General features: G+C 33.5%; 55 protein-coding genes (2 of these 55 running past the window's edge). 26 read left to right on the top strand and 29 right to left on the bottom strand.

Features of this window, described 5'->3' with window-relative positions; genetic code table 11:
- The 11 genes from ACFPH8_RS11905 to ACFPH8_RS11855 form a co-directional block, all read right to left on the bottom strand.
- On the bottom strand, nt 1-914 hold the beginning of the coding sequence (locus tag ACFPH8_RS11905) for a TonB-dependent receptor (RefSeq protein WP_376861211.1). The gene continues 1,462 nt to the left of window position 1, outside the view; 914 of the gene's 2,376 nt are visible here — the first part of the coding sequence; its start codon is at nt 912-914; its stop codon lies beyond the left edge, outside the window.
- Nucleotides 915-987: 73 nt separating this feature from the next.
- Entirely contained in the window at nt 988-3,213 is a 2,226-nt protein-coding gene (locus ACFPH8_RS11900) for an NADP-dependent isocitrate dehydrogenase (protein WP_376861209.1), read from the bottom strand.
- A 139-nt stretch (nt 3,214-3,352) separates the two neighbouring features.
- A complete protein-coding gene (locus ACFPH8_RS11895; RefSeq protein ID WP_376861207.1) occupies nt 3,353-4,669 on the bottom strand; it encodes a TolC family protein in 1,317 nt (438 codons plus the stop codon).
- Nucleotides 4,659-7,856, bottom strand: coding sequence for an efflux RND transporter permease subunit (locus tag ACFPH8_RS11890; RefSeq protein ID WP_376861205.1), 3,198 nt, complete (start codon nt 7,854-7,856; stop codon nt 4,659-4,661). Before ACFPH8_RS11890 ends, ACFPH8_RS11895 begins: the two co-directional genes overlap by 11 nt.
- Nucleotides 7,857-7,859: 3 nt before the next feature.
- Nucleotides 7,860-8,993, bottom strand: coding sequence for an efflux RND transporter periplasmic adaptor subunit (locus tag ACFPH8_RS11885; RefSeq protein ID WP_376861203.1), 1,134 nt, complete (start codon nt 8,991-8,993; stop codon nt 7,860-7,862).
- Nucleotides 8,994-9,113: 120 nt separating this feature from the next.
- Entirely contained in the window at nt 9,114-9,686 is a 573-nt protein-coding gene (locus ACFPH8_RS11880) for a pentapeptide repeat-containing protein (protein WP_376861201.1), read from the bottom strand.
- Nucleotides 9,687-10,388: 702 nt separating this feature from the next.
- On the bottom strand, nt 10,389-10,742 hold the full coding sequence (gene rplS, locus ACFPH8_RS11875) for a 50S ribosomal protein L19 (protein ID WP_248398688.1): 354 nt from the start codon (nt 10,740-10,742) through the stop codon (nt 10,389-10,391).
- Nucleotides 10,743-10,884: 142 nt separating this feature from the next.
- Complete coding sequence (trmD, locus tag ACFPH8_RS11870; RefSeq protein ID WP_376861198.1) at nt 10,885-11,565, bottom strand: tRNA (guanosine(37)-N1)-methyltransferase TrmD; 681 nt, start codon at nt 11,563-11,565, stop codon at nt 10,885-10,887.
- A 147-nt stretch (nt 11,566-11,712) separates the two neighbouring features.
- Nucleotides 11,713-12,324: a tRNA (guanine-N1)-methyltransferase gene (locus tag ACFPH8_RS11865; protein WP_376861196.1), complete on the bottom strand. Its 612-nt coding sequence runs from the start codon at nt 12,322-12,324 to the stop codon at nt 11,713-11,715.
- A 196-nt stretch (nt 12,325-12,520) separates the two neighbouring features.
- Nucleotides 12,521-13,969 carry a glyceraldehyde-3-phosphate dehydrogenase gene (locus ACFPH8_RS11860; protein ID WP_376861194.1) on the bottom strand — a complete coding sequence of 483 codons (1,449 nt, stop codon included), beginning with the start codon at nt 13,967-13,969 and terminating at the stop codon, nt 12,521-12,523.
- A 171-nt stretch (nt 13,970-14,140) separates the two neighbouring features.
- The gene (locus ACFPH8_RS11855) at nt 14,141-15,556 is read right to left on the bottom strand and encodes a trypsin-like peptidase domain-containing protein (RefSeq protein WP_376861192.1); all 1,416 of its coding nucleotides are present in this window, start codon (nt 15,554-15,556) and stop codon (nt 14,141-14,143) included.
- A gap of 148 nt (nt 15,557-15,704) precedes the next feature.
- Between ACFPH8_RS11855 and dapF the strand changes: the two genes are divergently transcribed.
- From dapF to ACFPH8_RS11830, 5 genes are all read left to right on the top strand, one after another.
- Nucleotides 15,705-16,484, top strand: coding sequence for a diaminopimelate epimerase (dapF, locus tag ACFPH8_RS11850; RefSeq protein WP_376861190.1), 780 nt, complete (start codon nt 15,705-15,707; stop codon nt 16,482-16,484).
- Complete coding sequence (locus tag ACFPH8_RS11845) at nt 16,478-17,002, top strand: GNAT family N-acetyltransferase (RefSeq protein WP_376861188.1); 525 nt, start codon at nt 16,478-16,480, stop codon at nt 17,000-17,002. Before dapF ends, ACFPH8_RS11845 begins: the two co-directional genes overlap by 7 nt.
- Nucleotides 17,003-18,046: an endolytic transglycosylase MltG gene (gene mltG, locus ACFPH8_RS11840; protein WP_248398704.1), complete on the top strand. Its 1,044-nt coding sequence runs from the start codon at nt 17,003-17,005 to the stop codon at nt 18,044-18,046.
- A 3-nt stretch (nt 18,047-18,049) separates the two neighbouring features.
- Nucleotides 18,050-18,958, top strand: coding sequence for a DUF2279 domain-containing protein (locus ACFPH8_RS11835; protein ID WP_376861185.1), 909 nt, complete (start codon nt 18,050-18,052; stop codon nt 18,956-18,958).
- A 109-nt stretch (nt 18,959-19,067) separates the two neighbouring features.
- Entirely contained in the window at nt 19,068-19,733 is a 666-nt protein-coding gene (locus ACFPH8_RS11830) for a peptidoglycan-binding protein LysM (RefSeq protein WP_248398706.1), read from the top strand.
- A gap of 6 nt (nt 19,734-19,739) precedes the next feature.
- Here ACFPH8_RS11830 and ACFPH8_RS11825 read toward each other — a convergent pair whose 3' ends face one another.
- From ACFPH8_RS11825 to dnaA, 5 genes are all read right to left on the bottom strand, one after another.
- On the bottom strand, nt 19,740-20,456 hold the full coding sequence (locus tag ACFPH8_RS11825) for an SAM-dependent methyltransferase (RefSeq protein ID WP_376861183.1): 717 nt from the start codon (nt 20,454-20,456) through the stop codon (nt 19,740-19,742).
- Complete coding sequence (locus ACFPH8_RS11820; protein ID WP_376861236.1) at nt 20,456-20,587, bottom strand: T9SS type A sorting domain-containing protein; 132 nt, start codon at nt 20,585-20,587, stop codon at nt 20,456-20,458. The genes ACFPH8_RS11825 and ACFPH8_RS11820 overlap by 1 nt, the downstream gene beginning before the upstream one ends.
- 43 nt (nt 20,588-20,630) lie before the next feature.
- Nucleotides 20,631-21,851 (bottom strand): PQQ-dependent sugar dehydrogenase, encoded by a 1,221-nt coding sequence (locus ACFPH8_RS11815; protein ID WP_376861181.1) that lies wholly within the window; start codon nt 21,849-21,851, stop codon nt 20,631-20,633.
- Between the two features lie 84 nt (nt 21,852-21,935).
- Nucleotides 21,936-22,376 (bottom strand): low molecular weight protein-tyrosine-phosphatase, encoded by a 441-nt coding sequence (locus tag ACFPH8_RS11810; RefSeq protein ID WP_376861234.1) that lies wholly within the window; start codon nt 22,374-22,376, stop codon nt 21,936-21,938.
- A 53-nt stretch (nt 22,377-22,429) separates the two neighbouring features.
- On the bottom strand, nt 22,430-23,857 hold the full coding sequence (gene dnaA / locus ACFPH8_RS11805) for a chromosomal replication initiator protein DnaA (protein ID WP_248398712.1): 1,428 nt from the start codon (nt 23,855-23,857) through the stop codon (nt 22,430-22,432).
- Between the two features lie 181 nt (nt 23,858-24,038).
- Here dnaA and ACFPH8_RS11800 point away from each other — a divergent pair, with 181 nt between their 5' ends.
- On the top strand, nt 24,039-24,443 hold the full coding sequence (locus tag ACFPH8_RS11800) for an acyl-CoA thioesterase (RefSeq protein ID WP_376861179.1): 405 nt from the start codon (nt 24,039-24,041) through the stop codon (nt 24,441-24,443).
- Here the strand turns inward: ACFPH8_RS11800 and ACFPH8_RS11795 are convergent.
- From ACFPH8_RS11795 to ribD, 4 genes are read right to left on the bottom strand one after another with little or no spacing between them, the layout of a single operon-like run.
- Nucleotides 24,440-25,057, bottom strand: a complete 618-nt coding sequence (locus ACFPH8_RS11795; protein ID WP_376861177.1) for an IMPACT family protein — start codon at nt 25,055-25,057, stop codon at nt 24,440-24,442. The genes ACFPH8_RS11800 and ACFPH8_RS11795 overlap by 4 nt on opposite strands.
- Nucleotides 25,058-25,921: an EamA family transporter gene (locus tag ACFPH8_RS11790; protein WP_376861175.1), complete on the bottom strand. Its 864-nt coding sequence runs from the start codon at nt 25,919-25,921 to the stop codon at nt 25,058-25,060.
- Nucleotides 25,918-26,529, bottom strand: coding sequence for an HAD family hydrolase (locus tag ACFPH8_RS11785; RefSeq protein ID WP_376861173.1), 612 nt, complete (start codon nt 26,527-26,529; stop codon nt 25,918-25,920). Before ACFPH8_RS11785 ends, ACFPH8_RS11790 begins: the two co-directional genes overlap by 4 nt.
- On the bottom strand, nt 26,526-27,533 hold the full coding sequence (gene ribD, locus ACFPH8_RS11780; protein ID WP_376861171.1) for a bifunctional diaminohydroxyphosphoribosylaminopyrimidine deaminase/5-amino-6-(5-phosphoribosylamino)uracil reductase RibD: 1,008 nt from the start codon (nt 27,531-27,533) through the stop codon (nt 26,526-26,528). The genes ACFPH8_RS11785 and ribD overlap by 4 nt, the downstream gene beginning before the upstream one ends.
- 35 nt (nt 27,534-27,568) lie before the next feature.
- On the opposite strand from ribD, the gene ACFPH8_RS11775 reads away from it, so the two are divergent.
- The 5 genes from ACFPH8_RS11775 (at nt 27,569) to ACFPH8_RS11755 (ending at nt 32,697) form a co-directional block, all read left to right on the top strand.
- Complete coding sequence (locus ACFPH8_RS11775; protein WP_376861169.1) at nt 27,569-28,060, top strand: GNAT family N-acetyltransferase; 492 nt, start codon at nt 27,569-27,571, stop codon at nt 28,058-28,060.
- A gap of 28 nt (nt 28,061-28,088) precedes the next feature.
- Nucleotides 28,089-28,955, top strand: a complete 867-nt coding sequence (gene prmC / locus ACFPH8_RS11770; protein WP_376861167.1) for a peptide chain release factor N(5)-glutamine methyltransferase — start codon at nt 28,089-28,091, stop codon at nt 28,953-28,955.
- Nucleotides 28,956-28,959: 4 nt separating this feature from the next.
- Entirely contained in the window at nt 28,960-30,954 is a 1,995-nt protein-coding gene (gene ligA, locus ACFPH8_RS11765) for an NAD-dependent DNA ligase LigA (RefSeq protein WP_376861165.1), read from the top strand.
- A 90-nt stretch (nt 30,955-31,044) separates the two neighbouring features.
- The gene (locus tag ACFPH8_RS11760; RefSeq protein WP_376861163.1) at nt 31,045-31,773 is read left to right on the top strand and encodes a hypothetical protein; all 729 of its coding nucleotides are present in this window, start codon (nt 31,045-31,047) and stop codon (nt 31,771-31,773) included.
- A 354-nt stretch (nt 31,774-32,127) separates the two neighbouring features.
- The gene (locus tag ACFPH8_RS11755; RefSeq protein ID WP_376861161.1) at nt 32,128-32,697 is read left to right on the top strand and encodes a hypothetical protein; all 570 of its coding nucleotides are present in this window, start codon (nt 32,128-32,130) and stop codon (nt 32,695-32,697) included.
- Here the strand turns inward: ACFPH8_RS11755 and ACFPH8_RS11750 are convergent.
- Both ACFPH8_RS11750 and ACFPH8_RS11745 read right to left on the bottom strand, forming a co-directional pair.
- Nucleotides 32,694-33,611 carry a bifunctional metallophosphatase/5'-nucleotidase gene (locus ACFPH8_RS11750; protein ID WP_376861159.1) on the bottom strand — a complete coding sequence of 306 codons (918 nt, stop codon included), beginning with the start codon at nt 33,609-33,611 and terminating at the stop codon, nt 32,694-32,696. The two genes, ACFPH8_RS11755 and ACFPH8_RS11750, sit on opposite strands and share 4 nt — an antisense overlap.
- Before the next feature lie 4 nt (nt 33,612-33,615).
- Nucleotides 33,616-34,377, bottom strand: a complete 762-nt coding sequence (locus ACFPH8_RS11745) for a 5'-nucleotidase C-terminal domain-containing protein (RefSeq protein WP_376861157.1) — start codon at nt 34,375-34,377, stop codon at nt 33,616-33,618.
- A 71-nt stretch (nt 34,378-34,448) separates the two neighbouring features.
- Here ACFPH8_RS11745 and ACFPH8_RS11740 point away from each other — a divergent pair, with 71 nt between their 5' ends.
- The 15 genes from ACFPH8_RS11740 (at nt 34,449) to ACFPH8_RS11670 (ending at nt 51,284) form a co-directional block, all read left to right on the top strand.
- Nucleotides 34,449-34,979, top strand: a complete 531-nt coding sequence (locus ACFPH8_RS11740; RefSeq protein WP_376861155.1) for a DUF6913 domain-containing protein — start codon at nt 34,449-34,451, stop codon at nt 34,977-34,979.
- Nucleotides 34,969-35,850 carry a 4-hydroxy-tetrahydrodipicolinate synthase gene (dapA, locus tag ACFPH8_RS11735; protein WP_376861153.1) on the top strand — a complete coding sequence of 294 codons (882 nt, stop codon included), beginning with the start codon at nt 34,969-34,971 and terminating at the stop codon, nt 35,848-35,850. Before ACFPH8_RS11740 ends, dapA begins: the two co-directional genes overlap by 11 nt.
- Nucleotides 35,851-35,963: 113 nt before the next feature.
- On the top strand, nt 35,964-36,776 hold the full coding sequence (locus ACFPH8_RS11730; protein WP_248398756.1) for an outer membrane protein assembly factor BamD: 813 nt from the start codon (nt 35,964-35,966) through the stop codon (nt 36,774-36,776).
- A gap of 11 nt (nt 36,777-36,787) precedes the next feature.
- Nucleotides 36,788-37,117, top strand: coding sequence for a DNA-directed RNA polymerase subunit omega (locus ACFPH8_RS11725; protein WP_376861151.1), 330 nt, complete (start codon nt 36,788-36,790; stop codon nt 37,115-37,117).
- Nucleotides 37,118-37,124: 7 nt separating this feature from the next.
- Nucleotides 37,125-38,336 carry a bifunctional phosphopantothenoylcysteine decarboxylase/phosphopantothenate--cysteine ligase CoaBC gene (gene coaBC, locus ACFPH8_RS11720; protein ID WP_376861149.1) on the top strand — a complete coding sequence of 404 codons (1,212 nt, stop codon included), beginning with the start codon at nt 37,125-37,127 and terminating at the stop codon, nt 38,334-38,336.
- Nucleotides 38,329-39,216 carry a type IX secretion system protein PorD gene (porD, locus tag ACFPH8_RS11715; RefSeq protein ID WP_248398764.1) on the top strand — a complete coding sequence of 296 codons (888 nt, stop codon included), beginning with the start codon at nt 38,329-38,331 and terminating at the stop codon, nt 39,214-39,216. Before coaBC ends, porD begins: the two co-directional genes overlap by 8 nt.
- Nucleotides 39,217-39,287: 71 nt before the next feature.
- Nucleotides 39,288-40,940 (top strand): DNA repair protein RecN, encoded by a 1,653-nt coding sequence (recN, locus tag ACFPH8_RS11710; protein WP_248398767.1) that lies wholly within the window; start codon nt 39,288-39,290, stop codon nt 40,938-40,940.
- A 44-nt stretch (nt 40,941-40,984) separates the two neighbouring features.
- Complete coding sequence (locus ACFPH8_RS11705) at nt 40,985-41,800, top strand: enoyl-ACP reductase FabI (protein ID WP_376861146.1); 816 nt, start codon at nt 40,985-40,987, stop codon at nt 41,798-41,800.
- A gap of 131 nt (nt 41,801-41,931) precedes the next feature.
- Entirely contained in the window at nt 41,932-43,653 is a 1,722-nt protein-coding gene (locus tag ACFPH8_RS11700) for an FG-GAP-like repeat-containing protein (protein WP_376861144.1), read from the top strand.
- A gap of 139 nt (nt 43,654-43,792) precedes the next feature.
- On the top strand, nt 43,793-46,285 hold the full coding sequence (locus ACFPH8_RS11695; RefSeq protein ID WP_376861142.1) for a T9SS type A sorting domain-containing protein: 2,493 nt from the start codon (nt 43,793-43,795) through the stop codon (nt 46,283-46,285).
- A gap of 75 nt (nt 46,286-46,360) precedes the next feature.
- Nucleotides 46,361-47,368: a glycosyltransferase family 2 protein gene (locus ACFPH8_RS11690; protein WP_376861140.1), complete on the top strand. Its 1,008-nt coding sequence runs from the start codon at nt 46,361-46,363 to the stop codon at nt 47,366-47,368.
- Nucleotides 47,369-47,442: 74 nt separating this feature from the next.
- A complete protein-coding gene (locus ACFPH8_RS11685; protein ID WP_248398779.1) occupies nt 47,443-48,330 on the top strand; it encodes a YbbR-like domain-containing protein in 888 nt (295 codons plus the stop codon).
- Nucleotides 48,327-48,920, top strand: a complete 594-nt coding sequence (gene coaE / locus ACFPH8_RS11680) for a dephospho-CoA kinase (RefSeq protein WP_376861138.1) — start codon at nt 48,327-48,329, stop codon at nt 48,918-48,920. The genes ACFPH8_RS11685 and coaE overlap by 4 nt, the downstream gene beginning before the upstream one ends.
- Before the next feature lie 70 nt (nt 48,921-48,990).
- Nucleotides 48,991-50,562 (top strand): sensor histidine kinase, encoded by a 1,572-nt coding sequence (locus ACFPH8_RS11675; RefSeq protein WP_248398784.1) that lies wholly within the window; start codon nt 48,991-48,993, stop codon nt 50,560-50,562.
- Between the two features lie 5 nt (nt 50,563-50,567).
- Nucleotides 50,568-51,284, top strand: a complete 717-nt coding sequence (locus tag ACFPH8_RS11670) for a response regulator transcription factor (protein ID WP_066251445.1) — start codon at nt 50,568-50,570, stop codon at nt 51,282-51,284.
- Between the two features lie 44 nt (nt 51,285-51,328).
- Here ACFPH8_RS11670 and miaA read toward each other — a convergent pair whose 3' ends face one another.
- The 7 genes from miaA to ACFPH8_RS11635 all read right to left on the bottom strand — a co-directional run.
- A complete protein-coding gene (gene miaA / locus ACFPH8_RS11665; protein WP_376861135.1) occupies nt 51,329-52,240 on the bottom strand; it encodes a tRNA (adenosine(37)-N6)-dimethylallyltransferase MiaA in 912 nt (303 codons plus the stop codon).
- A 16-nt stretch (nt 52,241-52,256) separates the two neighbouring features.
- Nucleotides 52,257-53,147, bottom strand: a complete 891-nt coding sequence (locus tag ACFPH8_RS11660; protein ID WP_376861134.1) for an ion transporter — start codon at nt 53,145-53,147, stop codon at nt 52,257-52,259.
- Between the two features lie 34 nt (nt 53,148-53,181).
- Nucleotides 53,182-54,549 carry an exonuclease domain-containing protein gene (locus ACFPH8_RS11655; protein WP_376861232.1) on the bottom strand — a complete coding sequence of 456 codons (1,368 nt, stop codon included), beginning with the start codon at nt 54,547-54,549 and terminating at the stop codon, nt 53,182-53,184.
- Nucleotides 54,550-54,597: 48 nt separating this feature from the next.
- Nucleotides 54,598-55,254: a YggS family pyridoxal phosphate-dependent enzyme gene (locus ACFPH8_RS11650; protein WP_376861230.1), complete on the bottom strand. Its 657-nt coding sequence runs from the start codon at nt 55,252-55,254 to the stop codon at nt 54,598-54,600.
- Nucleotides 55,255-55,262: 8 nt separating this feature from the next.
- Nucleotides 55,263-56,162 (bottom strand): hypothetical protein, encoded by a 900-nt coding sequence (locus ACFPH8_RS11645; protein WP_376861132.1) that lies wholly within the window; start codon nt 56,160-56,162, stop codon nt 55,263-55,265.
- Nucleotides 56,162-57,400 carry a DUF1015 domain-containing protein gene (locus tag ACFPH8_RS11640; RefSeq protein WP_376861130.1) on the bottom strand — a complete coding sequence of 413 codons (1,239 nt, stop codon included), beginning with the start codon at nt 57,398-57,400 and terminating at the stop codon, nt 56,162-56,164. The genes ACFPH8_RS11645 and ACFPH8_RS11640 overlap by 1 nt, the downstream gene beginning before the upstream one ends.
- Before the next feature lie 74 nt (nt 57,401-57,474).
- Nucleotides 57,475-57,671 carry the 3' portion of a 3-hydroxyacyl-CoA dehydrogenase family protein gene (locus ACFPH8_RS11635; RefSeq protein ID WP_248398800.1) on the bottom strand. 694 nt of this gene lie beyond the right edge of the window, so only the last 197 of its 891 coding nucleotides appear in the window; its start codon lies beyond the right edge, outside the window; it ends in the stop codon at nt 57,475-57,477.

The following is a 57,671-nucleotide window of genomic DNA, read 5'->3' as shown; positions in this document are numbered from 1 at the left end:
ATGTTATTATTATCGTTCAATCTGTAACTAATTTTAGTATTTAAATCGTAGAAATAGGCTTTATTATCTAAATCAAAAAGGGGTAAAAACAAATGCGCATACGTAGCTCGACCTCCTAAAAGAAAGGAACCTTTTCCTTTATTAATTGGGCCTTCGGCTAAAAGTCTACTGGATATTAAACCAATGCCACCGTTCATGTGAAATTTATTTTTGTTTCCTTCTTTTTGATAGATGTCTAATACGGAAGAAACGCGTCCACCATACCTTGCCGGAATACCACCTTTGTAAAGTTTTAAGTCTTTTATGGCATCTGGATTAAAAACAGAGAAAAACCCGAATAAATGTGATGAGTTGTAAATGGTTGCTTCATCTAAAAGTATTAAGTTTTGGTCCGCGGCACCACCACGTACATTAAAACCTGAAGCACCTTCGCCAGCTGTAGTAACCCCTGGAAGTAAGGTGATAGCTTTTATAACATCTGCTTCACCAAACACAACAGGAATTTCTTTAATGGTTCCGGCTGACATAGCGTTTAAACTCATTTGGGGTTTTCTTATATTGAGTTTTTCTACATTTTCGGTGATAATGACTTCATTTAAGCTTTCTACGGATTCTGTTAATGTGAAATTTTTAGTGATATTTTCAGAAAGGGTTATGGTTTCCAAAACCTCACTATAACCTAAATAACTAATTACAACGCGATATGTGCCTTCAGGAAGGGTTATGGAGTAAAAGCCATATTCGTTGGTGGTTGCTCCAGTTTTTAGTTCGGGAATTAAAATATTAACACCAATTAGTGTTTCGCTACTTTCTGAATCTGAAATTACACCATTTAGAGTGAATTTATTTTGAGACCAAATAGAATTGATACTGAATGTAAAAATCAGAATTAACCAGAATATACGTATGTTCATTACCGTCAATTTTTATTAAAAGTATAAAAAAAAGCCCCTTAAAAAGGAGCTTTTTTCATAAAGTTTGGAAATATTATAACGCTTGTAATATTTTGTTTAATGTTTCACTTGGGCGCATAATATTGTTTGTTAAATCATCATTTGGTTCGTAATAGCCACCAATGCTGACTTGTTTTCCTTGTACACTATTCAATTCGTTAATAATGTTTTTTTCTTCGGCCTTAAACAAAAGTGCTATTTCTCCAAAAGTATTCTTCATTGAAATATCCTTTTCTTGGTTTGCAATTGCTTCTGCCCAATATTTAGCCAGGTAAAAATGGCTCCCTCTGTTATCCAATTCGCCCACTTTTCTAGAAGGTGACTGATTGTTATCCAAAAGTTTTTCCGTTGCTAAATCCAAAGCTTCTGATAATATGAGTGCTTTTGGATTTTTAGTAACTTCAGATAAATGCTCTAAAGAAACAGCTAGAGCTAAAAATTCACCTAAAGAATCCCATCGTAAATGATTTTCTTCTAGTAATTGTTCTACATGTTTTGGAGCAGAACCACCAGCACCGGTTTCAAATAAGCCGCCACCATTCATTAATGGTACAATAGATAACATTTTAGCACTTGTTCCTAATTCTAAAATTGGAAATAAATCAGTTAAATAATCACGTAATACATTTCCAGAAACTGAAATGGTATCTTCTCCAGCTTTAACACGCTTTAAAGTAAAATTAGTCGCTTCAATTGGTGATAGTATTCTGATATCTAAACCAGATGTATCATGATCTTTTAAATAGGTATTTACTTTTTTAATTAATTCTGCATCATGTGCGCGCTTATCGTCTAACCAAAAAACGGCTGGTGTTTGCGAAGCTCTTGAACGATTTACAGCCAATTTAACCCAGTCCTGAATGGGAGCATCTTTTACTTGACACATTCTCCATATATCTCCAGCTTCAACGGTGTGCTCAATTAAAACTTTATTATCTGAATCCACAACCGTAACTGTACCATTGCTAGCAATCTCGAATGTTTTATCATGCGATCCGTATTCTTCAGCTTTTTGAGCCATTAACCCAACATTTGGAACGGTTCCCATGGTCGTTGGATCAAAAGCGCCATGTTCTTTACAGAAAGCAATAGTAGCCGAGTAAATTCCTGCATAACTACTGTCTGGAATTACCGCTTTTGTATCTTGAAGCTCGCCATTTTTATTCCACATTTTTCCAGATGTACGAATCATAGCAGGCATGGATGCGTCTATAATTACATCACTAGGTACATGTAAATTGGTAATACCCTTATCGCTATTAACCATGGCTAAATCTGGGCGACTATTAAAAGTTGCTTCAATATCAGCTTCAATAGCTTTTCGTTTGGCATCTGGTAATTCCGATAGGTTACGAATTAAATCTCCAAAACCATTATTAACATCGACTCCTATTTTATTGAAATCGTCTTGATATTTGGCAAATACATCCTTAAAGAAAACACGTACAGCATGACCAAAAATAATTGGATCACTCACCTTCATCATAGTCGCTTTCATATGTAATGAAAACAATACGTTGGTTGCTTTAGCGTCTTCAATTTCAGTTTCTAAAAAGTTTAAAAGTGCTTTTTTGCTTAAAACCGTTCCATCAATAATTTCGCCTTTTAATAATGGGAAATCATTTTTTAGAATTGTTTTAGTACCACTTAAATCTGTATGAATTATTTTGACGCTGGTTGCCGCATCCAAGGTTACTGATTTTTCATTATGTGCAAAATCACCTTCACTCATGGTGGCAACATTTGTTTTTGAATCTTTACTCCAAGCACCCATAGAATGCGGATGTTTTTTAGCAAAATTCTTTACTGCCTTTGGCGCACGACGATCGGAGTTACCTTCGCGAAGTATAGGGTTTACAGCACTACCTTTTATTTTATCATAACGACTCTTTACGTCTTTATCTTGATCATTTTTTACTTCTTCCGGGTAATTAGGTAATTTATAACCTTTATCTTGAAGCTCTTTTATAGCACTATTTAACTGTGGAACAGAGGCACTAATATTTGGTAATTTAATGATGTTGGCTTCAGGTCTTTTAACTAAATCACCTAAAAAGGTAAGCGCATCGTCAACGCGTTGGTCTTCTGTTAAAAAATCCGGAAAATTTGCTAAAATTCTAGCAGCCAAAGATATATCTTTTGTTTCTATAGTAATTCCAGATGGTTTTGCAAAGGCCTTTATAATTGGTAAAAAAGATGCCGTTGCTAATGCTGGTGCTTCATCTGTTTTTGTGTAAATTATAGTAGAAGAGTTTGTCATTATATTTTAGTTTTGGTACGTTATTTAACAGCGCAAATATACAAAATCTTATAGGAGTTTTATGCGGTTTATCCTGATTGATTTTTATCAATACGGCATGGCTAGTATTACTTAAGTAGCTATTGTTACTGTAAGTTATTTAAAACTCAACATTCAATAAGTCTCCGCTTATTTGTAAAACGGTTAGTTCGGCAAGCTTGGCATCATATTTTGCTTGATTTCTGCTTAATTCCGCATTCCGAAGGTTTAATTGTGCTTGCCTAAACTCAATAGAAGTAGCTTGTCCCAGTTTAAACTTTTCTTGAGTTCGATTAAAATTATTTTCGGAAGTAATAATATTATCTTGTTGGACATTAAAAATAACTAGCTTATTTTGATAATCCTCCCAAGCATTATAAAAATCGCGTTCAATGGTGATGATTAGTTGCTCTTTTTGCAATTTTTGATTGTCTAAATTAATTTTGGTGTTTTTTACTTGCGTAATAGTGCTTCCGCCATCAAATAAATCCCAAGCTAGATTAATACCTCCTGAAAGACCTGTGTTTAAAGTTGTTGTTGCAAAAGAAGCTGCGTTGTTATTGTTTTTATTCCAACCATAGGAACCAATTAATCCAACTGTAGGTAAATATTGCGATTTTCGAGCTTTAATGTCTATTTCGCCAATAGAAATATTTTTTTCTGCTTGCAACAGCGCCACATTATTTGCTTTTGTTTTAGATAATAATTCATCCTTATCTAAATCTAACAAAAACTTAAGGTCTGTTTTAACATCAAAGTCCCCAGCAATTTGATTGCCGATTACAACATTTAAATCTCGTTTTGTATTTTTTAATTGTTGTCTAATATTTATAAGATTTATACTATCATTATTAATATCCACTTGTGCATTTAAAACACCTAGCTTCGTGTTTTGACCATAATCGAATTGATATTCCGCTCTTAATAATCTATCCTTTGAAATATTTAAAGTTTGATCTAAAGCTAATGTGTTTTCTGACGTTTTAGCTAGATTGTAATAAATAGTAAATAGTTGAATGATGACGTTTTCAATAGTTTCTCTTGCCTCTAGTTGCGATAAAAAATATTCTTCTTTCAAACGTTTATAATTATACTGTCTTCCCATGCCATCAAAAACAACATAATTTAAATTAACCGATGCATTATAACGCGAGCTTTCTGCACCATTTAAAATAGTAGATTCCCCATTAGCAAATTGGGCTTCCGTATTATCTAAATTATATGTAGCGCCAGCATTACCCGTTACAGTTGGTAGATATCCAGAATTTAAGATACTGGTATTATTTTCGGCAATTTCTAACGAGTTATTGGTGATTTTTATACCATAATTATGCTCTAAAGCCATGGAAAAAGCATCTTCTGGATTTAAAATCCTCTGCGAAAACAATGGTAATGACAATAATAAAAGACTGTATATTATGACGTTTTTAGTGCTCATTTTCTTCTTTTTGTTCTTTAATAGCGCGTTCAACTTCTTCTTTTGTTACGGCTTTATTAGAATATAACCATTTAGCATTTTTCTTAATACTATTATTAAATGATAGAAATAAGGGTAAGACTAATAAGGTTAATATAGTGGCATAGGCAATTCCGAAAGAAATTGATATTGCCATGGGTTTCAAAAATTGTGCTTGTCTACTTTTTTCTAATAACAAAGGTGCTAAACCAGCTATGGTAGTTACCGATGTTAAGAAAATAGCTCTAAACCTTGACTTTCCAGCATCCGATAGGGCTAAATCGAAAGACATGCCGTTTTTTAAATTTGTATTGAATTTGCCTATAAGAACTAACCCGTCATTCACCATTATTCCAATTAGTGCAATTATACCTAATAAGGATAATACGTTTACCGGAAAGCCTAACAGCCAATGTCCCCAAGCTACGGCGGTTAAACTAAATGGAACTAATAGCAACAATAATAAAGGTTGACTGTAGCTTCTGAAAGTAAAGGCAATGGTAATATAAATAAGCAATAAAATGATAGTTCCTGCACTTGAAATAGATGAAGATAACTTTTGGGCCTCCCGATTTTGTCCTTCAAAGGCAGCAGAAATTGTTGGATATTTAGATTGTAACTCTGGAATGGTTGTTCTCTTAATTTCATCAAGAATATCTGTAACACTGGTACTTGGATCTTTTAAATCTGCCGAAACTCTAATTTCTCGTTTGCCATCTAAATGATTAATGGCAACATCGCCACGGACAATAGTATAGGTTGCAATGTCTTTTAACGCAATACGACTGCCTGTTGGCGTTACAATACGCATATCCTCCAAATCGTTGATAGATTCTCTATTGGGACGATCATAACGCACCCATACTCGAATCTCATCTTGACCTCTTTGAAAACGTTGAACTTGAGAACCGAAAAAACCAGCACGAATTTGTGCCATTACTGTGCTAAGGTCCAAACCTATTAAATAGGCGGTCTCTTTTAACTCAAGTCTAATTTCCTTAATACCAGCAGGATCATTGTCTTCAATATCTTTGAGTAAAGGGTTTTCTTCTAAAATATTTTTTAACTCCACTTTAGCGGCTTTCAGTTCCTCAATATTATTGCCTAGTAGAGCTACGGAAACGGGACTACCACCAAAATTTCCACCAGAACCATAAATCAATCGTTCGGTACCAATTACCGGACCTACTAACTCACGTAGCCTATTTGCTACCATGGAAGCGTTGATTTCGTCAGGCCTTTCTTCTCCAGGTAACATGTTTATAACCAATTGTGCGCTGGAGCTACTATTTAAGGTTAGTATGGTATTTTCAAAAAGCTCTTTATCGGAATCTTTTAAAAACTTTTCAGAGAACTCTTTATTTACTATAAACGACTTTTCTTCTATCATTGAAATAATAGAATCGGTTATTTTTACATTGGTTCCGTTGGGCATATCTAATTCAATGGAGATACGGTCACTTGCTATGGATGGGAAAATTGTAACACCAATAACACCGCCACCTATAGCGCCGAATGTTAAAACTAAAAGAGCCACAAAAATCCCTAAAGACAAGATTTTAAATTTTAAAACAAATGATAATGCTGGCGAATAGACTTTGTCTCTTAAAAACCTCATGATTCGATCTCCGAAAGCATTGATGCCACGCATTTTGGCAAAAAACTGTTTTGTTTTTGAAGGGTTTTCTTGAGGAGTTTCTTTTCTTAAGGCTTTAGAATGGGCTAAATGCGCGGGTAGAATTATTAAAGCCTCTACTAAAGAAACGACTAATGTTAAAATAACGACAACGGCAACTTCGCTGAAAAATTCACCAATTCGACTGTCTAAAAACAGAAATAATGAAAAAGCTAGGATTGTGGTTATAATAGCCGATACAACGGGAGGTATAACTTCCATGGTTCCATCAATAGCTGCTTGGATTGGTGTTTTCCCTTTTTCGTAATGCTGATAAATGTTTTCTGCAATTACGATGGCATCATCAACTAAAATACCAATAACGATAATCATTCCAAAAAGTGACAGTACGTTTATAGTAACATCAAATTGTCCCGCAAAAATGAACATTCCTAAAAATGAAAGAGGGAGTCCAAATGCCACCCAAAAGGCCAATCTTGTGTTTAAAAATAAGGACAGAAAAATTAAAACTAAAAACATACCAATCATGGCGTTTTCAGATAAAAGCTTGGTTCGTTGGTTTAATGTAATGGATAAATCTCTAACGATGTCTAACCGGACATTTTCATGTTTTTGATTGTACTCATCTATATAAACCTTAACTTTTTCGGCAGAAGACATAAGATCTTCATTATTTGTACTAGTTACAGAAATATTTACCGATAAATTTTTATTGAAAAAAGTAGCATTTGGTGTTTCCGAAAAACGATCTCTTATAATTGCCACGTCCTTTAAGCGAACCGTTTTCCCATCTTGTGTTGCTTTTACAACAATGTTTGAAAGTTCGTCGCCATAATAGGAACGGTTGTTGGCGCGAATAAGATACTCCTCGGCATCCGTTTTTATATTTCCTCCAGTAATTAGAATATTAGATGAAGCTACTGCCTTTGCAACATCGGAAAATGTTAGATTATATGCTAATAGGTTGTTTTCATTTACGGCAATTTCTATTTCTTCTTCTGGATACCCAGTAACAGTTACTTGCGAAATACCATCAATAGCTCGTAAATCATTCTCAACCTGTCTCCCTATTTGTTTTAAGGTTACTAACGGTACATTATTTCCACTTAAAGCAAAAGATATGGTTTCCCGAATGGCTTCTTGTTTCGAAACAACCAATGGTTCCATGCCGGTTGGAAAAGAAGGTACACGATCCACGGCGTTTTTAACTTCTAATAACATGAAGTCAATATTTTCACCTTTTTCAATTTCAACAGTAATCGTTCCACTATTTTCTCTGGAGGTGGAAGTAACGCGATCTATGCCTTTTAATCCTTTAAGATTATCTTCAATTTGCAGCACAATACCTTCCTCTATTTCTTGAGGCGAAGCGCCAGGATAGATAATGTTTATGTTGATTATTTTAGATTCGACAAGGGGGAAAAATGACGATTTCAAAGACATAATCCCTAATATACCAAATGCAAAAAAAGCTATAATGAAGACATTAACAGCTACATGATACCGAATAAAATACGTAATTATTTTTCTCATAATTTATTGGCTATCCCTTGAAGTTTTATTTTCAGTAAATGGCTTTACAAGCATTCCGGCGTAGGCACCTGGAACTGGTTTGTTTAAAATAACGGTACCATTTGGAACATTTTTTAAAACAACGGTTGTTTCCGAAAAGAAAACAGGTGTAACATTTAGTATATCTAGGGTGTTATCCTTAACTATAAAAATCTGATTTCCATCTAACATTAAGTTTCTATTTATTTCTATGGCAATTTCCTCTTTTTTAGCATTCAAGCTTGCTTCTAGATACATCCCTTCTTTAAGTTGTTCATTTTCCACTTCAATATACGCCGTAATGGTTTGTGTTGCTGCATCAATACTTCCATTAACTCTGGAAATTTTTCCTTTATAACGCTCGGTATGTTCTATGTTTTGTAATTCAACGTCTTCGTTTACCTTTAAAAGGCTGGCGTAGGATTTACTCAAAGCTATTTCCATTTCATAAACGGTAGGATCAATATATTCACCTAGTTTTTGTCCAATTCTAATTAAGGCACCTTCCGTAATTAGGGCTTCCGTGAGAATACCATTAAAGGGCGCTGAGATATTATACTTTGCTAAACGCTGTTCTAAATTTTTAACATTGTAATAATTGGACACAATACCACGGCCTGTAATGAAATAATTTTCTTTATCTGATGTCATTTCAGGAAGTTTTGGGGTGGTTTTATTTAAATCGAAACTATTTAAATACGTTTGCCATTTCTGAAACATGTTAGGGAAATCTAATCGTAAATCAGGCATAATAGCTGCAATTGTATTGTAAAGGTTACTTTTTGCCGATTGTACACTAGCATAGTATTCAGATGCATCAATCTTAATGAGTGTTTCGCCTTTTTTATAGTATTGGCCTGGTTTAAATAGTTTGCTTCCAGGTTTAAAAATTCCTTGAACTTCAGCATATAATTCCACACGCTGCTTGGCCACTAAACTGCCATTAGCGGGAATTAAAATAGGAATAGTGGAGTTTTTAACGGTGTCTGTGTAGACCGTTTTTATAACTTTTTCTATAACCGGTTTGGGTTTTGTTTTGCTGTCTATTAAATGTTTGGCAATAAAAAAAGAGCCTAATATAAGTAAGACTCCTAAAATTGAAAGTATGATATTTCGCATTTGAAATGGGTTGGTTGCGGTTGTTAGACAACAAAACTATCTTTAAGTTTAATTTAGTAGTCTTAAAAAAATCATAAAAAACCCAATTGTGCATGCCATAAAGTATAATTACACAGTATATTATTCTATAATAAGTTGGTAAGATTTTAATAGGCCTAGTACATTTTCTTTCGAAAATTTAGCTGATTTTAAAGTATTGAATTCAGGACTCATTGTAATGTTTTGAGATGTTGAAAAATCGGCATGTGTTAGGTTTGATTTATAGAAAATAGCCTGGTCCAAATTGCAGTCTAAAAAACTGGCGTAGGAGAGATCTGTATCAGAAAAATCTGTTTGTTTTAATGAGCAGGTATGGAATTGGGTATTTTTTAATTTCAGATTATTAAATGCAGATAGATTTAATAGGCAGTTTTTAAAAGAAAAAGACATTAAAAAAGGATTACATGTATTAAAAAGTACACCAAGTATTTTGCAATCGGTAAATATTACATCTTTAAATGTGGCATCCTTAACTTTGGTAGAACTTAAATTACAGTTAAGAAACTCACATTCTGTAAATGATAAATAGGATAGAAATGCATCTGAAAAATCACAATCTATAAATTGACAATTATCATATTCACCCTTGGCAAGAGGCTCCTGGGTGTAAGTTTGTTTTTTAAAGGTTTGATCGCAGATGTAGGGCAGATTCATTGTTGTTTACTTTTTTCAGCTCAAAACTACTTAAAATAACGGTTTATTAAAAAACAAAAGCCATATCATATCAGACGAACGTCTGGTTTGACATGGCTTTCTTTGAAATAGCTGAACATGATCTATGCAATCTTACAATTACAGGATGTAGAAATTATCTACATGTTTCAATTCAAGGATTACTATTTCCAAGGGAAACATTTCTAAACGCAACTTTCAAAATGTATTGACCTGTTGCAAAAATGTCTCGATTTACTGTTTTTCTTGATGTTTTGTCTGTGTTGAGATTCATTTACATGAACTACAAAGACTCAAAACATTGTTTTCTAGTCTAATTCTCACTTTCGTTTCTAAAAGACAATTAAAAACTTTCAACTTTTATCACTACTAACTGCAAATACATTTAGCGTTTTAAAAAGTATCATGATTTTTTAGTTACACACGTAAACGTGTTTACCGCAAAACCTCAAAAAACAATAAGATTTAAAGAACGTATCTTTATTGAAATAAAAATAAATTTGTTTTTTTAATACAAAACCAACTTGGTTGTCTTTTAATTCTTGTACTAATATAAGGCGAGATTCTTGTTTTTAAAAACTTTTAAGGTTTTAGATATCAACAACTTATAAACTGGAGTTATTAACTTTTGTTAATAAAAAAAGCCCTGTTTTTACAGGGCTTTCCAACGTTATCAACAAAGTATTAACGTTTCATACTTTCTTTGATTCTAGCTTTCTTACCAGTTAAGCCTCTAAAGTAGTAGATACGTGCACGACGTACTTTACCACGTTTGTTAACTTCAACTTTTTGTAAAGCTGGCATATTGATTGGGAAAATACGCTCTACACCAATAGTTCCAGACATTTTTCTGATTGTAAATGTTTCAGAAGAACCTGTTCCTCTCTTTTGAATAACAACACCTCTAAAGAACTGTGTACGTACTTTTTCGCCTTCTCTAATTTCGTAATAAACTGTAATTGTGTCTCCAGCACTAAACTCTGGAAAATCTTTTTTAGGTACAAACTCTTGTTGTACAAATTTGATTAAAGATTCCATATCTTTTATTTTTATCTTAATTAATCCGAAACAACATTCACGATTATCGCCAGAGGTTAACTCGAAATTGGCTGCAAAGATAACTAATTATAAATAACTTGCAATTAATAATTTCACTTTTTAAACGATGAAAAATTAGCCTTTATTTTTCGTCTAATAAATCGGGTCTTCGCGTTTTCGTACGCTCGTATGCTTGCTCTTCCCGCCATTTTTCAATTTTTGGAAAGTTACCGCTAAACAATAATTCGGGTACTTTCCATCCTTTGTATTCCCGAGGTCGTGTGTAAATTGGTGGTGCTAATAGATTATCCTGAAACGAATCGGTAAGCGCCGATGTCTCATTTCCTAAAACTCCCGGGATTAAACGAATAATAGCATCACATAATACAGCCGCACCTAATTCTCCTCCAGAAAGCACATAATCGCCTATGGAGATTTCGCGTGTAATAAAATGATCGCGAACGCGTTGATCTACTCCTTTATAATGGCCACACAAAATTATAATGTTTTCTTTTAATGAAATTTGGTTAGCAATACCTTGATTTAAGGTGTCGCCATCGGGTGTCATATAAATAACCTCATCATAATTGCGTTCAGATTGTAATTGCGAAATGCATTTATCAATCGGTTCAATCATCATAACCATGCCGGCTCCGCCGCCAAATTGGTAGTCGTCTATAGTTTTATAATTATCGGTTGTATAATCACGTAAATTGTGGAAATGCACTTCTACCAAGTTCGCGTCAATAGCACGTTTTAAAATAGAAGCTTCAAACGGGCTCTTTAACAATTCTGGTAAAACGGTAATAATATCGATACGCATGATGGCTGTTTTGAGCTGCAAATATACTTGAAATGTTTTGGGATTCTGAATTTTTATAGATTGATAAATCAACTAAATCTTAAAAGCAAAAAAATCTACGAACGCAAGTTGTAGATTTTTTTATATTGAATTGAAAAAAAGAATTTTTTAATTAATTCCTTTTTGTTTATTGAGTTCATCTTGAAGTTGGCGTCTTACTTTTTGCTCACGCTCTAATGCTGTGCGTCTGTGTTCATCAAATTCATCTTCTGTTTCGGAAAGGTTTTTTTGAGCTTCACGAGTTATGGCATTGCTATTTTTAAACTTGTAGATAAATAGGAGTAATAGTGCTAGTAATAAACCAACAATGGACCACATGAGAATATTATAATTGGGCTTGGTCATTTGTAAACCAAATAACTCCATGTTATTTTTTTCGTTGGTCGTTTTATTTAAGGTGTCTTCGGTGTTTTTTAGACTGCTTTTTAAGCTTGCTATTTCACTATTCTGATTAGAAATAGTTCCTTCGGCTGTGGCTAATTCGGAATGGATAGATTTTAAGGAATCTAATGTATGTGCTTTCAAGGTATATAACCAGTTCTTTTTAACTACTTTATAATCTTGATAATTGTTAGAACGTTGAATGACGTACTCAAATTGGCTATCTATGGTACCGCTTTCTAAAGATAATTGGTCATCGGTTTCTGTTGCATCCTGTGCATTTATTGAGGTGTAACTTGCTATAAATAAAAATAATAGAAATTTTTTAAGACTGTTCATTTTGTAGTTGTAAAGAAATATAGTTGCTAAAATAAGAAAATATGTTTAGTATAAAACACAATACTCAAAAAGCCTCACGTATGGAGGCTGAATTATATACGAATAGCTTTATAATTTAGATGTTGAACTTGCGTTTTTTTTCAAAAAAAAATCTCGCTTAAATAAAGCGAGATTTTAATTTCAAATACTTTTTAGATTAGTAGTATGTAAAGCGTCTTACTTTGGCAATATATTTTGCTAATCTAATAACTTGATGGCTGTAGCCATATTCGTTATCATACCATATATATAGTACTGCATTTTTTCCATCAGGACGGACTATAGTTGCCTTACTATCAAAAATGGCGGGTGCAGAACTTCCAACTATATCGCTAGAAACTAACTCATCACTTAATTCGTACTTTATTTGTTCCACTAAATTACCTTCTAAAGCATATTTCTTTAAAGTGGCATTAATGGCTTCCATTGAAGTGGCTTTTTCTAAATCCAAATTTAAAATGGCTAAAGAACCATTAGGCACAGGTACACGAATAGCGTTAGAGGTTAACTTACCTTCTAAACTTGGTAATGCTTTTGAAACAGCACTTCCTGCACCAGTTTCTGTAATAACCATGTTTAATGCTGCAGCGCGACCACGACGGTATTTATTATGGAAGTTATCTACTAAATTCTGATCGTTTGTATAGGCGTGAATGGTTTCTAAATGACCACTTCTTACGCCGAATGTATCTTCAATAGCCTTTAAAATTGGTGTAATGGCATTGGTTGTACACGATGCGGCAGAAAAGATATGTACTGTATCTGGATTGTGCTCTTCGTGATTGACACCATGAACAATATTAGGGACACCTTTACCTGGTGCTGTAAGTAATACTTTCTCTGCTCCTTTAGATTTTAAATGTCTACTTAAGGCTTCATGGTCTCTAAATGCACCTGTGTTGTCTATAACTAATGCATTATTGATACCATATTTTGTGTAATCTATATCTTCTGGCGCATTGGCTGAAATGATGTTAACCGTAGTGCCATTAATAATCAACGCATTGTTGTCAAGATCGGCAACAACAGTTCCCGAAAAATCACCATGAACAGAATCATTGCGTAATAAAGAAGCTCTTTTTTCTAAAACCGTTTTATCTATTTTTCCACGAGTAACAATAGCTCGTAAACGCAACTGACTACCTTTACCTGTTTTTGTCATTAATTCACGTGCCACTAAACGACCAATACGTCCAAAACCATAAAGAACAACGTCTTTTGGTTGGATAGGGTGTTCGGTTTTAGCGCCTTGTAATCTATCAGCAACAAAGGCTAAAGCATTACTAAATTTCTTTTCTTCTAAATGGTATTCATAGGTTAGTTTACCAATGTCCAACTTGGCAGGTGGTAAATCTAATGTTTTAATAGCTTGCGCTATTTCAACAGAATCGAAAATTGAAATTGGTTTTTGAACAAATTCGCCTGCATATTCGTGTAAATTTAGAATTTCACTGACGTTGCGGTCAATTAATTGATTTCTAAACAGGACCAGCTCGATAGATTTGTCATACCAAAGATCGCTAATAATTTTAATAAATTCTACCGTAGCTCTTCGTCTATCGGCTTGAAATGCTAATTCGCTTTCATAAGTCTCGTTAAAACTCATTGTGTAATAATTTTAGTGTGTTGTTAATTTTTATCTATCCAAGCTGTTTTTAAGGCTCTTGAATCTGCGTGCAAAAATAGTACATTTCAACCGTTTTTATCGTGTATTTTATATAAAAAAATCCCTAAAACATATATAAATGTTAAAGGGATTTTTTTGGTTTGCAGCCTGTTACCTGAAAATAAAACTTTGCTTTTGGCCGCGTGTATTTATAATGCTTATTTTTTCGATATTCTTATCTAAAGCATTTCCATATTTCTTTTTTAAGATAGAAATATCGTCAATACTATTAATTTGAATATCATTTATATCCGTAATAATATAGCCTTTATTCAATCCAATTTTTTGATATAGCCAGTAATTATCGCTTTTGGTTACCAACACACCATGATCTATTTGGTATTGCTCTTTAATGTCTTTTGAAATATTTTTTACTTGAATATCTAAAAATTCAGTAGTTAAAATCTCAAATTTCGATAAGGTTACTGGAATAGCTTTTTCCGAATTGTCTCTTAAAACCATTACATTCACAACATCATCAGGACGTTTGGTGCTTAAATAACCTGTTAAATCGGCAAATTTTGAAATCCTTACATTGTCTATTTTAGTTATAATGTCGCCTTTTTTAATTCCAGCTTGCTCGGCGCCTGATTGTGCTTCAACAGCACCTACATAAAATCCTTCCGTTAAATTAACGTCCAATTCTTCAGACGATTTTCCATTTAAACTAATACCACTAACGCCCAAAATGCCATTTTGAACAATACCAAATTCCATTATATCTTCTACCACTTTTCGTGCAATATTGCTAGGAACAGCAAACGAATAGCCAATATAGGAGCCTGTTTGTGAACTAATTGCAGTGTTTATACCAATTAACTCACCATTACTATTAACCAAAGCACCTCCCGAGTTTCCTGGATTTACGGCCGCATCAGTTTGGATGAATGATTGGTAATTTTGACCGGATAAATCGCGTGATTTTGCCGAAATAATCCCAGCCGTAACCGTTGATGTTAAATTAAATGGATTACCCACTGCTAGTACCCATTCGCCAATTTTAGCCATATCGGAGTCGCCAAATGTAATATATGGTAAATCTTCATCCGCTTCAATTTTTAATAGCGCGATATCCGTTTTTGGGTCAGTTCCTATTAAAGTGGCTTGATAAATCTTATTGTCGTTGGTAGTAATAGATAGTTCTTTGGCACCAGCAATAACGTGATTATTGGTAATAATATATCCGTTTTTATTAATAATAACACCACTTCCAGTTCCTACTTGTGCTTTTTGTGAACGTCTACCATAAAAGTAATCTTGCATGGTTGTGGGTGCCGAAACAACAGCTGTGTTTTTCACGTGCACAACGGCATGCACGGTTTCTTCTGCAGCATTTACAAAATTGGGAACACTTGCCGAATTTAATAAATTGGTATTATTAAAACTTGTTGGCAGATAAGTAGTTTGCTCTTGTTGCGGTTCAGTAGTCGTTATAGAAGCTTCTGGTTCTAAAAATACTTTATAAGCGGATAAAGTTAAGGCACCACCTAATACGGAAACAAATACAAGCGTTAAAATCTTTTTCATAATCTATAATTGTTTTAATTAAATGAATAACGATTAAAATTAATTTATTATTGAATGGCTTTTTCAAGTTTAACTTTTTTTAACGTCGACTTTAACGCCTAATTAACATAGAAAAAAACCACCTTTAATTCATATATTTGCCCTGCTTATGATTTATACATTTTATAAATATCAAGGAACAGGTAACGATTTTGTCATGATTGACAACCGTCAACTTATATTTGACAAAAACAATACCAAAGCCATTAAAAAGCTATGCGACAGACGTTTTGGCATAGGAGCTGACGGATTAATTTTGTTGGAGAATCACGATACATTAGATTTTAAAATGGTGTATTACAATTCTGATGGAAACGAAAGCTCTATGTGTGGAAATGGCGGGCGTTGTCTTGTAGCCTTTGCTAAATTTTTAGGTATTATTAAAAAAGACACACAATTTATGGCGGTTGATGGTAAACATGATGCCATAATTGAAGCAGATTTGGTAAAACTTCAAATGCAAGATGTCCCACATATAAATATATTTGATACCCATGTGTTTTTAAATACAGGGTCGCCACACCATGTGCAGCTAACCACTGATTTAAAAAATATCGATATTAAAAAGATAGGTTCAAACATTAGATATGGGGAGCCTTATAATGAATTAGGAACGAATGTAAATTTTGTTGTAAAAAATTCAGAGACTAATTTTTCTGTTCGAACATACGAACGTGGTGTAGAAGATGAAACCTTATCCTGTGGTACGGGTGTAACAGCTGTGGCATTGGCCATGCACGCCATTGGTGAAACGGAAAAGAACCTCATTTCGTTAGAAACGGAAGGTGGTGAACTACAAGTTTCTTTTGATAAAAACGATTCTAAATATCAGAATATTTGGCTTATTGGTCCAGCAACGCAAGTTTTTAAAGGTGAAATAGAATGTTAACATTACAAGGGAAACATATGTATTTGCGCGCATTGGAACCAGAAGATTTGGATTTCATTTATACCATTGAGAATGACGAATCCATTTGGGAGTTAAGCAGTACACAAACACCTTATTCACGATATTTAATAAAACAATATCTTGAAAACGCTCATAAAGATATTTATGAAGTAAAACAGTTACGATTAGTAATCGCGAATGAAAATCATGAATCCATTGGGTTGATAGATTTATTTGATTGCGATTTCAAAAATAAACGTGCTGGTATTGGTATTCTTATTTATAGTAAATCGGATCGGCAACAAGGTTTTGGAAATGAAGCTTTAAAACTATTAATGTCGTATGCAAAAACGCATTTAGATTTACATCAGCTGTTTTGTAATATTTCAGAAGACAATATTATGAGTTTAAATCTGTTTGAAAGCAACGGATTTATAAAAATAGGATTAAAAAAAGATTGGAATTATGTAAACGGTTCCTATAAAAACGAATATTTCTTACAACGAATTTTTAATTAAATGTATATCAAAAAAATACTTTGGGCTGTTGCTCTTATCGGATTATTAGTAGCGGCTTACTTTGCGTATTTTGTGTATAGCACTATGTTTTCACCCAATACGGCTTTTAATAATGATGAAGCTTATATTTATGTTCCCACCAATGCATCATATTCAGAAGTACGGGAACAATTACAGCCGCTTTTAAAGGATATAAGTTCTTTTGACGCACTTGCCAAGCAGAAAAAATACACCACGAATATTAAGGCTGGACGTTATGCAATTAAAAAAGGCATGAACAATAATGATATTATAAATTCCATTCGCAGTAAAAACTTACCCTTTAATTTGGCGTTTAATAATCAGCAATCCTTGGAAGATTTAGCCGGCCGCGTCAGTATGCAAATAGAAGCAGATAGCGTGTCTTTAGTTACTGCCATGCGCGACCCAGAGTTTTTAAAAGCTAATAATTTTTCCAATGCAACGGCGTTAGGAATGTATTTACCTAATAGTTATGAGTTTTTTTGGAATACATCCGCAGAACAATTTCGGGATAGGATGCTAACGGAATACAAACGGTTTTGGACCGAAAATAGATTAGCAAAAGCCAAAGCATTAAATTTAACGCAAAATGATGTAATGACGTTGGCCTCCATAGTATATGAAGAATCCAAACAAGCGGAAGAACAACCACGTGTTGCAGGTGTTTATATTAATAGGTTACGAATTAAAATGCCACTACAGGCAGATCCAACTTTAAAATATGCAGCATACCAATTGCCAGAATATCAAAACACCATTATAAAGCGCGTGTTAAATAAACATAAAGAAATCAATTCGCCTTACAATACATATATGTATGCAGGATTACCTCCTGGATTAGTTACCATGCCAGATATTTCTGCCATTGATGCCGTTTTGAATTACGAAAAACATAGTTATTTATATTTTGCTGCTGATGCCAAGCGCTTAGGTTATCATAAATTTGCTAAAACCTTAAGTCAGCATAATGCAAACGCACGTGAATATCATAGTTATCTGTCTAAACAGGGTATTTATCAATAAAGCTTGAAACACATAGTTTTACATATCGCTTTTGGACTTATGTCTTTGACATGTGTTTCCCAATCAGCTCTCAATTCTTTTTTAAAACCAAGCGATACTTTAAATAAACCAAGACGAAATGCGGTTATTATATCAGAAGCTGCGCTTGGAACTGTTTCTCTGTTAGCTTTAAATCAGTTATGGTATGCGGACTATCCGCGTTCTAATTTTCATACGCTAGATGATAATAGCGAATGGTTACAAATGGATAAATTGGGACATGTGTATTCGGCTTATCAATTAGGTAGAGTAGGAGCTCATATTTTAAATTGGAGTGGTGTTAGTAAAAAAGATCAACTTGTTTATGGTGGTACTTTAGGTTTTACATTTCTAACAGCGGTTGAAGTTTTAGATGGTTTTTCAGACGAATGGGGATTTTCTTGGGGCGATATGGCAGCTAATGCAGCAGGAACCGGATTGTTTATAGGTCAAGAATTATTGTGGGATGAACAACGCATAACCATGAAATACTCCTTCCATAGAACGCAATACGCATCTCAACGACCGGACAAACTAGGTAATGGTTTGGCTGAAGAGTTTTTAAAAGATTATAATGGTCAGACCTATTGGTTAAGTTTCAATATTCATTCCTTCTTCAAGCATAGTAAAATTCCAACTTGGATAAATGTAGCATTTGGTTATGGTGCAGAAGGCATGTTAACCGGAAGTAATGAAACTGTAAATGACATGTTCCAAAACCAAAATAGGGTTCGACAATTTTATGTAAGTTTGGATGTTGACTTGACTAGAATTAAAACAAATTCTCACATATTAAAGACCGTTTTTGATATTTTCAACACAATAAAAATACCATTTCCAGCTATGGAGTTCAACGAAGAAAATGGTATTCGCTTTCACGGAATCTACTTTTAGAAACACTTAATCGATTAATTGTCAGATATTAAAAAAAAGTTGTATATTTGCACGCTGAAATTTTACAACCCATTCCCTCAAGGAAATGAGTTAAAAAAATTCAAAAATTATGAGAAAAAGTATCTTAAATTATCTAGTACTAGTACTTATAATATGTGTCTTAATTGTAGGTTCGTTTACATCGAACAAGACCATAACAGAAAATGATTATTCAGTTAATGATTTAGCATTTAATACTGTTGAAACTTCTGAAATGTCATTTGACCACATCTTACCGTTAGAAAAAACGTACAAACCGTTTTCACCAACTTTAGGAAAATCATTCGTTGGGTTTAAAGAGGCTTTAGGCTTTAAAGAATCTAGAGGTGATTATTTTATAGTAAATACCTTTGGTTATTTAGGTAAGTACCAATTTGGCAAGGAAACATTAAAAATGATTGGAATCCATAATCCAGTTCACTTCTTGAAAAACCCGGAAATGCAAGAAAAGGCATTTGTGGCCAATGCAGAACGTAACAAGTGGATTTTAAGAAAGGATATTAAACGTTTTAATGGGCAAACCATTAATGGTGTTCTAATTACTGAATCAGGAATTTTAGCGGCTGCGCATTTAGCTGGTCCCGGAAATGTGAAAAAGTACTTAAGAAGCTATGGTGAACAAGGTTTTACCGATGCATACGGAACGTCTATCCAATATTATATAAAAAAGTTTTCTGGATATGATACTTCTAAAGTAAAACCAAATAGAAAAGCAAAAGTAAAGTTGACAGCTTAAAAAATGTCAACTTTTGTGAATTATAAATAGTGCAGGTCTTTTATGTAGGTCTGCACTATTTTTTTTCCATGCTTGAACAGACTGTGTTTTAATGAACTCAGTTGGTAAGGTAATATCACAGGCAATGCAAACATCGGTATCGGGATGGAGCACCTTGCAAATATCTTCTAACATGGCATTATTTCGATAAGGTGTTTCAATAAACAACTGCGATTGATTTTGTTGAAATGACACACGTTCCAATCGTTGTAATTCAGCTTTGCGCTCTTGTTTGTCAATAGGTAAATAGCCATTAAAAGCAAAACTCTGGCCATTCATTCCAGAACCCATAACTGCCATAATTATAGAGGAAGGGCCAACTAAAGGAACAACTTGAATGTTTTTTTGATGCGCAATTTTAACCACATCTGCACCAGGATCTGCAACAGCAGGACAACCTGCTTCGGATAGTAATCCTACGTTTTTACCTTTCAAACACGGATTTAAAAACTCTGGAAGCTCTGTGAATTCGGTAAACTTATTAAGTAAAAACAATTGTAAAGACGGCTGACTTTTTTCTGGAGCTATACTTTTTATAAAGCGTCTGGCTGTTTTTTCATTTTCAACAATAAAAATATCAAGGGCTTCTATGGTGTTTTTAACAGTAATTGGTAACACATCTAATGGGTTGGTATCGCCAAGGGTTGTAGGTATTAGAAATAATTTTCCGAGTTTGGTGGTCATTAGTCTATAATCAGTTTTTTTGTGGATATGTTTTGATTGGAGTCGCTTATTTCAATAAAATATAAACCACTGCTAATAGATGAAACAGAAATATTAACGTGTTGTTTATTAATATTTGAAATGGTTTTTATGCGCTTGCCATGAACATCATAAATTACAACTTCTGAAAGCGTATTAGAAGCTGAAAAGGCCAGTGTCTGTTGCTGGATTGGGATAAACTTTAATGGTTTTTAAATTGTTTTCGGCAACACTTAAATTAGTATCTATTATTTTAAAAATTTCACCAGTACTGGCAGCTGCAATGTATAATTCGCCAGCCATATCTTCGCCAAACGTGGTCCAACCTTTGTTGTTAAAAGGTGTTGTAAATGCCATGTTCCAAGTGTTGTTTTCAAAAATGAGTGTGCCAATTTCGTCACTACAATAATCAGCAAAGAAGTAGGTGTCTACAAACGCTGGAAATTGGCTGCCTTGATAGCTATAGCCACCTGTAATGGAGCATTTAAATTCGCCACTACTTGAATGGGTGTATTGTGAAACTGGAAAAACCATGGTGGAGGCATCGGCACAACCACTTGTATTATAGGGGGCATTTCCTTCATAACAACGCCATCCGTAATTAATTCCGCTCTCTGTGGTGCTTACTTTGTTAATTTCTTCAATTTCACTTTGGCCAACATCGGCAATCCACAACTCGTTATTGGTTCTATCAAACGAAAAACGCCAAGGGTTACGTAGTCCGTAAGCCCAAATTTCGTCTAAAGCGTTGGAATCAGAAATAAAAGGGTTGTCTGCGGGAATAGCATAGTTTAACCCATTGCTTGCATTGTTAACATCAATGCGTAAAAGTTTTCCTAACAGCGTTGTTAAATCTTGCGAGCGATTGCCAGGGTCGCCACCAGAACCACCATCACCCGAAGCAATGTATAAAAAACCGTCTTCACCGAATGCTAAATCGCCGCCATTGTGGTTGCCAAAAGGTTGGCTAATGGTCATGAATATAACTTCTGAATTAATATTGGCCATGTCGCTATTTGCTGGGTTAGTGGTAAATCGCGAAATAACGGTATCGCCAGCGTTATTTATATAATTAACGTAAAAATAGCCGTTGGTTGCATAATCGGGGTGAAAAGCTAATCCTAATAATCCACGTTCACCACCGCTATTACTCACTAAACTGTTTATATCCAAAAACGGTGTGGAGTTAACGGTTTGTTGTGCATTGATAATTTTAATAACACCTGCTTTTTCAACAATGAATAAGCGATTATCATTGGCGTGCTTTATGCCAACAGGATTGTTAAATCCAGCTGCATATAAATCGATTCCTACTTGTTGTGCGTAGGTTGTAATCGTAATTAATAAAAATACAACAAGGGTTAGGCTCTTTTTCATTTGTTTTAGGTTTCTGTGTTAGCACAAATTACAAAAAATAACCAACCGACTCATTATTTTAAAATATTAAATAGTGATATACAATTATTTAAGAAGTTTTTGAGAGAGTATTAAGCACGCTTCATCCAGCATTTTGAAGGTGTTATCAAAACCTTGGATGCCGCCAGTGTACGGATCTGGGACACTATGATTTTGATTGGGATATATTTCGTTTAATATGTAGTGTACTTTGGCAATGTCATTGGCATTTCTGGCTAGTTTAACAACATTTTCAAAATTGGAATTGTCCATTACATAAATATAATCGAAGTTGTCAAAATCGGCAACACTAAACTGTCTTCCGCGTTGTGTTGTAATATCTAATCCGTATTTTTTAGCAATTTTAATGGAGCGCGGATCTGGTGTATCACCAACATGGTAATTTCCTGTTCCGGCCGAATCTACTAAAAAACCAGTATCTGGTAGTTTCGATTTTAAAATGCCTTCAGCTAGAGGTGAGCGGCAAATATTGCCTAAACAAACCATGAGTATTTTAGTAATATTTGGATCCCGAGACATCGGAAATATAATTTAGAGGATTAAACAGACAATTTTTTAGTTAAATCGTCTACATATTTTTTAAATTGCTTATCGGTAGATGATAAATTATCAACCGTTTTACATGCATGTAATACCGTTGCATGATCACGTTTTCCAATTTGTGAACCAATACTTGCCAATGAAGCTTTCGTGTATTTTTTAGCAAAAAACATGGCTAACTGACGTGCTTGAACAATATGGCGCTTTCTAGTTTTAGATTGTAATGTATCCACATCCATTTGGAAGTAATCAGATACAATTTTTTGGATATAATCTATAGAAACTTCACGTTTAGTATTTTTTACAAACTTTTCAACCACTTGTTTGGCTAAATCTGCAGTAATTTCTTTTTTATTGAAAGAAGACTGTGCAATTAATGAAATAATAGCACCTTCTAATTCACGAATATTAGTTTTGATATGTTTGGCAACATACTCAATAATTTCTTCTGGCATTTCCACACCATCTCTATAAAGTTTGTTTTTCAATATAGACACACGGGTTTCAAAGTCTGGGCTTTGTAATTCGGCAGAAAGTCCCCATTTAAAACGTGATAATAAGCGTTGTTCAATATCTTGCATATCAACAGGTGCTTTATCACTCGTTAAAATAACTTGTTTTCCGTTTTGATGTAAGTGATTAAATATGTGGAAAAAAACATCTTGCGTTCCTGATTTGCCTGATAAAAACTGAACATCATCAATAATTAAAATATCAATTATTTGATAAAAGTGAATAAAATCAATTCGGTTATTTTTCTTAACCGCATCTATATATTGTTGCGTAAATTTTTCTGCTGAAATATATAAAACCGTTTTTTCAGGATATTTGTCTTTAATATCCACACCAATAGCATGGGCTAAATGCGTTTTTCCTAAACCAACACCTCCAAAAATTAATAATGGGTTAAAGGATGTTCCACCTGGTTTTGCCGCTACAGCTAAACCTGCACTTCGTGCTAATCGGTTAGAGTCACCTTCTAAAAAGTTTTCAAAACTATAATTGGGGTTTAATTGCGATTCAATTTTTACATTCCTAATGCCAGGAATTATAAAAGGGTTTCGCAATTCTGGATTTTTATTGTTTAAAGGAATATCTACGTCTTGCGCTTTAACCGATGAACGATTTGCACTAGGAATTCGCTCTGTAAAAGGTTGCTTGTTGCCATAGGTGTTTTCCATTTTTATAATGTAAACTAATTTGGCATTTTCTCCAAGCTGCTTGGTTAAAGCAACTTTTAAAATTTTAACGTAATGTTCTTCCAGCCATTCGTAAAAGAATTTACTTGGGACTTGAATACTTAGTGCGTTATCAGTGAATTTTACTGCGACTATAGGCTCAAACCATGTTTTATATGCTTGCGGTTGAATATTATCCTTAATAAATTCCAGACAATTTCCCCATACCGATTGCGCAGTTACACTCATTATAAAATTACAAATTTATTCGTTAGTAGTTTATCGGGAAAATGAAATTCCCTTATTGATCTTTAGCTTGGCAAATATGTGAACAAAAATCTTAAAAAAAAAATGAAACTCTATTGAATATTAAGATATTTTTTCGCATACTTAATGCATTGCCTAAACTACAAAAAAATATTCAAATAAGATGTTCTTTTACGATGAAATACCTATAAGAGTGAGATATGGTGAAACCGACCAAATGGGAGTGGTTCATCATGGGAATTATGCGTTATATCTGGAAATGGGTCGAACGGAATGGCTCCGGAAAATGGGTCTCTCTTATAATGAAATGGAAAAAAGTGGTGTTATGCTCCCTGTAATTTCTATGAGCTTAAATTATAAGAAGTCAGCCCTTTATGATGAGGTTATTAAAGTAAAAACACAGCTTAAAAAAAACCCTTCAGTGAAGATAGAATTTGACTATGAAATTACAAATGCGGCAGGTGATGTTTTGGTAACTGCAAATACCGTTTTAGCGTTTATTGATATGAATAGTAAACGCCCCATGAAGTGTCCAGATTATATTTTGAAGAAGATAGAATTGTTTTAATCACGTTCCGTAATAGATACTTCGTAAATAGCTTCAAATTTTTCTGATATTTTTTTGCTCTCCTTAAGGCGAACGGAAATAATAATTTGACAATCGAGTTCTAATGTTTGGTCAACAATTTTTAAATTGTTCTCTTTTATAACACGCATTACTTTGTTCATATTCTTATAGTCAAATCGGATAAGAAATTGCTTGTTTATAGTGCGCTTAACAATTTTTGATGCTTCCAAAGCCATTTGAGCTGTTGTTTTGTAAGCATGTATTAAGCCTCCAACGCCTAGTTTTACACCTCCAAAATAACGAACAACCACAATGAGCACATTTGTAACATTATAGGATTGAATTTGCCCATAAATAGGCATGCCTGCGCTATTATTAGGTTCGCCATCATCATTGGCTCTAAAATAAATTTGGGTCTCATCCATACCAGTTTGGTACGCATAACACCAATGTCCCGCTGTATGATGTTTTTTCTTTAAAGTATCTAGGTGTTCCTTAACATCATCTTCATGTTTTATAGGAAAAGCATAACCAAAAAACTTGCTGTTTTTATCTTTAAATAAGACTTCTTCAGAAGGTTTTGAAATGGTTTTATACGTGTCTTTTAGTGTCATTTACAAGGCGGTTACTAACAAAATCGAAATTACGGCTAAACTAATACCTATCCAATTTTTTGTAGAAAGCTTTTCTTTAAATAAGAATAAACCCAAAAGCGAGGTAAGCAAAATAATAGCCACATTGTTAACGGTAAAAATGGTGGAGCTTTCTAAAGTTTCGTGATCTAAAGCTTTTAGAATGTAATAAATAGATGCGTAGTTAACAATTCCTAAAGCCAAGCCGCCAATTAAACTTTTAGGGTTAAATTTAAACTTACCTTGAAGTTTTTTAATGAGTATCGTGCCTAAACCAATTAGAGCAGCAAAACCAAAAATGGTTGCCGAAAAGATAGGAATACCATTATCGGGTAAATAGGTTGTTTCAATATATTTAATGGAGGTATCTATAATTCCAGAGCCAAAAAATATAATAATAGGATAGATGTAATAGGCTTTATTTTTAATACGCGTTCCCGATTTCATGGATGATAAATACACAGCCAATAAAGCGGCAACAATACCAATAATTTTAAATAAACCTGCGCTTTCTTTATATACATAAATGCCAAAAACTACGGGAATAATCACGCTCATTTTTGTGGCAACACTGGCAACCGATAAACCGACACGTTGGGATGTAATAGCCATAACATTAAAAATGGCGATGAATAAAAAGCCTAAAAATATGGCGCCATAAAACCATTCGGTAGAAATAATGGCGTGGACATTTATAGGATCTTCATAGGCAATTACTCCAATAGAAAATGCTGTAATATAATTGAAAACAATAGCTTGTAACGTGTTTACTTGGTGCCTATCAAACAACTTAAATAGCACAAAAATAATGGTGGACGCTAATATGCTTAAAAGTAAATAAATCAAAAGAGGTCTTTTTTAACGTTGAATAAATTAACAATATCATCTGTTTCGGGGTTAATGTGCCAAGTATGAATACCTAATTGCGAAGCAGCATGTATGTTTTCTTCCGTGTCATCAATAAACAAACACGTTTTAGGATTTAAATTATTCTGATCTAAAACAAATTGATAAATAGAATGATTGGGTTTTCGTAATTGGATTTCATGCGATAAATAAAATTGGTCAAATTGCGATTTAAAGTCGTCATAAAAAGCAACGCGCTCTTGAATCCATTTAATATGAAGCGCATTGGTATTGCTTAATAATATGAGTTGGTATTTTTTATCGGATGCCAATTGTTTTAAAAACGCTAATCTATGTGTTGGGAAATCTTTTAAAATATAATTCCAAGCATCTAAAATCTCCGGTTCACTTAAATTAGGAAATTCATTTTTGTAAAAAGTAATAAATGCTTCGGAAGATATTTGGCCTTGCTCATAAGCTTCGTTGCAAGCAATCATTTCAGGCGAAAATTCTTTTAATTGAAATAGATTTAGAGCGTTTTGCATAGCGCCAACTTTATCTAAATTGATGAATACATCGCCAAAGTCGAAAATAAGTATTTTAATCATATCATATTTTTGAAAATCCGTAACGTATCATCTTGGATAGACATTTCTTCTAGTAATTCACCAGAAAAACTAGGCGCTTTTGTGCCTTCTGTAAATGTCGTTTTCCCTGTAAATATACGGGCTTCATCCCATAAGTTTTCATCAATAAAGGTTTGAAGTGTTCGTGCACCACCTTCAATAATTACGGATTGAATGTTCTTTTTATGTAAAAACTCACCAATTTGTAAGGCAAGTGGTTTGTTAAAATCGACATCGCTTTCCGTAATCCGGATGGTTTCAGCTTCGTTATTAAAAACGGCGAAATCATTGGAAAGTTTCTGCTGTTTATCCATTACAAACCGAATGGGATTTTTACCTGTCCAATCTCTAACGGTTAAGCTTGGGTTATCTGCCAAAGCTGTGTTGGTTCCTATTAAAATGGCTTGTTCTTCAGTGCGCCATTTATGAACTAATTGACGTGAAAATTCATTGGTAATCCAAACGGGTTTTTGTTCGTTACGAATTTTTGGTGCTATAAAACCATCAGCAGTTTCAGCCCATTTTAATATAATATAAGGCCGTTTCTTATTATGAAACGTAAAAAAACGCTTGTGATGTTCTTTACAGGAATCTTCTAAAATGCCAACGGTAACATGACATCCAGCTTCTATTAACTTTTTAATGCCATTACCAGCTACTTTACTATGGGTGTCTGTCGTTCCAATAACAACATTTGGAATGTTGTGGTTTATAATTAAATCACTACAAGGTGGTGTTTTCCCGAAATGGCTACAAGGTTCTAAAGTTACATATAGCGTGGCCTCTTTTAAAAGTGTTTTGTCTTTAACTGACTGAATGGTATTAACTTCAGCATGTGGTCCGCCAAAGGGACTTGTATAACCTTCGCCAATTATTTGATTTTTATATACAATTACCGAGCCTACCATAGGGTTTGGAGCCGTAGTTCCCAATCCATTTTTGGCAATTTCAATGCAACGATTTATGTATTTTTCATGTATCTTCATCCCAGAATTTCAAGATGTAAAAATAAGACATTAAAGTGAGTCAAAATAATATTGTTATTAGAGAAATTACCCAAGTAGATAATGCGCAAATTGCAGCTGTTATTCGCTCTGTTTTTGAGGAGTTAGATGGACCTAAAGTAGGAACAGCTTATGAAGATGCGGCATTAGATGTGATGACGGAAACCTATAACAAACCTAAAATGGCTTATTTTGTTGTTGTTAATAACCAAAAAATTATTGGAGGTTGTGGCATTGCGCCTTTAGAAGGAGCAGCTGAAACTGTTTGCGAATTACAAAAAATGTATTTCTTACCCGAAGCCCGCGGTTTGGGTTTGGGCTCTAAAATGATTGCTGTTTGTCTGAAAAAAGCACAAGAATTTGGTTTTGAATCCTGTTATTTAGAAACCTTACCATTTATGGTTGGCGCACAAAAGCTTTATAAAAAGGTTGGTTTTCAGCCTTTGTCTGCTTCCATGGGAAGTACAGGTCATTATTCTTGTAATGTTTGGATGCTGAAACAATTATGAACCAAGGAAATATACAAACAATTATATTTTGATTTTAAAAGAGATCCAAAACATATTTCATCAAGAACTCGATTCCATATATGGAACCGATGAAGTGGGCAGTTTTTTTAATATTCTCATCGATTTTTATTTAGGATTAAACCGAATTTCATTAGTTCTAGAGCCAAATTACACCATAACGAAAGAAGAGGAACAACCGCTATTTGAGGCTTTAAGTCGATTAAAATTAGAGGAACCCATTCAGCATATTATCGGTAAAACCGAATTTTATGGATTGCCATTTAAGGTGAACAAACATACTTTAATTCCCCGACCAGAAACCGAGGAATTGGTAGATTGGATTTTAAAATCGCTTTCAGGAAAAAAGGATCAACCATTAAAATTATTAGATATTGGCACAGGAACGGGTTGTATTGCTATAAGTTTGGCAAAGCATTTACCAAATGCACATGTTTATGTTGTAGATGTGAGTCCAGAAGCGTTACAAGTGACTCGAGAAAATGCGAAATTGAATAACGTTTCTATTACATGTATTGAAGATAGTATTTTAGATATTCAAAATGACATATTGAAATCGGCAACAGGTTTTTTTGATGTGATAGTGTCTAATCCACCTTATGTTCGTGATCTTGAAAAAGTAGAAATAAAAAATAATGTCCTACAGCACGAGCCTCATTTGGCTTTGTTTGTAAAAGATGATAATCCGTTGCAATTTTATAACGCAATTTCCGACTATGCTATGAGAGCTTTGAAGGAGAATGGTTTGCTGTTTTTTGAAATTAATCAATATCTTGGCGCCGAAATGAAAACCTTACTGAAAACGACACTATATAAAGACATTGAATTAAAAAACGATATGTTCGGAAATAAGCGCATGCTAAAAGGAATGAAATAAGTTTATGAGTATACAAGAACAAATAAAAGCATTACGAGACGAATTGCGTCAGCATAATTACAATTATTATGTACAAGACAATCCCACTATTTCTGATTTTGAATTTGATGTAAAACTCAAGCAACTTCAAGAACTTGAAGCAAAACACCCAGAATTTTATGATGCTAGTTCGCCTACCTTACGAGTTGGTGGTGAAATCACCAAGAATTTTGAAACGGTTGCTCATGAGCATCGTATGTATTCCCTAGAGAATTCGTATTCTAAAGAGGACTTGCTAGATTGGGAAACGCGAATTAAAAAAATGGTGGATGGTGCTATTAGCTATACCTGTGAATTAAAATATGATGGAGCATCTATCAGTCTCACTTATGAAAATGGTAAATTACTAAAAGCAGTCACAAGGGGTGACGGTTTTCAAGGTGATAATGTAACGGCTAATATTAAAACCATTAAGTCTGTTCCCTTACAATTGAAGGGTGATTATCCGGAGAAATTTGATATTCGCGGTGAAATAGTTTTACCTTTTGAAGGCTTTATTAAAATGAATGAAGAGCGGATAGAAATAGGAGAGGAACCTTATAGAAATCCACGAAATACAGCCTCTGGTAGTTTAAAGTTACAAGATAGTAGTGAAGTTGCTAAACGACCGTTAGACTGTTTGTTGTATAATATTACAGGAAATAATCTCAATATAAAAACCCAATTTGAAAGCTTGGAAAAAGCACGCTCTTGGGGATTTAAAGTTCCTGAAATAGCAAAAGAAGTAAATTCCATGGATGCGGTTTTAGAATTTATTGCGCATTGGGATATTCATCGACACAATTTGCCTTATGAAACCGATGGTGTTGTTATTAAGGTGAATGATTTGCAACAACAAGAAGAATTAGGCTATACGGCTAAAGCACCACGATGGGCTATGGCTTATAAATTTAAAGCCGAACAAGTTTCTACCCGACTCAATGAAATTACATATCAAGTTGGTAGAACGGGAGCTATTACACCGGTTGCTAATTTAGAACCTGTAGAATTGGCTGGAACTACCGTAAAACGAGCATCACTGCATAACGCAGATCAAATTGAAAAATTAGATATTCGTGAAGGTGATATGGTTTTTGTTGAAAAAGGCGGCGAAATTATTCCTAAAATAATTGCTGTCGATTTAAGTCAGCGTCCAGCAGATTCACAACCCACTCAGTATATTACGCATTGTCCAGAATGTAACACCGCTTTAGTTAGGCAAGAGGGGGAAGCACAACATTATTGTCCAAATTATAATGGTTGTAAACCACAAATTATTGGTAGAATCCAACATTTTATTAGTAGGAAAGCAATGGATATTGATGGGTTGGGAGGAGAAACTGTTGCCTTATTAGTTAATGCTGGATTGATTTTAAATTATTCGGATTTATATGAATTAACCATAGAAGATATTTTGCCATTAGAACGGATGGCACAAAAAAGTGCCGAAAATTTATTAAATGGTATTCAAGCCAGTAAAGACGTTCCGTTTGAACGTGTTTTATTTGCTCTAGGCATTAGATATGTAGGTGAAACTGTAGCTAAAAAATTAGTAAAGCATTATAAAACAATTGGCGCTATAGCGAATGCAACAACTATTGATTTAGTAACTGTTGATGAAATTGGTGTACGAATAGCAGAAAGTGTGACCGATTTTTTCCAAACACAAACAAATATTGAAATTGTTGAACGGTTAATACGATTTGGTGTGCAAATGGAAATTTCAGCCGAAAAATTAGCCAATCAAACCAATAAATTAGAAGGTCAAGCGTTCGTAGTATCAGGTGTTTTTCATGTCGTTTCTAGAAACGAATTAAAGAAACTGATTGAGGATAATGGAGGTAAAGTATCATCATCAATCTCATCTAAAACAAATTTTGTGGTTGCTGGTGATAATATGGGGCCCAGCAAAAAAGAAAAAGCAGATTCTTTAGGTATTTCCATTATATCGGAACAAGATTTTTTAAGTATGATTTCATGATGAATATGTGATTTCATCGATAAAATGCCAAAATTTACGATTAATCGCAAATTTTATATTTATATTTGCCATTTAATACAATAGTTATTAATGAAGATTACCAATATTATAATATTTTTTATAATTGCTTTGTGCGTGTTGTTTGCCGTTTTTCAATTTAGTGGTCAAGAATATCTTTCAAGCGGAAGCAAGTCTTTAATTGTACCATTTTTTACGGTGTTATACTTCATTAACGTATCTGAAAGGTCTAAATACTTTTCATTATTCCTTGTTTTATTCTCTATTGCCGAACTTTCGACTATTCTAGATTATTTCAGTTTTGATTGGAGTCAACATAGATTAGACATGTATTACTTGCTAGGAAACGCTACATATATCTTGGCTTATGTCTTTTTAATTCTAGAGGTTTTCAAAACTATAAATTTGAGGAAAGTTTTGAAAAGCTATTTGATACATGTCGTTGTTTTGCTGGTGCTGAATATTTATATAATTTATGTTTTAATAACGATTGTTAATCCAGAATTTCAAATTGATTCCTCGGGTTATTTAATAGGTGTTGAGTTTGTTTATAATATTGTTATGCTCTTGTTATTGACTATTTCTTTAATTAGTTATTTTTATAACGACAATAAAAAAACCTTGCTCTTATTTTTTGGTTCTGTTTGTATTGTTTTTTCAGAAGTGATCCAAATTGCTTATTTCTACATAGCAGATCAGGATGTGCTCAATATTGCCCAAACCATATTATTTGTTTTAGCCTTTTGCTTCTTTTACTTTCAATCTAAAGTGAAAAACAAGAAAGTGCATTTCTTTGCATAGTTTACAAAATTCCTTTTTTCAATAAAAAATTCCTTTTACATGTGTTAATATCGTGTCTAAAATTGATGGATATGCCAAATTTTAACATATTATTCGATGAAATGCACGTTTGAAACGATAAACTAACTTTTTTTTGCTATATTTGTTTCAACCTACTTATGAATATCTACTGTGAAAAATTGGCTACAAATTAGTTACAATAGGAATCTTGTATTCGTTCTGTTTTTTCTTGTATTTATAAATGTCTTCGCAATTTTGAGCGAAAATGATTTACTGATTCAAGTAACGAAACCAATGTTTATTCCTTTTTTGTTTATGTATTATTTAATTAAAAATAAATACATAAATGCGGTTATGATTACTTTTCTCGTGTTTTCCTTTTTGGGAGATTTTTCGTCTGTATTCTTTTCAGACCCTTTTATGGTAAGTCTTTCAAGCTTATTTTATTGTATTAGTTACTTTACTTTAGGCTATGCAGCGGTTTCAAGAATTCGAATTTTTAATATAGATAAGGTTGTCGGTATTTGCTTACTGCTCGTGATTTCTATTAACGCGTATTTAATGTATCAACTATTTACGGTTTTACAAATACAAATTTCGGATACGACAGAAGTTGCATTATTTGCTGTAAAAAGCATTGCACTCATGGCTTTAGTTTTTATGGCGTTTGCTACGTATTTAAATAAAGATACGAAAGCATCTATTCTATTTTTGACTACAGCGCTTTGCTTTGTTTTTTCGGATGTACTTTATTATATCAGTAATTACTATGTGTATCACGATATGTTTGTCGTTTTAGATAGACTTTTACATGTACTGGGGCTGTTCTTTTTATTCGGTTATATTATTGAATATAATAGAAAACGAAAAAAACGCTTAGTACTAAGCAAGGTTTCAACTACGGCAGAAACGATTGGCGTTTAAACAATGATGGAAGTTCCAGTACTGGTCATATTTTTATCTTTATCAAAATAAAACTCTATTTTCCCGAGGTTAATCCCGAAGCAACCAACTTGGTTAACAAGCATATTTTTGCCTAAACTGTTTTTAACAACCGTTGGTTTTGATAAAAAAGTATGTGTATGACCACCAATTATTAAATCTATATCTTTTGTTTTTGCGGCTAAACTTAAATCGCTAATTTTATCAGAATTGTTTTTGTAGTAATAGCCCATATGAGATAAGCAGATTACTAAATCACATTTTTCATTTTCTTTTAAAATACGCGTCATATCTTGACTTATTTCAACAGGATCCAAATATTTGGTTTCCTTATACATAATTTTGTCTACCAAGCCAGCAAGTTCAATTCCTAAACCAAATACACCTATTTTAATACCATTTTTGGTAAACGTTTTATAGGGTTTTACAAACCCATCCATTATGGTGTTTGAAAAATCGTAATTGGCAGATAGAAAATCGAACTCCGCGTGCGGTAATTGTGCATGTAAGCCGTTTAATCCATTATCAAAATCATGGTTTCCAATAGTAGCTGCATCATATTTTAACTTACTCATGAGTTTAAACTCCAACTCACCACCATAATAATTAAAATAGGGTGTCCCTTGAAAAATATCGCCTGCATCCAGTAATAATGTATTTGGATTTTCGGTTCGGATGGCATCAATTAATGTGGCACGTCTGGCAACTCCACCTTTATTAGGGTTTCGGCCATCTTCAGGGCCAAACGGATCAATATGACTGTGTACATCGTTGGTATGAAGTATCGTGATTTTAGTTGTTTTTTCAGGTGAAGAAAAGGACGATAACCCCAAACCGCCTACAGTTACAAAAGCGGCAGAAGCGGATGTTTGTTGAATAAATTCGCGACGTTTCATAGGATTAATTTTTTAATTTAATAAAGCGGTTGTCAATAACAGGGCTAATTGTGTCTGTCTTTTTAAAGTAATCTATAAACGCATTTCTAATTTTATAATCTAAAATTTCTATAGATTCTTCAGGTTTAAAAAAGGTCATATGATCACCACCATTATATAGGTAATCGTTGGTTGCCACGTAATAGGTTTTGTTAACATCAATAGGGTTGCCGGAAATAGTTGCCTCTTTTACACTATAATCTGCATCTAACACTAAATTTAGTTTTGCAATGGGGTGCGCGCGTTTAGCTTTTGATAAGTATTCTGTCATTAAGTTAATTTGACTACCTTTTATACCTACCACAACAATACTATTTTCAAACGGCATAATTTCAAAAGCTGTTCTTGCCGAAACTGGGCCTTTGGAAATTATAGCACGAATACCACCATGATTTAGTAGAACCATATCAATGTTTTTGCCCGTCCTTTGGAAGAAAACAGGATTGGATTGCTCATAGATAACATCAGCAAACAAATTTCCAATAGCCGTATTGAATTCACCATCGCTCTTAGAATATGTATCAACGGCATAGCTTAACACACTATCTAAATCATTATTTACATGTTCGCGATAGGGTTTAATAAAGGCCTCAATGTCAGGGTCAGATTTTAGGGAGTCGGTAATGGTAATTTGTTCCCCTTTAATCTGTTTTAATTGCCAGGTATCATGCTTACAATTAAATAATGTAAGCCCTATAATTGTTAGGAGTAAATGCTGTAATTTCATATGTATAAACAAAAAAATTAATACGCTTATGTACGTACTTTTAGTATCTTTGTGTAAAGCATAAAGATATAATGATTTTAAAGGGTTTTAAAGAAAATTCTATTAAAAAACACTTACAGTCTATTCTGAACAATTCAGAAGGCACTTCAAAAGCACAAGTAATTGAAAGTGTTGGTATTATTGTTAATGCCGATGAGGTGACAAACTTAGCAATGTTTGATACTTTAACTTCAAGTTTGCATATTTTACCAAACAAATTAAAAGTTATTGCCTATACGGAAGCTAAAAACACAGAGTTACTTTCTTGGGAATCCTGTTATAGCCCTAAAGATATAGGATGGAACGGAACTATACTAAATACGGAGTTGGATACGTTTTTAAATACTAAATATGATTTACTCATTAGTTTTTATGCAACGGACCTATTGCATTTAAAATTGCTTACAGCCAAATCTGAAGCCTATTTTAAAGCGAGCATTTTTCAGGAAGATGAACGATTAAATGATTTAATTATTCAAACTCCTCTAAACGATTTTGATGCTTTTAAAATCGAATTACTAAAATATTTACAAGTTTTTAAGACACTTAAACATGAAGCATAAATTAACTGGAGCAGGAATAGCTATTGTTACACCTTTTAAAACCGATTTATCTGTAGATCACGAAGCCTTAACACGTATTGTTAATTTCAATATTGAAAACGGCATGGATTATATTGTTATTGCTGGTACAACCGGAGAGAGTGTCACCATTACTTCGGCAGAAAAACAAGCAATTATTAATACAATAGTAACAGCTAATAACAAGCGAGTGCCATTGGTTCTTGGAATTGGAGGCAATAACACCGCTGCGGTAATTGCAGAAATCCAAGAGACTGATTTTTCTGATATAGACGCTATTTTATCAGTATCACCTTACTATAGTAAACCAACGCAAGCAGGAATTAGTGCGCATTTTGAAGCCATTTCAAAAGTCAGCCCAAAACCAATAATATTATATAACGTGCCAGGAAGAACCGGATCTAATATGCTTCCGCAAACTATTATTGCGTTAGCAAACTCCTGCACGAATATTGTGGCAGTAAAAGAAGCTGCTGGAAATATGGGGCAATACCTACGTTTATTAAATGATAAACCAACTGAATTTATGGTTATTTCTGGAGATGATGATTTAGCTTTGCCTGTAACCCTTGCTGGTGGTTCTGGTGTTATTTCTGTTATCGGCCAGGCATTCCCTAAAGATTTTGCACAAATGATTCATTTAGGATTAGAAGGTAAAAATAAGGAGGCTTTCAAGTTGCACAATAAGTTAATGGATATTACGAGTTTCATTTTTTCGGAGAACAATCCTTCAGGGATAAAAGCCGTTTTAAACGCCATGAAATTATGTCAATCAACGGTTAGACTACCATTGGTTGAAGCAACTGATGAACTAAAGAAAACTATAACAGGTTTCGTTAATACCTATGTATAAGCGTTAAATAATACTTAATCCTAATGATTACCTTATTTTAGCTTGTATTTTAGCAAAATAAATATTTTTAAAATCCATTTTATTACCTTAATTTTGCCAACTGTATTAAAACTATGAAGAAATTTCTTTACATAATTCTAACTTGCACACTTTTAAGTTCTTGTAGCGAATATCAAAAGGCCTTAAAGTCAGTTGATTCGGGAACCAAATATACGGTAGGTGAAAAACTATATAATGCTGGAAAGTATGCCAAAGCAAATAAATTGTTTGAACAAATACTACCCGTTTATAGAGGGAAACCCCAAGCTGAAAAATTATCATACCTGAATTCTAAATGTTATTATGAGGAAGAAGATTGGTATTTAGCAAGCTATCATTTTGAGCGTTTTGTGGATGCCTATCCAAACAGTGAAAAAGTGGAAGAAGCTGCATTTTTAAGTGCTAAAAGTGCTTATATGTTATCGCCGGTTTTTTCTAAAGAACAGCACGAAACCAAAGAAGCTATTGATAAATTTCAAAGCTTTATTAACCTGTATCCAGAGTCGGAATTCATACCTGAAGCTAACAAGTTAGTGAGAGAATTGGATTTTAAATTAGAGAAAAAAGCGTTTGGTATAGCCAAACAATTCAATACTATTGCGGGTTATACACGAGATTTTAATGCCCCAATAAAAGCGATTGATAATTTTATTTTTGATTTTCCTGGAACTATTTATCGTGAGGAAGCATACTTCATAAAATTTGATTCCGCTTATCAACTAGCTATTAACAGTGTATATAGTAAAAAAGAGCAGCGTTTAGAAGATGCAAAATCCTATTACTATACCTTGAAAAGATCATATGCTAATTCAGAATATTTAGAAAAAGCAGATAAAATGATTGAAGAAATTGAAAAAGAATTAGAAAATTACAGTACGAAAAGTTAATAAACTTACATATGGATTTAAAGAAGATTAATGCGCCAGTAAACACAACAACTTACAATAGAAACAAAGTTGATGCACCTACGGAAAATATTTATGAAGCAATTTCAATAATATCAAGACGCGCAGAACAAATAAATTCTGAAATTAAGAAAGAGCTAATTGAAAAATTAGAAGAGTTTGCTACTTACAACGATAGTCTAGAAGAGATTTTTGAAAATAAAGAGCAAATTGAAGTTTCTAAATTTTATGAAAAATTACCAAAACCACATGCATTAGCAGTTCAAGAATGGTTAGATGGTAAAATTTATTACAGAAACACAGAGGACGATTCTAAGGAATAATAACTATATGTCACTATTAAGCGGTAAGAAAATATTACTAGGCATTAGTGCTGGTATAGCCGCTTATAAAACAGCGACATTGGTTAGAGCTTTTATAAAAGCAGGTGCAGACGTAAAAGTCGTTATGACACCTGCTTCTAAAGACTTTGTTACACCTTTAACATTGTCCACACTCTCCAAAAATCCGGTACATTCATCATTTACAAATCCAGATGATGATAATGAAACTTGGAACAATCACGTAGAATTAGGTCTTTGGGCCGATTTACTTATTATTGCACCAGCCACAGCCAATACCTTGTCTAAAATGGCTCATGGTGTTTGCGATAACCTATTATTAGCAACGTACCTTTCAGCTAAATGTCCCGTTTATTTTGCGCCTGCAATGGATTTGGATATGTATAAACATCCTTCTACTTTAGAATCATTTAAAGCCTTACAAAACTTTGGAAACATTATGATTCCTGCTACCAGTGGCGAATTAGCTAGTGGTTTAGTAGGCGAAGGGCGTATGGCAGAACCTGATGATATTGTTGCATTTTTAGAAAATGATATTTTAAGTAAATCACCACTTCGCGGTAAAAAAGTATTAATTACGGCTGGCCCTACCTATGAAGCAATAGACCCTGTTCGCTTTATAGGGAACCATTCCAGTGGAAAAATGGGCTTCGAAATAGCAAAAGCTGCTGCTAATTTAGGAGCTGAAGTTATTTTAATTTCTGGTCCAACACATCAAAAATTAGCGCATAGTTTTGTAACCATTATTCCCGTTACATCTGCGGATGAAATGTATAACGCAGCACATAGCTTTTTTAAAACTGTTGATATTGCCATTTTAGCCGCAGCTGTTGCCGATTATAAACCAAAAATTGCTGCGACTGAAAAAATAAAAAAGAAAGAAAAAACGTTATCTTTAGAGTTAGAAAAAACCAAAGATATTTTAGCGTCTTTGGGACATATAAAGGAAAAACAGTTTTTAGTCGGGTTTGCTTTAGAAACAAATAATGAAATTGAAAACGCGAAAGGTAAACTAAAGGCCAAGAATTTAAATTTAATTGTGTTAAATTCGCTTAAGGACAAAGGTGCTGGTTTTAAATCTGACACAAACAAGGTAACACTTATTAATCGTAATGAAACCATTACAACGTTTGATTTAAAGTCTAAAGAAGCCGTAGCCGTAGATATTTTAAATGCTATAATAAACCAATTGCATGCATAGATTTTTTGTATTTTTTTTAGTCATTTTATCCTTTTCAACCTATAGCCAAGAGTTAAATTGTAACATTGTGGTAAATGCCCAATTTACAGGTAATGAAAACTTGCAGGTCTTTAAAACGCTTGAAAAACAACTAAAAGAGTTTGTAAATAATACAAAATGGACTAATAAGGAATATGCTTTTCAAGAACGCGTAGAGTGCGGTATGTTTATTAATATTACCGAATACTCCGGCGATGTTTTTAAGGCTACCATTCAAGTGCAATCATCTCGTCCGGTTTACGGGTCTACTTACGGAACACCCATTTACAATATTAATGATAAAGATTTTACATTTCAGTATGTAGAGTTTGAAAACTTACTTTATAACGAAAATCAGTTTGAATCCAATTTAGTTTCTGTCATTGCCTTTCACGTTTACATGATTTTAGGATTAGATGCCGACTCGTTTCAATTTGAAGGAGGAGATCCGTATCTTAAACAAGCACAAACTATTGTAAATTATTCGCAACAAGAAAATGCAAAAGGCTGGAAACTTGAAGATGGTTTACAAACACGTTTTGCTTTAATTGATAATTTATTATCGCCTACATTCAAGGAATATAGAAAGGTTATGTACGACTATCATCGCTTGGGCTTAGACACCATGAGTGAAGACCAGAAAAAGGCTAAAACTATTATAGCAAGTGCTATTGAGGAGTTTGAAGCCATGAACAGACGTCGCCCTAATTCCTTTTTATTACGAACATTTTTTGATGCCAAAGGCGATGAAATTGAACAGATATTCTCAAGTGGTCCTAATGTTGAAATAACCAAGTTACTTTCAACATTAAACCGTGTAGCGCCTATGTACTCAAGCAAATGGCGAAATATTAAATTTTAAGAAATTCTCTTAATAAGAGTATTGTAAAAAGTAGTTGTTATTATTTTAGTAACCATTTAATCTAAAACACTTTGCTAACAGCTTTATCCATAAAAAATTACGCATTAATAGATAATCTTCAGGTAAATTTCAACCAAGGATTGACAATCATTACGGGTGAAACAGGTGCTGGAAAATCTATTTTATTAGGTGGATTATCTTTAATTTTAGGTAAACGAGCCGATTTAAGTGCATTAAAAGACAGCGAAAAAAAATGTGTTATTGAGGCTGTTTTTGATGTTTCCAATTATAAACTTCAAGCCTTATTTAAAAAATTAGATTTCGATTATGATGCACAAACCATCATTAGACGGGAGATTTTACCATCTGGTAAATCGCGCGCTTTTGTAAACGATTCTCCAGTAAACTTAAGCGGACTGCAAAGCTTGGGAGCGGAATTAATTGATATTCACTCGCAACATGAAACCATGCAATTAATGGATGATGCGTATCAGTTTCAAGTTATTGATGCGTTGGCTAAAAATAGTCAGGAATTACAGGATTATAAAATTGCTTTAAAAACGTTTAAAATACTTCAGAAAGAATATGATGAGCTTTTAAAGTTCCAGGCAGAAGCTATTAAAGAACACGATTATAATTCCTATTTGTTAAAAGAATTAGTAGAGGCTAATTTAATAGAAGGCGAACTTCAAGAGTTAGAAGAAACTTATGAAACACTGAACAATGTTGAGGATATAAAAGAGCAATTAGCACACGTTAATCAACTGCTAAGCGAAGAACAAATAGGCGTCATGTCAGCCTTACTTGCAGCAAAAAATAGTCTGCAAAGAGTTTCGAAATTTTCATCTAAATATGAAGATGTTTTTAATAGAATCAATAGTAGCTCCATTGAAATTAATGATATTTTCACGGAAATCGAAAGACTACAAGACAATCTAGATTTAGATCCAGAACAGTTGTTGTTGGTTAGCAATAAATTGGAATTACTAAACACACTTCTTAAAAAACATTTTGTAAGCAATGTTTCAGAACTTATTGTCATTAAAAATGATTTATCGGAAAAGGTAAGTGTTACCGAAAAACTGGATGATACTATTGCAGATAAACAAAATGATGTTGCAGTTGCTAAAAAAGCTATAGATGCCTTGGCAAATACCATTCATAAAAAACGCTTGGCTGCTATTCCAGGTTTAACTAAAGAATTAGAAGCTATTTTGCAGCAATTAGGAATGCCTAATGCCAAATTTAATATCACGTTGAACGCTACAGAAACCTATCAGTCAAATGGAAAAGATAATTTATCGTTTCTATTTTCAGCCAATAAAGGCGGTGCATTTAACGAACTTAAAAAAGCAGCGTCAGGAGGTGAGTTGTCACGAATTATGTTAGCTATTAAGTCTATATTGTCCAATTATGTGCAATTACCATCCATTATGTTCGATGAAATTGATTCTGGCGTTTCGGGAGAAATTTCTAATAAAATGGGTGAAATTATGCGAAACATGAGTCGCAGTATGCAAGTTTTTACCATAACACATATTCCACAAATTGCAGCTAAAGGTAATACGCACTTTAAAGTTTATAAGGAAGATGTTGGTGAGGTTACCCAAACTAATTTAAAGCTTCTAAACCATGATGAACGCATTGTAGAAATAGCACAAATGCTTGGAGGTATAGAAATTTCCACTTCGGCAATGGCACATGCTAAACAATTGTTGAATTAATACTATCTTTGAAAATCATTAAACACGAATCAACACGAGAAACTATGTCATATAATTTATTAAAAGGAAAAAAAGGAATCATATTTGGAGCTTTAGATGAAAATTCAATAGCTTGGAAAACAGCAGAACGCGTGCATGAAGAAGGTGGTATATTTGTATTAACCAACGCGCCAGTTGCTATGCGAATGGGACAAATAAACCAATTGGCTGAAAAAACAGGTTCTCAAATTATTCCTGCTGATGCTACATCTGTTGAAGATTTAGAAAACCTAGTTGAAAAATCTATGGAGATTTTAGGCGGTAAAATAGATTTTGTTTTACACTCTATTGGAATGTCTATCAACGTTAGAAAAGGAAACCATTACACGGATCAAAATTACGATTGGACACAAAAAGGAACGGATGTTTCGGCAAATTCTTTTCATAAAGTCATGCAAACACTGTATCAAAAAGATGCTATGAATGAATGGGGAAGTATTGTTGCATTGACATATATGGCAGCTCAACGCGTTTTTCCTGATTATAATGATATGGCAGATAATAAAGCCTTGTTAGAAAGTATTGCACGTAGCTTTGGTTATTTCTTTGGTCGTGATAAAAAAGTACGCGTTAATACCATTTCGCAATCTCCAACGCCAACAACAGCTGGAAGTGGTGTAAAAGGGTTTGATGGTTTTATTTCATATGCAGAAAAAATGTCACCACTAGGCAATGCAACCGCTATGGATTGTGCAAACTATACCATCACAATGTTCAGTGACTTAACACGTAAAGTAACCCTTCAAAATTTATTTCACGATGGTGGATTTAGTAATATGGGTGTTAGCGATGCTGTTATGGAAACCTTTACTAGAGAATAATATTTAAAGTAACATTATATAAAGCGCCATTCTTATAACAAAGAATGGCGCTTTTTTTTGTAAAAATTACGAGAATAGATTAGTGTGTTTTATTTGTTATATTAGTAAGTCATTATTTAACTTAAATTCTTATGAATAAAGGCTGCTTTTTAACTGCTTTTCTGCTTATTACTTGCTTTTTACAAGCACAAGTTAGTTTTGTAAATGAAGCCACCAATTTAGGATTGGTAGTCACAGCAGGTCAAACCTATTTGGGAAATGGTATTTCATTTTGTGATTATAATAATGATGGTTGGGATGATATTACAATGGCCACCCAAGAAGATTATAAAATCATTTTTTTTAAGAATGTAAATGGCATTTTTGAATCTGATAATTTAAATATTCCGCTGAATACAAGTCAACAAAAACAGGTTGTTTGGGTGGATATTGATAATGATGGTGATAAAGATTTATTTGTAACATCAAACACCGAAGGTAATAGGTTATACCTCAATAATGGTAATTCTAATTTCGTAGATATTACCATTACGGCAGGTTTGCCAACAGGAAATTTCGAATCTTATGGAGCTTCTTGGGGCGATTATAATAATGATGGCTTTTTAGATGTTTTTATTAGTAACCGAAGTGAAATGGATGCTCAACCTAATTATTTTTATGAAAATAATGGTGATAATACATTCACAGATGTTACCGCGCAAGCCGGATTTGATAACGATAGCCACATGACTTTTTGTTCGGCATTTTTCGATTATAATAATGATGGCTGGCAAGATATATACTTATCAAGTGATAAGTATTTTAATCAGAATTTTTTGTACCGTAATAATGGGGATGGCACCTTTACAGATGTCAGCACATCTTCTAACACCGGTATTTATATTGATGCTATGACTACAACTATTGGTGATTTTAATAATGATGGTTGGTTTGATATTTATATAACCAATACACCAACAGATGGAAATGTGTTATTTAGAAATAATGGTGATGGTACCTTTACCGACCTCGCTATATTTTCAGGAACGCGATTGCATAGCTACGCGTGGAGCGCTGTGTTTTTAGATGCAGATAATGATATGGATGAAGATATTTATGTAAGCTGCGAATATGATGGCTCAAACCCACCATTTAGATCGTCTGCTTTTTATAAAAACCGAGGAAATAATACCTTCCAAAATTCTTTAGATTCTGGTTTTGTTGGAGATGCGGCCAAAAGTTATTCAAATGCTGTCGGCGATTTTAATAATGACGGGTTTCCAGATATAGCGGTTAGCAATATTAATTATCAAAACATGTATTTATGGGAAAATAAAACAATAAATGCTAATAAGTGGTTAAAAGTTAAGTTAACAGGTGTGTTAAGTAATAGGGATGGCATTGGTTCTCGTATTGAAATATCAATTAATGGAAACAAGCAATATCGTTACACACTTTGTGGGGAAGGGTATTTAGCTCAAAATTCAAACACTGAAATATTTGGTGTAGGCACGCATGACGTTATTGATTATGTGAAAGTTACGTGGTTAAGTGGTACTGTTGATTATTTAGAAAATGTAAATGCCAATCAGTTATTAGAAATTACGGAAGGAAGTTATAGCCTAGGTTTAAACAGTGAGTTTAAAAATGGGTTTTCATACTATCCTAATCCAGTTCAAAATACGATTATGCTAAAAGCTGAAAAGACTATTAAATCTATTTCATTATTTACTGTTCTAGGGCAAGAGGTTTATAGAGGTTCTTTTAATAATCTATATGCGGAAATAAATATGTCCAATTTAGATACGGGAACTTATTTTGCCCAAATAGAATTTAATGATACAATAGAAACATTTCAAATACTAAAAGATTAATTTTTTAGGTAATCTCCATGAGTCTTTTTTTTTTTTAGAAATAAAAAGGAACCTTGTTAACTATTTCTGATTTAATTGTTTGGATAAGAGGTAGTTCTTTACTACTTTAATGGCTAATTAATTAAAACTAAAGATTATCATGAAAAAAATTACATTTATGTTTTTTGTTTTCAGTTTATTTACTGTAGTAAGCTATGGTCAATATTTAACTGAAGGATTTGAAACGGCTGTCCCTCCAGCAGGATGGACTTTAACACAGGTAAACACGAGTGAAACTTGGACGCTGTCTACAGCTATAGTTCCTAATTCCGGTGCAGCATCAGCACAAGTTGTTTATGACCCCGCTCTTGTTCCGCAGGACGAATCGTTAACTACTCCCGTTTTAGATTTATCCGCTAGTGTAAATCCAAGATTAAAATTTTGGTTTAACATGAGCTACTTTTGGGCTATTGATCCAAATGAGAATTACGACTTCGTCGTAAGTGCAACAGATGGTACAACAGAAACTGTTTTATGGCAAGAGGCTGATTTTGGTGTATTTGATAACTTTGTTTGGTATGAAGTTGAATTAAATTTAGCAGCGTATGCTGGTCAAAGTAATGTTCAAATTATTTTCAACTACAACGGTGTTGATGGTGCATCTTTAAATTTGGATGATGTATTAGTTGAAGAAACACCAACCTGTCCAACACCCACTAATACAGTGGTTGTGCCAACACAAACAACAGCAGATGTTAGTTGGGATACCGTGGTAGAGGCTACACTAGGTTACGAATGGGTAATAATGGCATCTGGTGCGGCTCCAGAAGTTGCAACAGCAATTGCATCTGGTACCACTGGAACAGGTGTTTTAACCGATAGTGCTTCGGGATTAACGCAAGCAACAGATTACGATTTTTATGTGCAAGCAAATTGTGATACGAATGGCTTAAGTAATTGGTCTGCCGTATTATCTTTTAGAACTTTAGCTCCTGAGCCAAATTGTGCAATTAATCCAACGCCAGCTGATGGCGCCGTGGATGTAGCTACAGGAAATGTTACTTTTTCGTGGGAAGCACCAACAACAGGACCTACGCCAACTTCATACAATTTATATGCAGGAGAAACACCAGCAGGCGATGATTATGGTTTAATAGGAAACTATACAGATACTAATGCTGCGTTAACGCTAACAGGTTATGATACATTGTTATATTGGATAATTAAACCAGTTAATGAAACAACAGAAGCAACAGGTTGTCCAGTATGGAGCTTTACAACCGGATCTGCGCCTGTAGGTGCCGTTTGTGAAGATGCTATTGTAGTTACATCAGTACCTTATAACACCACGGATAATACAAGTGCTTATGGTAATGATTACATAGGAGCGGATGTACCACCATTAGCGGGTGCGCAATATACGAATGGAACAGGTAGTGCGTCTTATATTTCTGGAGACGATGTGGTATATGAATTTACTCCAGCTACGGATGGAACTTATAATTTTGATTTGAGTGATACAGAAGATGGTTGGATTGGCTTTTGGTTGTTTGAAGGCTGTCCGTTTACGTCCGTTGTAGCATATCATACAGCAACCGCAGGAACTACCTATAGTTTACCAGCTATTACGCTTACTGGAGGAACTACTTATTACGTGGTAATTTCCTCATGGCCAGCACCTCAATCAACCTCATACACATTGGATATTACACAATTAAACTGTACTGGAGCTTCTGTTGCAGAATCATCCACAAATATTGATTGTACAAATAACCAATATTTTGTAGATGTTAATATAGATGCCGTAAATGATGGAACTGAAATTAGCGATGGAACAACAACCTACCCTATAACAGGAACAGGTATAACACAAGCAGGTCCATATCCTTTTGGTACAGCTGTAGATCTAACATTAGTTCATTCGGATGCCGCCTGTGATATTGATTTAGGCAATTTTGTTGTTAACGGCTGTCCTCCAGTAAACGATGTTTGTAGTGGTGCCATAATGTTAACACCTGGCGTTGTTTTTACGGATAACCCTGTAATTGGTAGTAATGAATTCGCCACAACATCTTCTGGGGAACTTGCGCCAGGCTGTGCAAGTTATAACGGAGGTGATATGTGGTATTCGGTAGTGGTACCTGCAGACGGTAATATTGTTTTGGAAATGAATGCTAACCCAACCGGTGGTGGTGGAGATGCTGGAGGAGCAGCATATTCAGGTGCTTGTGGTTCGTTGGTGTTAATTGAATGTAATGATGATGATAGTGATGATGGTTTATACCCGTTGGTTTCTATTTCAGATCCTTCATTAGCAGGAGAAACTATTTATTTCAGAGTTTGGGAATATGGTAATAATGCAACCATTAACTTCCAGGTATCTGCTTATAGTTCTACCTTAAGTGTTGAAGATTTCCAACAACAGGAATTGTTTACATACTATCCAAACCCAGTAAGCAATGCCTTAACATTAAACGCACAACAAAATATTCAAGATGTTGCAGTTTATAATATGTTAGGTCAAGAAGTATTACGTGTAGCACCTAATACAGTTTCTGCCGATGTTGATATGACATCTTTACAAGCTGGAGCATACTTTATGAAGGTCATGATTAATAACATATCTGAAACAATACGAATTATTAAAAATTAAAAAATAGTTTCAAATATTAATTTTAAAAACCACCCAACTGGGTGGTTTTTTTTATTGTTTAATTACATTTGTTAAATGGAATTAGCATTTTCTTTTATTATACCTGTTTTTAATCGACCAAACGAGATTGATGAGCTATTGCAAAGCTTTAGCAACCTAAACAGTAATGAAAATTTTGAAATAGTTATTATTGAGGATGGATCTACCTTGCCATCAAAAAATGTTATTGCCAATTTTCAAGATCAACTAAATATTACGTATTTGGTTAAAGAAAATTCCGGGCCAGGTGATTCCCGAAATTATGGGATGCAACATGCCAAGGGTAATTATTTTATCATTTTGGATTCTGATTGTATTTTACCTCCTAATTATTTAAATATTGTTAAATTATTTTTAACGGATAATTATGTAGATTGTTTTGGCGGACCAGATGCAGCCCATAGTTCATTTAGTAACCTGCAGAAAGCTATTAATTTCTCTATGACAGCGTTTATTACTACAGGTGGAATAAGAGGAAATAAAACACAAATAAATAAATTTCAACCGCGAAGTTTTAATATGGGATTGTCTAAAAAAGCCTTCCTTAAAACAGGTGGTTTTGGAAATATTCATCCAGGTGAAGATCCTGACTTATCTTTAAGACTTTGGAAATTAGGATATGAAACAGCGTTAATTCCAGAAGCTTTCGTATATCATAAACGACGTATTTCGTGGTCCAAATTTTATAAACAGGTCTCAAAGTTTGGATTAGTTCGACCTATTCTAAATGTATGGCATCCGGAATCAAAAAAAATCACATATTGGTTTCCTACTATTTTTATTTTAGGTTTTGTTTTAGCTATAGTTTTAGCCGCTTTAAACTGCATGCAACTCTTATTACTTTATGGTACATATTTTTTAATCGTATTTTTAGTTGCTTTATTTAGCACGCGAAACTTCGTTATAGCAATTCAAGCAATATGTGCTACGAGCATACAATTTATTGGGTATGGTTATAGTTTTATAAAATCAATTACTATATTAAAGGTAAGTGGTAAAAAGCCAGAGGAAATTTTTCCGGAATTATTCTTTAAAAACAAATGATTAATACTCTAAAATCTAAATTGCTAAAGGCTATAAAGAATAAAAGAATCAATGTGTTCTTTTTATTCTTAATCATGTCTTTTAGTGTACTTATTTTACTGAAGCTTTCAAATACCTACGTTAACACCATCACATTTCAAATTAATAAAGTGAATGTGCCAGAAGCTCATGTTGTTTTTGATGATCATCAAAAGACTTTGCGAGTAGGCTTAAAAGCTCAAGGTTTTAATTTGTTGAAGTACTATTTTAAGAAACCCAAAATTAATATCGATTTCAGTCATAACATTACCAAAACCGATAGTCTTTATATTTGGAATAAAAATACGGCCTTCCTAGATGTAATTTCACAATTTGATAAAGCCGTTGAGGTTGTAAATATTAATCCAGATACATTATATTTTAAATATGATTTAAACGCCATTAAAAAGGTGCCAATTAAAATAAATGCTAAAATTAATTATGCTATAGGCTACGACATTTTAGAATCATTTGAATTAAGTCCTGATTCCATTAAAATTATTGGACCTAACGTATTGGTTTCGGCCATCGATTTTATTGAAACAGATACGCTCAAACTTCAGGATGTTAAAGAGAATATTATTACCACTGTTTTATTAAAGTTACCCGAAAATCAAAATGAATTAGAATTTTCTAATAAACAGACTCATGTAGCCGCGACGGTTACAAAATTTACAGAAGGTAAATTAAAAATTCCAGTTACTATTATTAATGTACCTGAAGATATTAATTTGAAGTATTATCCAAAAAAAATTACCGTTTCTTATTATACAAGTTTATCAAACTATAAATCTATTACAGCATCGGACTTTGAAATTGTTTGCGATTTTTCAGAAGTGTCTAAAAATCAAACGTTTTTAATACCAAAGTTAACAAAGCAGCCAGAAGTTTTACGGCATGTAAAAATAAATCATGATCAAATAGAATATATTATTACGGAATGAAAATAGTAGGTTTAACTGGCGGAATTGGTAGTGGTAAAACCACTGTAGCTAAATTGTTTGGGCAATTAGGTGTTCCAACTTACTTTGCAGATGACGAAGCCAAAGCACTGATGAATCGTTCAAAAGTAATTAAACGCAAACTCATAGCATTATTTGGAGACGAAGCCTACAAAAACCAAAAATTAAACCGACCATTTTTAGCAGAAGCCATCTTTAATGATAAAAATTTGCTAAAAGCTATGAATGCCATTGTACACCCTAAAGTAGCAAGCCACTTTAAAAAGTGGACAGAAAAACAACAAACGGATTATGTTTTAAAAGAAAACGCTATTTTATTTGAACATGGAGGTGAAAAAGATTGTGATTTTACCATATTGGTCACTGCACCCGAAAGCATCAGAATTGAACGCGTCATAGCACGTGATCAAAGAACCAAAGCACAAGTACAGGCCATAATAAATAACCAACTTCCCGAACAGGAGAAAATAAAAAAGGCCACCTTTGTTATTGAAAACACAGACTTGAATGCGACTAAAAAGCAGGTGATTAAAGTGCACCAGAACCTTATAAAAGCTATACAAACACCTTGAATTTTAACATTTTTGTTAATGTAAGGTTAAATGCTAAGATAGCTAAATGTTAAAATGTTAATTTTGAACGATGAGCAAAAAGTTATTCATCATATTGGTGTTATTAATGAGTTTATCGCTTGTTGGTATAATATTTGTCCAAGCTTACTATATTAATAATTCCATAAAAAACGAGGAGGATCAGTTTAATTTTAATGTAAAAAAGGCATTAAGTTATACCTCCCGTGAAATTGAGGAAAAGGAAGTGCTTAGTTACTATAACAAGTATCAAACACTAATTGATGAAAAGAAACAAGCGGATACCGTAGCTATTTCAAAACTATTCATCGTTTCACAAATTAATGATACAAATGAAACTTTTATATATAGAAGTGGCATTTTAGAAGAAAACCATAAGTTATCTTCGTCGCTCTTTGACATCGGTTTAGATAGCCTTAATATTAAGCGTATTATAGGAACGTCAGAAACTAAAATTTTTAGTAATCAACCAACGCTGGATAACGATTTGCCAGAAAACCCTATTTTAAGTTTAATGAAATCGGGACGGATTACGCCAGCAGAACGGATTAGTTTTGATGAAGCGTTTAAAGATTTAAGCAGTAGAATACCTATTCATAAACGTGTTTACGATGATGAAATTCGCAGATTACTATCAAAAAAGCTTAAAGAAGACAATATTGAATTGGATTATGAGTTTGCTATTTACAGTAATGATTTAGCAACTAAAATACAAACAGATAATTTTGAATTACAACCAGGAACGTTTAGTGTTTCTATTTTTTCAAATGAGAATAATAACAATAATTATAAGCTATTAGTTAATTTTCCAACACGGAATAAGTTTATACAGTCATCCATTATTAGAATGACATTATTGTCCATAATTTTCACATCTATTATTATCATTGCCTACTCAAGCGCCTTATTACAGTTATTCAGGCAGCGTAAAATATCTGAAATAAAATCAGATTTTATAAATAACATGACGCATGAGTTTAAAACACCAATTGCAACAATTAATTTGGCCTTGGATGCCATTAAGAACCCAAAGGTTATTGATGATAAAGAGCGTGTGGCTCGCTATTTACAAATGATACGTGACGAGAATAAACGTATGCATGCGCAAGTAGAAAACGTATTAAGAATATCTAAACTTGAAAAAAACGAACTAAATATTAGTAAAGACCGTGTGGATCTCCACGAACTAATTGAAGATGCCATTACGCATATTGAATTAATAGTGGAAGACAGAAAAGGCTACATTCATACACATTTGAATGCAGAACAATCTTCAGTTTTAGCAAATGAAACACACTTTACAAATGTTATCGTAAATATTCTGGATAATGCCGTTAAATATTCTCCAGAACCACCAAAAATTGATGTTTACACCGAAAACGTAGGAACAAACATCTTGTTAAAAATTAAAGATCAAGGCAGTGGAATGAGTAAAGCTGCGCTAAAGCATGTGTTTGAAAAATTTTATAGAGAACACACGGGAAATATACATAATGTAAAAGGACATGGTCTGGGATTAGCATACGTAAAACGTATGGTTGAAGATCACCAAGGACACATTTCCGTAGAAAGTGAAAAAGAAAAAGGAAGTACCTTTATTATAAAACTTCCATTAATATCGTAAAAGCTATGACAGAACAAAACAAAAAAATCTTATTAGTAGAAGATGATCCAAATTTTGGAACCATTTTAAAGGATTATTTAATGATGAATGATTATGACGTTACACATGCTAAAAACGGTATGGAAGGCTTCGAAAAGTTCAAAAAAGATGATTTCGATTTGTGTATTCTAGACGTGATGATGCCATATAAAGATGGTTTTACGTTAGCAAAAGAAATTCGTGAGAAAAATACGGAAGTGCCTATTGTTTTCTTAACAGCTAAAGCTATGAAAGAAGATGTTTTAAAAGGGTACAAAGTAGGTGCTGACGATTACCTAAATAAACCATTTGATAGTGAAGTATTGCTGATGAAAATTAAAGCAATCATGCAGCGTAAAGCTACTGAAACGGTTGCAGATAGTAAACAGTTTCAATTTACTATTGGTGGGTTTGAATTAAATTCGAAACTACGTTTTTTAACCTATAATGGTGGCGAACAAATTAAATTATCACCTAAAGAAAATGAGCTTTTACGCTTATTAGCTTTACATGAAAATGATTTGATGCCGCGTGAGTTAGCTTTAACAAAAATCTGGCGTGATGATAATTATTTCACTTCACGTAGTATGGATGTTTACATTGCTAAATTGCGTAAGTATTTAAAACTAGACGATAAAGTAGAAATACTTAATATTCACGGTGAAGGTTTTAGATTGGTAATTAATACTGAATCAGAAGATTAATAGATCTTATCATAAAAAGAAAACCAGCTAATTAGCTGGTTTTTTTATGCGGTCATTTCAGATTCTATATCGGTAATGATTGTTTTAATATCGGTTTTGTAATCAAACCAAAGCGTATTGCTATTCCGTTTAAACCATGTAAGTTGCCTTTTTGCAAACCGGCGACTATTTTTTTTGATTTCTGAAATGGCAAAATCTAATGACCATTCATGAGCCAAATAATTAAAAAGCTCTTTGTATCCAACGGTATTTAATGCATTTAAATGAGATTTTGCTTCAAGGCTTTTTGCTTCTTCTAGTAATCCATGTTCCATCATGATATCAACACGCTTATTAATACGCGCGTAAATCGTTTCGCGTTCTGCAGTTAAACCAATGGTTATCGTTTTAAAATTTCGCTTAATTGATGATTTTTGTAAAAAGGATGAATACGGTTTTCCTGTGCCAATACAAATTTCTAATGCACGAATAACACGTTGCGGGTTATTTAAAGCTATTTTTGCATACGTGTTGGCATCCAATTCTTTTAATTGAGATTGTAGCACTTGCAAACCATCGGTTTCTAATTGTGCGTTTAATGCCGTTCTGATATTTTTATCAACTTTCGGAAATTCGTCAAGACCATTTATAACCGCATCTACATATAATCCAGATCCACCAACCATGATAACTACTTCCTGTTTTTTAAACAAGTCGGTTAACGTGTTTATTGCATCTTTTTCAAAAGCACCAACACTATATGGGTCTTCAATGGATTTATGATGAATAAAATGATGCTTAGCCTCTTGAAGTTCCGCAGCTGTTGGAGCGGCCGTTCCAATTTGCATTTCTTTGAAAAATTGTCTGGAATCTGCCGAGATAATATCCGTATTAAAATGCTGTGCAAGCTTAATGCTCAACGCCGTTTTACCTATGGCTGTTGGTCCAACAATGGAAATAAGGTATTTTCTAGGCATACTTAAATTTTCATTGCTATTTTGAAGGTTCAAATTCTAAAGAATGCCCGCATTTATGGCAGTATTTTGCCTTATCCTTGTGGTCTTGGGCTAAACAATTGGAACAGGATAGCGAGTTTAAATCTACGTCACTAGGATGCGGCGGCACGGCATTAACTACGGGCTTGTTATTAACGTCATCGCTATTCATTTTTCTTGTATACTCGGCAGAAACTATACCCGTTGGGACTGCAATAATGCCATAACCCAATACCATAATAATTGAAGCTATAAATTGACCTAGTGGTGTTACAGGAGCAATATCGCCATATCCTACAGTTGTTAAGGTTACAATACTCCAATAAATACTTCTTGGGATGTTATTAAAACCACTAGCTTCTCCTTCTACGAGATACATAATTGTACCAAAAATGGTAGCAACAATAATCACTGCAAATAGAAATACGGATATTTTAGCACGACTAGCTTTTATGGCTGTTGCCAAATGATTGGAAGCACCCATAAAGCGTGCTAATTTTAAAATTCTAAATACGCGTAATAAACGTAAGGCACGTAAGGCTACTAAAGCATGTGTGCCAGCAAAAATTAGAGATAAATATTTTGGCAGTGTAGACAGTAAATCAATAATACCATAAAAGCTAGTAATATATTTTAGCGGCTTTTTTACCGTCACTATTCGTAAAATATACTCAATAGTAAAAAGTATTGTTATTATCCACTCCGAAATATCTAAAAACATGTGGTATTGCGCATCAATGCTCTTAACACTTTCAAGCATTACCAAAAGGATACTAGCAATAATTACAATTAATAAAACAACATCAAATAATTTTCCAGCAGGTGTATCTGCCTCATAAATTATTTCATGAAGTCTACCTTGCCATCTCTTATAAGGTTTTGTACCCATAATTTTAAAAATACTAAAAGTTTATAACAACCATTTAGTTATTCAGTTTTATAATTTTCAGTTTTTTGTTTTTCCTTAAGTAACTCTTAATAATATGTTGGGCGTCACGATTGTTTTCCATAGGTGTAATTACAGATTGTAAAACATCCATATTGGTTATTTGATAATTTAAATTGAAATACCCGATACCTTTAAAAAGGCCATTTTCTATAAGAATAGCACTACGTTCATCTACCTCACGCGCACGATCAATAATAACCATATTTTGATTATTATAGCTATTTTTAGTAATTAACTGCAAAACACGTTTATTATAATCCTCCGGAGATTCTTCTTGAATGCAAGCACCTAAACATTGTTTGATGTCATAATTAAAGCAACTGTTTTTTGTTGGATAAAGTCCCGTTAATTTCTGACACAATTGAAATTCTTCTACTGCATTAAATAAGAAACTTTTTGCACTTTGTCTATTTGTAAACGTTGTGATTGGTTTTTTACGGCCATCAGCCTTATCTATCATTAAATTAATATAGCCATTAGCATCTTTAAAAGAATACAAAGCATGTGTAAAAATGTTTCGGCGTAGCGCTCTATTAAAAATGGGTTTATTTCGTTTTATTTCTTCGCTTTCTTTTAATAAAGCAACCAATTCGCTACCGGTATGTTCGTAGGTAACCGCAGCGGCATCTCGTTGAAGTTTTTTCGACTTCGTACTACTGCTGGTAAAATGCTGACTGATTCTGTTTTTAATATTATTGCTTTTTCCTATATAAATTATAGTACCTTCTGCATTATAAATGTAATAAACACCAGTAATATGTGGAAGCTCCTTAATGATATTTTTTAGGTTTGCCGCCATCTCTTTTTTTGCTTCAACTTGAATAGCATCTTTTACAATGAGCTTTTCCAAATCTCTAGAAAGTAGCATTTTAAATAATTTAACCGTTGCCATAGCATCGCCATTGGCTCGATGTCTATCACTTACAGGAATTCCCAAGGAACGAGCTAATTTCCCCAAACTATAAGAGTCTTGTCCTGGAATTAGTTTTTTAGATAACTCCACAGTACATAGCGTTTTGCGTTTAAACGGAAACCCTAATCGCGTGAATTCCGTTTTTAAAATCCGATAATCAAATTGGGAGTTATGCGCAACAATAATACAATCTTCCGTCATTTCAACAATACGTTTAGCTACCTCATAAAACTTGGGAGCTGTACGTAACATATTACTATTAATACCGGTTAGATTTACGACAAAAGGTTGAATTTCACGTTCTGGGTTTACTAAACTAATAAATTGGTCCACCACCTTATGACCATCAAATTTATAAATGGCTATTTCAGTAATACCTTCTTCATTGTATTTTCCACCAGTGGTTTCTATGTCGAGAATTGCGTAAATAAGTTTGCTATTATTTAATTTGTATTAGATGTAATTTAATTTTAAGCTTTAATAATTGCGTTCGCCAAAGATACTACTTCCTACACGAATCATATTACTTCCACAGTTTATTGCTAACTCATAATCACCACTCATGCCCATAGAAATAATTTCTAAATTGGCGTGAAGGGTTTTGAGTTCGTCAAAAATAGTTTTTAGTCTGTTGAATTCTGCTGTCACTTGATTTTGGTCATCTGTAAAAGTTGCCATTCCCATAACACCTGTGATTCGCACATTTTGAAGTTCCTTGAAGGCATTGGATTTCAACATATTGACAGCATCTACCTTGGCCATACCAAATTTAGAATCTTCTTCTGCAATTTTTATCTGTAAAAGACAATCTATAATGCGTGTCTCTTTTTTGGCTTGTTTATTAATTTCTTTAAGGAGTTTAAAACTATCCATGCCGTGAATTAAGTTCACAAAGGACGCCATATACTTTACTTTGTTGCGTTGTACATGACCAATCATATGCCAAGAAATATCTTTAGGTAAGGTTTCAAATTTATCAACCATTTCCTGAATTTTATTTTCTCCAAAAACACGCTGGCCGGCATCATAGGCTTCCATAATATCACTATTGGGCTTCGTTTTCGAAACAGCCACAAGTGTTACACGTTCGGGAATTTGGTTTTTTAGATTAAGTAAATTCTGTTTAATGGACATGGTATATATTATTTTTTCCAATTAAAATCTGATTTAATTTTATTGGCATATTCTAAGTCGCGAATAGGTATGGAAAACAAATCTCCTTGATAGTCTTCCGGAATATCAAAAATGGATATTAAACCGTAACGCTGATTTTTATAATGAATGAAACTATAGTTATCATAATTTTTATAAATGATATAATCTATAGCGTGTTCTAAATAAGCCTTTTTATAAAAGGGTTCAAAAAGTATCCAAGTCCTTTCAAAATTGCGCTCAATGCCAAAATTTTGATATTCTAACAGCGCGAAACTATTTTGAATTAATGCGAAATTTTTTCCAGTGGGATATTTATCAATTTTTCTGGTTAGTGCATATAACTCAGATAAATTCTCGAAAGCTATATCTTCAAATACTTTTTTCTGTTCTTGTTTTTGCACAGAATCCAATGTGACTTTTTGATCCAAAGCATAACGTACTTTGGAATACATGCTTGTTTTGTCTTTTAAACTATTTAACTGTTGTAAATCGGCTTGCTTTAAAAAATTAGTGTCCAACCAGATAAAATGATTTTTCAGGTACATGGTTTTAAACCAATTTGCTAAATCACCAACTGTAATAGATTCATAATAGGTTTTGCCTTCAGGTTCGTAGGCTAAATTAAAGCCATAATCTCTAACGAGAATCGTTAATTCTGCTTTAAAAAATTCTATATCACCATTTTCAAAACTTCTATCTAATAGAAAATATTTTAAATTAGTTTCATAACCATACGTTTCTTCAAGTTTTAGTATTTCACTTTTAGCTAATTGATAATTAGTATATAATGATGGATAAATGATTTCATGAATTGTTGTATCACGTTCATTTTGAGAACAGACAGCGCCTGTAATTAAACTACATATGAAAAAATAGATGTATTTCATTAAAATTCGTAAATGGTGACACCACTGCGTAACTTGGGCTCAATAAATGTCGATTTTGGTGGCATTTTTAAACCGTCGTCTGCAATTTGTTTCATTTCCTCTATAGTTACAGGAACCATACCAAACCCAACAGCAAAATCACCGCTATCCACATTATTCTTAATGTTCACTATGTCTTTCTTACCATTCATATACATAATGCGGTCATCGTTTCGTAAGTCCACAATTCCTAATATAGGCTCTAAAATGGTTTTAAAAAGAATTTGGGCATCCAAACCATCTAATGAGGTTCCGCTGCTGTAGGCCGATTTCCGTAAGTATAGAGAATAAAACTCGCCATCTAAATACATACTAAAATGATGTTTTTTAGATGGTTTATAAGGAATTGTACCACGATTTTCAATGCGATAAATGGTATCTAATTCAATTAAAAAAGCTTCTTTAGATAAACCGTTTAAATCTTTAATTAACCGGTTGAATTCATGAATCCGTAAATCCGATTCTGGAATCAAATAGCTCATAAAAAAACTATACGGTTCAGTGCCTTTATGGTTTGGATTTGCAGCTTTTAAATCTTTGTATAACAAATAAGACGATGATGACCTATGATGACCATCGGCAATATAAATATGAGGCATTTTTTTAAATTCTGCTTCTATACGATCAAGTAGTTCTGGTTTATCTACCTTCCACAAGTAATGTGTATCTCGGTATGTGGTTGTAAATTCGTATTCCGCGCGTTCCTTTTGCTTTTTAGAAATAATACCTTTTATTACGGCATTATCCGGATAGGTTAGGAGTACAGGTTCGGCATTAAAACCAACTGTTTTAAGGTAATCTTTGAAAATTACTTCACGGTGTTCAATGGTGTCCTCGTGTTTTTTAATTACATTACTTTCATAATCTACGGCGCTTACAGCAGCTACAATGCCATTAAATTCCTGATTTTCTCGATCTACAATTCTATATACATAATACGCAGGCCGCTCATCTTGAATGAAAATAGTATCCTCCTTAAATTCCAAATACCTGTTCTTAACTAAAGAATAGCGCTCAATGCCAGATATTTCTTTGTCAAAACGATAGCCAGGATTTACAATGTGCAAAAACGAAAACGGATTATCGCGTAATCGAGATTCTCGTTGTTCAGGCGTATAGCTTTGATAGGATCGTGCCGCAACAAGACTGACTTTGTCTCGCGTTGGACGAACTGCTTTAAAAGGAATTATTTTAGCCATGTTTATTTGCTGCTAAAGCGGAAATCTCATTTTATTAGTTACTAATTTCGTATTGTGCCAAATTACTTCAAGTCTTATTTTATAAACTGCTTCGCCACATGTTCGGCCTTACGACTTTCTGAATAATCATAAAAACCTTCACCAGATTTAACACCTAGTTTACCAGCTCTAACCATATTTACTAACAATGGACATGGCGCATATTTTGGGTTTTTGAAACCGTCATACATCACATTTAGAATAGATAAACAAACATCTAATCCAATAAAAT

The sequence above is a fragment of the Bizionia hallyeonensis genome (assembly GCF_042657385.1).
Taxonomy (GTDB): Bacteria; Bacteroidota; Bacteroidia; order Flavobacteriales; family Flavobacteriaceae; genus Algorimicrobium; species Algorimicrobium hallyeonense.
This window is presented reverse-complemented; position numbering and strand designations above follow the sequence as displayed.

Excerpts from the sequence above, each read along its gene's own strand:
- ACFPH8_RS11640 (WP_376861130.1), bottom strand. The coding sequence starts at position 57,400 with ATGGCTAAAATAATTCCTTTTAAAGCAGTTCGTCCAACGCGAGACAAA.
- ACFPH8_RS11900 (WP_376861209.1), bottom strand. The coding sequence starts at position 3,213 with ATGACAAACTCTTCTACTATAATTTACACAAAAACAGATGAAGCACCA.
- ACFPH8_RS11825 (WP_376861183.1), bottom strand. The coding sequence starts at position 20,456 with ATGACCACCAAACTCGGAAAATTATTTCTAATACCTACAACCCTTGGC.
- porD (WP_248398764.1), top strand. The coding sequence starts at position 38,329 with ATGCATAGATTTTTTGTATTTTTTTTAGTCATTTTATCCTTTTCAACC.
- ACFPH8_RS11745 (WP_376861157.1), bottom strand. The coding sequence starts at position 34,377 with ATGAAATTACAGCATTTACTCCTAACAATTATAGGGCTTACATTATTT.
- ACFPH8_RS11675 (WP_248398784.1), top strand. The coding sequence starts at position 48,991 with ATGAGCAAAAAGTTATTCATCATATTGGTGTTATTAATGAGTTTATCG.
- ACFPH8_RS11750 (WP_376861159.1), bottom strand. The coding sequence starts at position 33,611 with ATGAAACGTCGCGAATTTATTCAACAAACATCCGCTTCTGCCGCTTTT.
- ACFPH8_RS11660 (WP_376861134.1), bottom strand. The coding sequence starts at position 53,147 with ATGGGTACAAAACCTTATAAGAGATGGCAAGGTAGACTTCATGAAATA.
- ACFPH8_RS11695 (WP_376861142.1), top strand. The coding sequence starts at position 43,793 with ATGAAAAAAATTACATTTATGTTTTTTGTTTTCAGTTTATTTACTGTA.
- coaBC (WP_376861149.1), top strand. The coding sequence starts at position 37,125 with ATGTCACTATTAAGCGGTAAGAAAATATTACTAGGCATTAGTGCTGGT.
- ACFPH8_RS11645 (WP_376861132.1), bottom strand. The coding sequence starts at position 56,162 with ATGAAATACATCTATTTTTTCATATGTAGTTTAATTACAGGCGCTGTC.
- ACFPH8_RS11830 (WP_248398706.1), top strand. The coding sequence starts at position 19,068 with ATGAGAAAAAGTATCTTAAATTATCTAGTACTAGTACTTATAATATGT.
- trmD (WP_376861198.1), bottom strand. The coding sequence starts at position 11,565 with ATGCGTATCGATATTATTACCGTTTTACCAGAATTGTTAAAGAGCCCG.
- ACFPH8_RS11700 (WP_376861144.1), top strand. The coding sequence starts at position 41,932 with ATGAATAAAGGCTGCTTTTTAACTGCTTTTCTGCTTATTACTTGCTTT.
- ACFPH8_RS11810 (WP_376861234.1), bottom strand. The coding sequence starts at position 22,376 with ATGGTTTGTTTAGGCAATATTTGCCGCTCACCTCTAGCTGAAGGCATT.
- ACFPH8_RS11730 (WP_248398756.1), top strand. The coding sequence starts at position 35,964 with ATGAAGAAATTTCTTTACATAATTCTAACTTGCACACTTTTAAGTTCT.
- ACFPH8_RS11650 (WP_376861230.1), bottom strand. The coding sequence starts at position 55,254 with ATGTCCATTAAACAGAATTTACTTAATCTAAAAAACCAAATTCCCGAA.
- ACFPH8_RS11725 (WP_376861151.1), top strand. The coding sequence starts at position 36,788 with ATGGATTTAAAGAAGATTAATGCGCCAGTAAACACAACAACTTACAAT.
- ACFPH8_RS11785 (WP_376861173.1), bottom strand. The coding sequence starts at position 26,529 with ATGATTAAAATACTTATTTTCGACTTTGGCGATGTATTCATCAATTTA.
- ACFPH8_RS11890 (WP_376861205.1), bottom strand. The coding sequence starts at position 7,856 with ATGAGAAAAATAATTACGTATTTTATTCGGTATCATGTAGCTGTTAAT.
- ACFPH8_RS11755 (WP_376861161.1), top strand. The coding sequence starts at position 32,128 with ATGATTACTTTTCTCGTGTTTTCCTTTTTGGGAGATTTTTCGTCTGTA.
- ribD (WP_376861171.1), bottom strand. The coding sequence starts at position 27,533 with ATGAAGATACATGAAAAATACATAAATCGTTGCATTGAAATTGCCAAA.
- ACFPH8_RS11685 (WP_248398779.1), top strand. The coding sequence starts at position 47,443 with ATGTCTTTTAGTGTACTTATTTTACTGAAGCTTTCAAATACCTACGTT.
- ACFPH8_RS11880 (WP_376861201.1), bottom strand. The coding sequence starts at position 9,686 with ATGAATCTGCCCTACATCTGCGATCAAACCTTTAAAAAACAAACTTAC.
- ACFPH8_RS11815 (WP_376861181.1), bottom strand. The coding sequence starts at position 21,851 with ATGAAAAAGAGCCTAACCCTTGTTGTATTTTTATTAATTACGATTACA.
- ACFPH8_RS11705 (WP_376861146.1), top strand. The coding sequence starts at position 40,985 with ATGTCATATAATTTATTAAAAGGAAAAAAAGGAATCATATTTGGAGCT.
- ACFPH8_RS11860 (WP_376861194.1), bottom strand. The coding sequence starts at position 13,969 with ATGAGTTTTAACGAGACTTATGAAAGCGAATTAGCATTTCAAGCCGAT.
- mltG (WP_248398704.1), top strand. The coding sequence starts at position 17,003 with ATGTATATCAAAAAAATACTTTGGGCTGTTGCTCTTATCGGATTATTA.
- ACFPH8_RS11895 (WP_376861207.1), bottom strand. The coding sequence starts at position 4,669 with ATGAGCACTAAAAACGTCATAATATACAGTCTTTTATTATTGTCATTA.
- miaA (WP_376861135.1), bottom strand. The coding sequence starts at position 52,240 with ATGCCTAGAAAATACCTTATTTCCATTGTTGGACCAACAGCCATAGGT.
- ACFPH8_RS11855 (WP_376861192.1), bottom strand. The coding sequence starts at position 15,556 with ATGAAAAAGATTTTAACGCTTGTATTTGTTTCCGTATTAGGTGGTGCC.
- ACFPH8_RS11760 (WP_376861163.1), top strand. The coding sequence starts at position 31,045 with ATGAAGATTACCAATATTATAATATTTTTTATAATTGCTTTGTGCGTG.
- dapA (WP_376861153.1), top strand. The coding sequence starts at position 34,969 with ATGAAGCATAAATTAACTGGAGCAGGAATAGCTATTGTTACACCTTTT.
- ACFPH8_RS11740 (WP_376861155.1), top strand. The coding sequence starts at position 34,449 with ATGATTTTAAAGGGTTTTAAAGAAAATTCTATTAAAAAACACTTACAG.
- coaE (WP_376861138.1), top strand. The coding sequence starts at position 48,327 with ATGAAAATAGTAGGTTTAACTGGCGGAATTGGTAGTGGTAAAACCACT.
- ACFPH8_RS11845 (WP_376861188.1), top strand. The coding sequence starts at position 16,478 with ATGTTAACATTACAAGGGAAACATATGTATTTGCGCGCATTGGAACCA.
- dapF (WP_376861190.1), top strand. The coding sequence starts at position 15,705 with ATGATTTATACATTTTATAAATATCAAGGAACAGGTAACGATTTTGTC.
- dnaA (WP_248398712.1), bottom strand. The coding sequence starts at position 23,857 with ATGAGTGTAACTGCGCAATCGGTATGGGGAAATTGTCTGGAATTTATT.
- ACFPH8_RS11800 (WP_376861179.1), top strand. The coding sequence starts at position 24,039 with ATGTTCTTTTACGATGAAATACCTATAAGAGTGAGATATGGTGAAACC.
- ACFPH8_RS11690 (WP_376861140.1), top strand. The coding sequence starts at position 46,361 with ATGGAATTAGCATTTTCTTTTATTATACCTGTTTTTAATCGACCAAAC.
- rplS (WP_248398688.1), bottom strand. The coding sequence starts at position 10,742 with ATGGAATCTTTAATCAAATTTGTACAACAAGAGTTTGTACCTAAAAAA.
- ACFPH8_RS11865 (WP_376861196.1), bottom strand. The coding sequence starts at position 12,324 with ATGAACAGTCTTAAAAAATTTCTATTATTTTTATTTATAGCAAGTTAC.
- ACFPH8_RS11795 (WP_376861177.1), bottom strand. The coding sequence starts at position 25,057 with ATGACACTAAAAGACACGTATAAAACCATTTCAAAACCTTCTGAAGAA.
- ligA (WP_376861165.1), top strand. The coding sequence starts at position 28,960 with ATGAGTATACAAGAACAAATAAAAGCATTACGAGACGAATTGCGTCAG.
- ACFPH8_RS11670 (WP_066251445.1), top strand. The coding sequence starts at position 50,568 with ATGACAGAACAAAACAAAAAAATCTTATTAGTAGAAGATGATCCAAAT.
- ACFPH8_RS11885 (WP_376861203.1), bottom strand. The coding sequence starts at position 8,993 with ATGCGAAATATCATACTTTCAATTTTAGGAGTCTTACTTATATTAGGC.